Origin of the sequence: Paraprevotella xylaniphila YIT 11841 (assembly GCF_000205165.1) — a bacterium.
Classification (GTDB): Bacteria; Bacteroidota; Bacteroidia; order Bacteroidales; family Bacteroidaceae; genus Paraprevotella; species Paraprevotella xylaniphila.
The window spans coordinates 1-57,671 of sequence record NZ_GL883836.1; the positions used below are offsets into that span (position 1 = coordinate 1).

Annotated in this window: 40 protein-coding genes and 5 tRNA genes (1 of these 45 running past the window's edge); 28 read left to right on the forward strand and 17 right to left on the reverse strand. The window is 47.1% G+C overall.

Annotated features, from left to right (window positions below; translation table 11 throughout):
• Position 1: 1 nt before the first annotated feature.
• The 4 genes from HMPREF9442_RS05335 to HMPREF9442_RS05350 all read right to left on the reverse strand — a co-directional run bounded on the left by HMPREF9442_RS05335 (position 2) and on the right by HMPREF9442_RS05350 (position 338).
• A tRNA-Gly gene (locus HMPREF9442_RS05335) sits at positions 2-74 on the reverse strand.
• 13 nt (positions 75-87) lie between these two features.
• Positions 88-170 (reverse strand) — tRNA-Tyr (locus HMPREF9442_RS05340).
• 5 nt (positions 171-175) lie between these two features.
• Positions 176-252 (reverse strand) — tRNA-Arg (locus tag HMPREF9442_RS05345).
• An 8-nt stretch (positions 253-260) separates the two neighbouring features.
• Positions 261-338, reverse strand: a tRNA-Val gene (locus HMPREF9442_RS05350).
• A gap of 298 nt (positions 339-636) precedes the next feature.
• Between HMPREF9442_RS05350 and HMPREF9442_RS05360 the strand changes: the two genes are divergently transcribed.
• Positions 637-1,374, forward strand: coding sequence for a nucleoside-specific channel-forming Tsx family protein (locus HMPREF9442_RS05360; RefSeq protein WP_008626202.1), 738 nt, complete (start codon positions 637-639; stop codon positions 1,372-1,374).
• A gap of 111 nt (positions 1,375-1,485) precedes the next feature.
• Here the strand turns inward: HMPREF9442_RS05360 and uvrB are convergent, their stop codons facing one another.
• The gene (gene uvrB / locus HMPREF9442_RS05365; protein ID WP_008626203.1) at positions 1,486-3,507 is read right to left on the reverse strand and encodes an excinuclease ABC subunit UvrB; all 2,022 of its coding nucleotides are present in this window, start codon (positions 3,505-3,507) and stop codon (positions 1,486-1,488) included.
• A 152-nt stretch (positions 3,508-3,659) separates the two neighbouring features.
• Between uvrB and HMPREF9442_RS05370 the strand changes: the two genes are divergently transcribed.
• Genes HMPREF9442_RS05370 through HMPREF9442_RS05380 form a run of 3 tightly spaced genes read left to right on the forward strand, consistent with a single transcriptional unit; the run spans position 3,660 to position 5,353 of the window.
• Positions 3,660-4,493: an outer membrane protein assembly factor BamD gene (locus HMPREF9442_RS05370; RefSeq protein ID WP_232038284.1), complete on the forward strand. Its 834-nt coding sequence runs from the start codon at positions 3,660-3,662 to the stop codon at positions 4,491-4,493.
• Positions 4,494-4,527: 34 nt separating this feature from the next.
• Positions 4,528-4,863 carry a DNA-directed RNA polymerase subunit omega gene (locus HMPREF9442_RS05375; RefSeq protein ID WP_008620281.1) on the forward strand — a complete coding sequence of 112 codons (336 nt, stop codon included), beginning with the start codon at positions 4,528-4,530 and terminating at the stop codon, positions 4,861-4,863.
• Between the two features lie 34 nt (positions 4,864-4,897).
• Positions 4,898-5,353 (forward strand): DUF4293 domain-containing protein, encoded by a 456-nt coding sequence (locus HMPREF9442_RS05380; protein ID WP_008626205.1) that lies wholly within the window; start codon positions 4,898-4,900, stop codon positions 5,351-5,353.
• A gap of 70 nt (positions 5,354-5,423) precedes the next feature.
• On the opposite strand, the gene HMPREF9442_RS05385 is transcribed toward HMPREF9442_RS05380, so the two are convergent.
• Together HMPREF9442_RS05385 and HMPREF9442_RS05390 are read right to left on the reverse strand one after the other, a co-directional pair.
• A complete protein-coding gene (locus HMPREF9442_RS05385; RefSeq protein ID WP_008626207.1) occupies positions 5,424-6,146 on the reverse strand; it encodes a porin family protein in 723 nt (240 codons plus the stop codon).
• The gene (locus HMPREF9442_RS05390; RefSeq protein WP_008626208.1) at positions 6,143-7,894 is read right to left on the reverse strand and encodes an amino acid ABC transporter substrate-binding protein; all 1,752 of its coding nucleotides are present in this window, start codon (positions 7,892-7,894) and stop codon (positions 6,143-6,145) included. Before HMPREF9442_RS05390 ends, HMPREF9442_RS05385 begins: the two co-directional genes overlap by 4 nt.
• Before the next feature lie 87 nt (positions 7,895-7,981).
• Between HMPREF9442_RS05390 and HMPREF9442_RS05395 the strand changes: the two genes are divergently transcribed.
• From HMPREF9442_RS05395 to ybaK, 3 genes are read left to right on the forward strand one after another with little or no spacing between them, the layout of a single operon-like run.
• The gene (locus HMPREF9442_RS05395) at positions 7,982-8,701 is read left to right on the forward strand and encodes a T9SS type B sorting domain-containing protein (protein ID WP_008626209.1); all 720 of its coding nucleotides are present in this window, start codon (positions 7,982-7,984) and stop codon (positions 8,699-8,701) included.
• A gap of 7 nt (positions 8,702-8,708) precedes the next feature.
• The gene (gene uvrA, locus HMPREF9442_RS05400) at positions 8,709-11,549 is read left to right on the forward strand and encodes an excinuclease ABC subunit UvrA (protein ID WP_253271037.1); all 2,841 of its coding nucleotides are present in this window, start codon (positions 8,709-8,711) and stop codon (positions 11,547-11,549) included.
• Positions 11,530-12,018, forward strand: coding sequence for a Cys-tRNA(Pro) deacylase (gene ybaK / locus HMPREF9442_RS05405; RefSeq protein ID WP_008626211.1), 489 nt, complete (start codon positions 11,530-11,532; stop codon positions 12,016-12,018). Before uvrA ends, ybaK begins: the two co-directional genes overlap by 20 nt.
• A gap of 6 nt (positions 12,019-12,024) precedes the next feature.
• Here ybaK and HMPREF9442_RS05410 read toward each other — a convergent pair whose 3' ends face one another.
• The 7 genes from HMPREF9442_RS05410 to pyrG form a co-directional block, all read right to left on the reverse strand.
• A complete protein-coding gene (locus HMPREF9442_RS05410; protein WP_008626212.1) occupies positions 12,025-12,873 on the reverse strand; it encodes a DUF4249 domain-containing protein in 849 nt (282 codons plus the stop codon).
• Between the two features lie 3 nt (positions 12,874-12,876).
• Entirely contained in the window at positions 12,877-14,904 is a 2,028-nt protein-coding gene (locus tag HMPREF9442_RS05415; RefSeq protein ID WP_008626213.1) for a TonB-dependent receptor plug domain-containing protein, read from the reverse strand.
• A gap of 96 nt (positions 14,905-15,000) precedes the next feature.
• The gene (locus HMPREF9442_RS05420) at positions 15,001-16,338 is read right to left on the reverse strand and encodes a hypothetical protein (protein ID WP_253271032.1); all 1,338 of its coding nucleotides are present in this window, start codon (positions 16,336-16,338) and stop codon (positions 15,001-15,003) included.
• 500 nt (positions 16,339-16,838) lie between these two features.
• Complete coding sequence (locus HMPREF9442_RS05425) at positions 16,839-18,209, reverse strand: MFS transporter (protein WP_008626215.1); 1,371 nt, start codon at positions 18,207-18,209, stop codon at positions 16,839-16,841.
• 17 nt (positions 18,210-18,226) lie between these two features.
• Entirely contained in the window at positions 18,227-20,431 is a 2,205-nt protein-coding gene (gene dpp5 / locus HMPREF9442_RS05430; protein ID WP_008626216.1) for a dipeptidyl-peptidase Dpp5, read from the reverse strand.
• Positions 20,432-20,506: 75 nt separating this feature from the next.
• Complete coding sequence (gene yidC / locus HMPREF9442_RS05435; protein ID WP_008626218.1) at positions 20,507-22,396, reverse strand: membrane protein insertase YidC; 1,890 nt, start codon at positions 22,394-22,396, stop codon at positions 20,507-20,509.
• Between the two features lie 8 nt (positions 22,397-22,404).
• Positions 22,405-24,036 carry a CTP synthase gene (pyrG, locus tag HMPREF9442_RS05440; protein WP_008626221.1) on the reverse strand — a complete coding sequence of 544 codons (1,632 nt, stop codon included), beginning with the start codon at positions 24,034-24,036 and terminating at the stop codon, positions 22,405-22,407.
• Positions 24,037-24,253: 217 nt separating this feature from the next.
• Between pyrG and HMPREF9442_RS05445 the strand changes: the two genes are divergently transcribed.
• A complete protein-coding gene (locus HMPREF9442_RS05445; protein ID WP_253271033.1) occupies positions 24,254-25,516 on the forward strand; it encodes a DUF3078 domain-containing protein in 1,263 nt (420 codons plus the stop codon).
• Positions 25,517-25,528: 12 nt separating this feature from the next.
• Here the strand turns inward: HMPREF9442_RS05445 and yihA are convergent, their stop codons facing one another.
• Entirely contained in the window at positions 25,529-26,125 is a 597-nt protein-coding gene (gene yihA / locus HMPREF9442_RS05450; RefSeq protein WP_040602675.1) for a ribosome biogenesis GTP-binding protein YihA/YsxC, read from the reverse strand.
• A gap of 88 nt (positions 26,126-26,213) precedes the next feature.
• Between yihA and recR the strand changes: the two genes are divergently transcribed.
• The 5 genes from recR (at position 26,214) to HMPREF9442_RS05475 (ending at position 29,274) form a co-directional block, all read left to right on the forward strand.
• Positions 26,214-26,831: a recombination mediator RecR gene (gene recR / locus HMPREF9442_RS05455; RefSeq protein ID WP_008626230.1), complete on the forward strand. Its 618-nt coding sequence runs from the start codon at positions 26,214-26,216 to the stop codon at positions 26,829-26,831.
• Between the two features lie 12 nt (positions 26,832-26,843).
• On the forward strand, positions 26,844-27,344 hold the full coding sequence (locus HMPREF9442_RS05460; RefSeq protein WP_008626232.1) for a hypothetical protein: 501 nt from the start codon (positions 26,844-26,846) through the stop codon (positions 27,342-27,344).
• Positions 27,341-28,528 (forward strand): glycosyltransferase family 2 protein, encoded by a 1,188-nt coding sequence (locus HMPREF9442_RS05465; RefSeq protein WP_008626233.1) that lies wholly within the window; start codon positions 27,341-27,343, stop codon positions 28,526-28,528. Before HMPREF9442_RS05460 ends, HMPREF9442_RS05465 begins: the two co-directional genes overlap by 4 nt.
• 13 nt (positions 28,529-28,541) lie before the next feature.
• Positions 28,542-29,063, forward strand: coding sequence for a GNAT family N-acetyltransferase (locus tag HMPREF9442_RS05470; RefSeq protein ID WP_008626235.1), 522 nt, complete (start codon positions 28,542-28,544; stop codon positions 29,061-29,063).
• Between the two features lie 137 nt (positions 29,064-29,200).
• A tRNA-Asp gene (locus HMPREF9442_RS05475) sits at positions 29,201-29,274 on the forward strand.
• 349 nt (positions 29,275-29,623) lie between these two features.
• Here HMPREF9442_RS05475 and HMPREF9442_RS05480 read toward each other — a convergent pair.
• Together HMPREF9442_RS05480 and HMPREF9442_RS05485 are read right to left on the reverse strand one after the other, a co-directional pair.
• A complete protein-coding gene (locus HMPREF9442_RS05480) occupies positions 29,624-30,028 on the reverse strand; it encodes a hypothetical protein (RefSeq protein WP_008626238.1) in 405 nt (134 codons plus the stop codon).
• Between the two features lie 370 nt (positions 30,029-30,398).
• Entirely contained in the window at positions 30,399-31,370 is a 972-nt protein-coding gene (locus HMPREF9442_RS05485; RefSeq protein WP_008626241.1) for a FimB/Mfa2 family fimbrial subunit, read from the reverse strand.
• Positions 31,371-31,739: 369 nt separating this feature from the next.
• On the opposite strand from HMPREF9442_RS05485, the gene HMPREF9442_RS05490 reads away from it, so the two are divergent.
• The 15 genes from HMPREF9442_RS05490 to HMPREF9442_RS05560 form a co-directional block, all read left to right on the forward strand.
• On the forward strand, positions 31,740-33,002 hold the full coding sequence (locus HMPREF9442_RS05490; protein ID WP_008626243.1) for a TolC family protein: 1,263 nt from the start codon (positions 31,740-31,742) through the stop codon (positions 33,000-33,002).
• Between the two features lie 5 nt (positions 33,003-33,007).
• A complete protein-coding gene (locus HMPREF9442_RS05495) occupies positions 33,008-34,096 on the forward strand; it encodes an efflux RND transporter periplasmic adaptor subunit (RefSeq protein WP_008626244.1) in 1,089 nt (362 codons plus the stop codon).
• A gap of 15 nt (positions 34,097-34,111) precedes the next feature.
• A complete protein-coding gene (locus HMPREF9442_RS05500; protein ID WP_008626245.1) occupies positions 34,112-37,237 on the forward strand; it encodes an efflux RND transporter permease subunit in 3,126 nt (1,041 codons plus the stop codon).
• A 49-nt stretch (positions 37,238-37,286) separates the two neighbouring features.
• Positions 37,287-37,964, forward strand: a complete 678-nt coding sequence (locus HMPREF9442_RS05505) for a response regulator transcription factor (protein ID WP_172604624.1) — start codon at positions 37,287-37,289, stop codon at positions 37,962-37,964.
• 18 nt (positions 37,965-37,982) lie between these two features.
• The gene (locus HMPREF9442_RS05510) at positions 37,983-39,326 is read left to right on the forward strand and encodes a sensor histidine kinase (protein ID WP_008626247.1); all 1,344 of its coding nucleotides are present in this window, start codon (positions 37,983-37,985) and stop codon (positions 39,324-39,326) included.
• A 208-nt stretch (positions 39,327-39,534) separates the two neighbouring features.
• Entirely contained in the window at positions 39,535-41,058 is a 1,524-nt protein-coding gene (locus HMPREF9442_RS05515; RefSeq protein WP_008626248.1) for an MFS transporter, read from the forward strand.
• A gap of 30 nt (positions 41,059-41,088) precedes the next feature.
• Positions 41,089-42,207 (forward strand): endo-1,4-beta-xylanase, encoded by a 1,119-nt coding sequence (locus tag HMPREF9442_RS05520; RefSeq protein ID WP_008626249.1) that lies wholly within the window; start codon positions 41,089-41,091, stop codon positions 42,205-42,207.
• Between the two features lie 72 nt (positions 42,208-42,279).
• Positions 42,280-43,251: a glycoside hydrolase family 43 protein gene (locus HMPREF9442_RS05525; protein WP_008626255.1), complete on the forward strand. Its 972-nt coding sequence runs from the start codon at positions 42,280-42,282 to the stop codon at positions 43,249-43,251.
• A gap of 13 nt (positions 43,252-43,264) precedes the next feature.
• Positions 43,265-45,319, forward strand: coding sequence for an alpha-glucuronidase (locus HMPREF9442_RS05530; protein ID WP_172634388.1), 2,055 nt, complete (start codon positions 43,265-43,267; stop codon positions 45,317-45,319).
• A gap of 248 nt (positions 45,320-45,567) precedes the next feature.
• Positions 45,568-48,126, forward strand: coding sequence for a fasciclin domain-containing protein (locus tag HMPREF9442_RS05535; protein WP_008626260.1), 2,559 nt, complete (start codon positions 45,568-45,570; stop codon positions 48,124-48,126).
• A gap of 29 nt (positions 48,127-48,155) precedes the next feature.
• Positions 48,156-51,455: a SusC/RagA family TonB-linked outer membrane protein gene (locus tag HMPREF9442_RS05540; RefSeq protein WP_008626262.1), complete on the forward strand. Its 3,300-nt coding sequence runs from the start codon at positions 48,156-48,158 to the stop codon at positions 51,453-51,455.
• 19 nt (positions 51,456-51,474) lie between these two features.
• A complete protein-coding gene (locus tag HMPREF9442_RS05545) occupies positions 51,475-53,190 on the forward strand; it encodes a RagB/SusD family nutrient uptake outer membrane protein (protein ID WP_008626264.1) in 1,716 nt (571 codons plus the stop codon).
• A 5-nt stretch (positions 53,191-53,195) separates the two neighbouring features.
• On the forward strand, positions 53,196-55,124 hold the full coding sequence (locus HMPREF9442_RS05550; RefSeq protein ID WP_008626265.1) for a fasciclin domain-containing protein: 1,929 nt from the start codon (positions 53,196-53,198) through the stop codon (positions 55,122-55,124).
• Positions 55,125-55,161: 37 nt separating this feature from the next.
• Positions 55,162-56,769: a hypothetical protein gene (locus tag HMPREF9442_RS05555; RefSeq protein ID WP_008626267.1), complete on the forward strand. Its 1,608-nt coding sequence runs from the start codon at positions 55,162-55,164 to the stop codon at positions 56,767-56,769.
• A 4-nt stretch (positions 56,770-56,773) separates the two neighbouring features.
• Positions 56,774-57,671: the 5' portion of a SusC/RagA family TonB-linked outer membrane protein gene (locus HMPREF9442_RS05560; RefSeq protein ID WP_253271034.1), read on the forward strand. 2,339 nt of this gene lie beyond the right edge of the window; 898 of the gene's 3,237 nt are visible here — the first part of the coding sequence; its start codon is at positions 56,774-56,776; its stop codon lies off the right edge, out of view.

Here is a 57,671-nt window from a genome sequence, read left to right on the forward strand (position 1 = left end):
GAGCGGAAAACGAGACTCGAACTCGCGACCCCGACCTTGGCAAGGTCGTGCTCTACCAACTGAGCTATTTCCGCAATTTTATGGTTGTGGGTGGAGATGGATTCGAACCACCGAAGGCGTAAGCCAGCAGATTTACAGTCTGCCCCATTTGGCCACTCTGGTATCCACCCGCTCTTGGTGACTCCGACAGGATTCAAACCTGTAACCTTCTGATCCGTAGTCAGATGCTCTATTCAGTTGAGCTACGGAGCCGTAAGAGGTGGTGGGCGTTGACGGATTCGAACCGCCGACCCTCTGCTTGTAAGGCAGATGCTCTGAACCAACTGAGCTAAACGCCCCTCTCTCGCATTGAAAAACATTCAGGTTTTTAAGTTTTGCCTGTGTTGTTTCTCGTTTGCGGTTGCAAAGGTACGCACTTTTTTTAATCCGGCAAACATTTGAGGATTTTTTTTTCGATGTTTTTTTTGCATGTATGCTGTGATGTTTTTTAAGAATCTAATTCTTATAGGGTTATGAGGATTGTCTTTTTTGTATACAGAAGTGTAGAAAGGACGGTCTTCTACTTTCTTTTAGGGGGACATTCGTTTTTGGAGTATTTTATATAACTTTGCCGGCGTTTTTTTAAAATCAAAAGTAATGAAAAAAAAGTTTATTTACGTCGGGGCATTGTGCCTGTGGGGTACAAAAAGCCTTGCCCAACTCAACGTCCAGTTACATTACGACCTGGGTCATGGGATGTATGGCAACGAGATTTCTTCGCGCCAGCATCTGACAGCAACCGTTGAGAATTTCTCTGCCGACAAGTGGGGAAGTACCTATTTCTTTATGGATGCTGATTTCGGTGACAATGTTTTGCGTGGAGCCTATGGCGAGTTTTCCCGGGAAATCCAAACTAAGAAAATGCCGGTGGCATTCCATGTGGAGTACAACGGTGGTTTGAGTTATGGAACCGGAAAGGGAGATGGTTATGCTTTCGGTGATGCCTATCTGGCCGGCGCGGCTTACAACTGGAATAGCAAAGACTTTGCCAAGGGATTTTCCGTACAGGCCATGTACAAATACTTGGCTAAGAACGGCCCTTATTGTCATAGCTGGCAGTTGACAGGCGTTTGGCGAAACCGTTTTGCCGGAGGCTTGTGTACGTTCAGCGGTTTTGTCGATTTGTGGTACAATAATACCGTGAACGGGAATCTCATCCTGATGTCGGAACCGCAATTTTGGTTTAATCTGGCTGCGTTGAGAAGGGTAAGTGACGATTTCAAGTTGAGTATTGGTACGGAGGTTGAAATCAGTAATAATTTCGTGTATACGGAAACCGGACAAAACAACCGTTTTTATGCCATACCTACGATTGCATGTAAGTGGGAGTTTTAGACTTTTGGGGCTGAACAGACGTTTCCGTATGTTGAGGAAGTTTATATAAAATAGGAAAAGGAGGAAGGCATAACCCAAAAGCCCTTCCTCCTTTCCTTTTTTTCGAGTGCTTTATTTTCCTTTCAGCATCTCTTCCATACGCAGCATTTCGTCCCGATATTGGGCGGCTTCGATGAAGTCTAACTTCTTCGCCGCTTCCTGCATGAGTTTTCGGCTGCGTTCTATGCTCTTTTCCAATTGGTCGCGCGTCATATATTCCATGATAGGGTCGGCCACTGCCATTTTTTCTTCCGGTTCGATATAAGCACGGGGTTCCGCGTGAGCTTCCGCATTGGCACTGATAAGGTCGGTCATTTTCCGGCCTTTCTTGATTTGTTGCGGAGTGATGCCATGTTCTTCATTGTATTTAAGCTGCTTTTCGCGCCGTCGGTTGGTTTCGTCGATGGTTTTCCGCATGCTGTCCGTGATTCGGTCGGCATACATGATGGCCTTGCCATGTACGTTACGGGCTGCCCGTCCTACGGTTTGTGTGAGCGAGCGATGCGAACGCAAGAAGCCCTCTTTGTCTGCATCCAGGATAGCTACTAAGGAAACTTCCGGAAGATCCAACCCTTCACGGAGTAAATTCACACCGACTAGCACATCGAAGCGTCCGGCACGGAGGTCATCCATAATTTGCACACGTTCAAGCGTGTCTACGTCGCTATGGATAAAATTGGTGCGTATGTCGTGCTTCATGAAGTAATCGGTGAGTTCTTCCGCCATTCGTTTGGTCAGCGTGGTGACCAAGATTCTCTCGTCTTTCTCGATGCGTTGCTGTATTTCTTCCATCAGGTCGTCCACTTGGTTCAGGCTTGGACGCACCTCGATGACGGGGTCGAGTAGTCCGGTAGGGCGGATAACCTGCTCCACTACGATACCTTCGCTCTGTTGCAGTTCATAGTCGGCCGGAGTGGCAGATACATAAATGACCTGTTTGGCCAGTTGTTGGAACTCTTCGAATTTCAAAGGGCGGTTGTCCATGGCAGCCGGAAGCCGGAAACCGTATTCAACCAAGTTCTTTTTGCGGGCGCGGTCTCCGCCGTACATGGCATTGATTTGCGGTACGGACACGTGGCTCTCGTCGATAACAATCAGGAAATCCTCGGGGAAGAAGTCCAACAGGCAATAGGGGCGTGTACCGGCCTCACGCCCGTCGAAATAGCGCGAATAGTTCTCGATGCCGCTGCAATGCCCCAATTCGCGTATCATTTCCATATCATACGTGACTCGTTCGTATAATCGTTTGGCTTCATACGGCTTTCCTGTCTCTTCGAAGTAACTTACTTGTTTGTGCAAGTCGTCTTCTATCTGGTGTATGGCTTTCGCCGTACTTTCTTTTGTGGTCATGAACAAGTTGGCCGGATAGATGCGGTATTCGTCGAAACTCCCCAAGCGGAGGCAGCTTACGGGGTCTACCTCTTCTATGGCATCGATTTCATCGTCCCAGAATGTCACGCGCAAGAGATTGTCGGAATAAGCCAAGTAAATGTCTACTGTATCACCTTTGACCCGGAAGCACCCACGTTCCAGATTCAAGTCGTTTCGGGTGTACAGGCTGTCGACCAAACGTCGGAGGAATACGTTGCGGTCTAACAATTTGCCTCGTTTTAGTTCTATCACATTGTCATAAAAAGCCGCCGGGTTCCCCATGCCGTAGATACAACTGACGGATGAGACGACCACTACGTCTTTCCGTCCGGACAGGAGGGCGGAAGTTGCCGCCAACCGCAACTTGTCTATCTCGTCGTTGATGGCCAAATCCTTTTCTATATAAGTGTCGGTAGACGGGATGTAAGCCTCCGGTTGGTAGTAGTCATAATACGACACATAATACTCCACGGCATTGTGCGGGAAAAAGCTTTTGAATTCACCGTATAATTGTGCGGCAAGTGTTTTATTGTGGCTGAGAATCAGCGTAGGCTTGTTGATGTTCTGGATCACGTTGGCTATCGTGAAGGTTTTACCCGACCCGGTCACGCCCAACAGCGTTTGGGCCGGCACGCCCTGCAAGACTCCTTCCGTGAGTTGGGCAATGGCTTCCGGTTGGTCTCCGGTAGGAGAATAATCGGCGGTCAGCTCGAATTTAGGCATATTATGGCTTGGATATTTTAAGTTTCTTCAAGCTACAAAAATAGGTATTTTATCTCTAAAAAGCCGTTTCATGTGCTTTTTTTGCATTTAAAAACTTCCTTTCTTTGCAAAATTCGATGCTTTTCCATAATTTTGCAGTTCAATTGTACAATATGAAACGGATTTTTTTATGGCTGTCGGGAGCGATGTTGTTGTTGGCCTCGTGTAACCAGTATAACAACGTGATGAAGACTGCAGATTACGATTATAAGTACGAGGCTGCAAAGGAATACTTTGTCAAGGGGCAATATTCCCGTTCGTCCGTATTGTTGGGGGAGCTTGTCACTTTGATGAAAGGGACTTCGCGTGGGGAAGAATGCCTTTATATGTTGGCGATGTCGGAGTTCTGTGACGGTAATTTCGATGTGGCGCATTCCTATTTTAAGAAATACTATCAGTCTTATCCTAAGGGAGTTTATGTAGAGTATGCCCGTTTTTATGCGGGGCGTGCCCTTTATGAAAGCGTGCCGGACACGCGTTTGGACCAGAGTAGTACGATGGCTGCGGTGAAAGAGTTTCAGGATTTTTTAGATTACTATCCCTATACGAGTCTGAAAGATCGGACACAGGAGATGATTTTTGCTTTGCAAGACAAGATGGTGGAGAAAGAATTTCAGGCCGCTAAGCTATATTACGATTTAGGTTCATATATGTATAACTGTTCGTATGGAGGCAGTAACTACGAGGCGTGTATTGTGACGGCTCGTAACGCCTTACTGGATTATCCGTATGCCAGTCCGGAACGTCGCGAGGAGTTTTCCATTATGATATTGCGTGCCAAGTACCAGTTGGCTTTGCAAAGCGTGGAAGAGAAGCGGTTGGACCGTTATCGTGATACCATAGACGAATATTACGGCTTCATGAACGAATATCCCGAATCTAAATACTTAAAAGATGCGCAGCGGATTTTTGCGCAGTCGGAGAAATATGTGAATAAGAAATCTTAAGGGTAAAAGAAACAAGTAAATCAATTATATAATTATGGATTATAAAAAAACAAATGCGCCTACAAACACAGTGACCCGTGACATTATGGATCTGTGTGACGAAACCGGTAATATCTATGAAAGCGTAGCTATCATTGGCAAGCGTGCGAATCAGATTTCTTTGGACATTAAGAATGAGTTGTCCAAGAAATTGCAGGAGTTCGCCTCTGTAAGTGACAATTTGGATGAAGTTTTCGAGAACCGCGAACAGATTGAGATTTCCCGTTTTTATGAGAAATTGCCGAAGCCGTCGTTGATTGCCACGCAAGAATTTGTAGAAGGGAAAATATATTTCCGTAATCCGTTGAAGGAGAAAGATACGATAGAATAAGCGGATATTTATTTTTATAATATTGTCGAACGGTATGATTCAAAGAATCCAGTCTGTCTATCTTTTCTTGGTTGCGGTATGTGCGGTGGTATGCTTGTGCATGCCCGTAGGACATTTTCACCAAGACGGTATCGGGATAGCAGATTTCTATAATTTATGGCTTACGATGGCCGACGGGGCGCGAGTATTTGCTCCGTGGGCCATGTTTGTACTGTTGGTTTTGGCAGCGTTCACTTCGTTTGCAGCCATATTTTTGTTTAAGCGCCGTATGTTTCAGGTGCGCTTGTCCGTGTTCAGCAGCCTTATCTTGGTGGGCTACTATATCGTGTTCGGGGTTTTCGTTTACGTGTTTAAATTCCGTTATGATGCTGATTTCACCCTTTCTTGGACTGCGGCCTTTCCGGCGGTAGGATTGATATTAGACTATCTGGCTTTCCGGAACATTATGAAGGACGAATTGATTGTCCGTTCGCTTGACCGTTTGAGATAGGGAAAAGAGGGATAAAATAAAAAGAAAGTGCGTTGGAATGGATGGCTTCATTTTAACGCACTTTCTTTTTTTACTTTTTGTCTGAAGACCGTCGCGTACGTACAATATCGAATAGGTAACTGGCTTTTACCACGATAGTGCCATTGGCCGACCGGCCGAACACGTCTTTCTTGCCATTGCCGAATATATCGCTCAATCCGTAGTAGTAACGGCCTTCCAAAAGGAAATGTCCGATTTTGGTATTGACCTCAAGACCAGCACCGGCTGTGATGCCATATTCAAATTTGTTTTTTACCGGCATGTCGTATTGTTGGTTCACTTGTCCCGGACGGAGGTTCAGAGTCGAGTCGTTGAAAAGCCCGCCTTTGTGTCCCTTGTCGCCTAAATAAAAGCCGACTTGTGGACCGGCTACGACATAAAACAAAGCACCTTTTTGTTCGTATCCCCAACCCATGCGGGCTAACAATGGAATTTGTATGTAGCTGATATCCCGCTTGTAGGTATCGTTGGACGTTTCTATCAATTCTTCCCATCCCAAATTGGTATAATTAACCTCCAGTTGGATGGAACACAAACTTTTGAAATACTTTTCGCAGGTATATCTGGCCGTGAAACCAAAAGTCGGTGCCCCTTTGAATTTTTGTTGGATGGTAGGGTTGAACATGACTTGGTTCAGCGTGTATCCTGCATTGAAACCGACGGCCAGGTCGTTACGCGGTTCACCGATTTGACCGTACACTTTAGAAGTCCCGATGCAGCAGGTCGCTATCGCGATGAGGAATGCTTTTCTCATTTTTTCAGTCGGATTAGTTCAATGCTGTGGGATGGACTGTAGTGGATAAATTCGATTTCACGGTTAATAAAGCCGCTCCAATTACTGATGCGTTGGAAGTCGAAACGATGTTGATAAGTAGTCGTGACGATTTGCGAAAGATGTTGGTCGAAAGCTTCTCCATACGTAGATATGCCTTTCAGGAAATAAATCGCCGTGTCGAAACCCAACATACCGAAACGTGGCCACGACACGAGGGTCGGCGTGTGGAATGCCTTTTGGTAGGCATTCTCAAATTCGTCGGCGTTGCCGTTCAGCGGATTCCTGAAAAAGGAAGAATAGACGTATGTGTTGAATTGGTAGAAGTTCTCCAAATGATTGTTGGCGTACGTCTGCCATTCTGGATACCCTACCAGTTTGATTCTGTATTCGGGGTTCTTTTTAGTGAACTCTTTCAGCTTGGGAAACAGTTGGTTTAACAGTTTGATACTGGATGAGTTGGGAATGATGACATTGTCTTTGTATTGGGTCATTGCCTCCATCCACTTTATTTCATCGTCGTTAAGTCTCAGGTGGTTTGCCTTGCTGCCGTTTTGTTGTAACCGTTTCCGTGTTGCATCGACGAATGCAGCTGCGTCTTTGTCGTTTTCAGTGCCTTCCAAGAAAATGACGTTCTCTTTTCCGAAGAGTTCCGTGGTCAGCCGCGCAGCTTCCGCAAACTGGTATGATTTGGGAGGGTTGATGGCGTAATAATATGGATTTTCATATACATTGTCGCCAAGGGAAGAAAAAGGTACTACCAACTTGATGTGATGGTGTTGGCAGAATTTGCTGAGAGGTGCAATCTGTTCCGGGTACAAGGGACCGATGATAAAGTCAAGATGGTTGAGAGGGTGGTTGTTTACGATGGCTTGGATGTCACCCGGGCTTTTACCTGAATCGTAGGCGAAGATATCTACTGACGTTCCGGATCTCTTCATGTTTTCTACCGCCATCAATACCCCCCTGTAGAATTCAATCATCTTTTCGTTTTCCGGCGTGCCTCCTTTGAAAGGCAATATCACCCCTAAACTGATTTTTTTCTGTGGGGCAGACACTGTTTTCTTCCCCATCAATTCTTCATTGGTTGGGATAACTTCTTTCGGCTTTTCCGGTTTAGGAAAAGGGATACAGACGAAGTCTCCTTTGCGGAGTTTATAACCAGGCTCGTTCATTTCCGGATTTGCCGCTTTCAATTCGGCTTCCGTCAGATTGAAATTCTGGGCGATGCTGTACAAAGTTTCCTTGCGTTTTACCTTGTGCATTTCCCGGCATCCGGATTGTGCTACTCCTTGTGGTTGGGCGGTTTCCTTTGCCGGGGCTATATTCACGGGCATGGTGGAAGCCGGGATACGGATGACCATTCCCGCCTTGAAGTTTTCGGCCGTAAGTCCCGGATTGGCTTTGCAAATATCGTCGGCACTTACTTGGTAAGTTTTAGTCAGTTTGTAAAGTGTTTCTCCGGCTTGAATCGTATGGAAACGTTTTTCTTGCGTGCCGTTTTGCTGTTGCGGGATTGTCAGTGTTCCTCCGGCTTTGATGCCTGTCGAGGCTGTCGGGTTCAGCTTGAGGATAGATTCGGGAGATACCTGATAAGTGCGGGCTATGGAATATACCGTTTCTCCTTGTTTGATGGTATGTACAAATGTTTCTGTTTCCTGCGCACGAGCCGTCAGTTGTAAGGAAAACAGGGCGATTATGACATATATAAATCTTTTCCAGTGTGCCATTTCTTTTTTTCTGATATTGCGGACAAAATTACATAAAAAAAGTGGTTATGTCAACGGGAAACATTATTTTTGCACAAATATTCAGGCATGAAAACTATTTTGAAGTATTTGTTTTTAGGTTTATTCTGTGCTGTTCCTTTTTCGCTTTCGGCACAAACGGTTTATCCTACGGCCAATCCGGCTGCGCGTTATACGACCGCTACGGGTGAAGAGTTGGAAGATGCGTCCGAACCCCAGTCGGCTCCGTTAGCGGGGCATTTTACTTCCAATGTGGAAGATTTAGGGGATTATATGGTACGGTATGAGTGGCGTGTGTATCGCGAAGGGCAGGAGAATGCCCCGATAATAGATCGTTTCGATGAGAATCTGGAGTACACTTTCACCGAAAGCGGTACGTTTTACGTGCAATTTTATGCCACTTTCGTGCATGGCAACGACACTATCGTGTTCCCCGAAGAGGGAGCGGCAGAACCGTTTGTGGTCTCCATCAGCGAGTCCGTTTTGGAAATGCCGAACGCTTTCTCTCCCAACGGGGACGGTTACAATGATATATATAAGGTAAAGGAAGGCTATCAGTCCATCGTCAGCTTCAAAGCGGTCATTTTCAACCGGTGGGGACAAAAATTGTACGCTTGGGATACTTTGGATGGCGGATGGGATGGGAAGTTTCATGGCAAGACCGTCAAAGACGGTGTGTATTTCGTGGTAGTCAATGCACGTGGAGCCGACGGAAAGGAATATAAGATAAGAAAAGATGTGAATGTGTTGACCGGTTATTCGGGGACGGGCACCAATGGAAATGATTAATAGGATGATGGATAACGAAGCAGAAAAAATAGAAGTGTTCGGTGCGCGAGTGCATAATCTGAAGAATGTGGATGTGGAGCTGCCGCGCAACAGTCTGACGGTGATTACCGGGTTGAGCGGGAGCGGGAAGTCTTCATTGGCTTTCGATACGATATTCGCCGAAGGGCAGCGTCGCTACATAGAGACATTTTCGGCATACGCACGTAACTTTTTGGGTAACTTGGAGCGTCCGGATGTGGACAAGATTACGGGCTTGAGCCCTGTGATTTCCATCGAACAGAAGACGACCAATAAAAATCCCCGTTCTACCGTAGGGACCACTACCGAAATCTATGATTTCCTGCGTTTGCTGTATGCCCGTGCCGGAGAGGCTTATTCCTATTTGTCGGGCAAGAAGATGGTGCGTTACACCGAAGAGCAGGTGATAGATTTGATTATCAGGGATTACGAGAGACGGCGCATCTATCTGTTGGCTCCCGTGGTGCGTAACCGTAAAGGACATTACAAAGAACTGTTCGAGACGATACGCCGCAAGGGGTTTTTATATGTGTGCGTGGACGGCGAGATTCGCGAAATATCCCATGGGATGAAGCTCGACCGTTATAAGAACCACAGCATAGAAATCGTTGTGGATAAGCTTTGCGTACAGCAGAAGGATGACAAACGGTTGCACGCTAGTGTGGCTACGGCCATGCAACAGGGCGAAGGGCAGCTTATGGTTTATGATGCCGAAACGGAGGCCGTACGTCATTACAGTAAACGTTTGATGTGCCCCGAAACGGGGTTGTCCTACCGTGACCCGGCTCCTCATAACTTTTCTTTCAACTCTCCGCAGGGGGCTTGTCCGCGGTGCAAAGGATTGGGCTATGTCAGCCTGATAGACATGGATAAAGTGATTCCGGACCGTAACCTTTCGGTGTACGAGGGGGCTATCCTGCCTTTGGGGAAGTATAAAAACAGCATGATATTCTGGCAGATAGATGCTTTATTGGAAAAATACGACGCTGATGTGAAGACACCGGTCAAGGATTTGCCGGAGGAAGCGTTGAACGAAATATTGAACGGCAGCATGGACCGCGTACGCATCAAGTCTCAGTTGGTGCACACCTCATCGGATTATTATGTGACCTACGAAGGATTGGTGAAATACATCCAGATGATGCAAGAGAACGAGACTTCGGCTTCGGCACAGAAATGGGCGGAACAGTTCTCCAAGACGGTGACTTGCCCGGAATGTGGAGGATGCCGTTTGAACAAGGAAGCTTTGCATTTCCGTATGGCAGACAAGAACATTGCGGAGTTGTCGGCGATGGATATCGGTGAATTGTATGATTGGATGTTGCACGTGGAGGAAAGGCTGACCGACCGGCAGAGAAAGATAGCCCCGGAAATCTTGAAAGAAATCCGTTCGCGCCTGAAGTTCCTTATGGATGTGGGCTTGGATTATCTGTCCTTGAACCGTTCGTCGGTGTCATTGTCGGGCGGCGAGAGCCAACGTATCCGTCTGGCTACGCAGATTGGCTCTCAACTGGTCAATGTCTTGTATATCTTGGACGAACCCAGTATCGGTCTGCACCAACGGGACAACCGCCGCTTGATAAACTCGCTGAAGGCTTTGCGTGACACGGGAAACACGGTGGTTGTGGTGGAACATGACGAAGAAATGATGGAGAGTGCAGATTATATCATTGATATGGGACCGAAAGCCGGCAGGTTGGGTGGCGAGGTGGTCTTCCAAGGCACGCCGGAAGAGATGTTGAAGCAAGATACGTTGACTTCACGTTATCTGAACCGTACTTGTTCCATTCAAATCCCCGGGCAGCGCAGGAAGGGCAACGGACACTCTTTGTGGTTGAGGGGCGCACGGGGAAACAACCTGAAAGGTGTGGATGTAGAGTTTCCTTTGGGTAAGTTGGTTTGCATTACGGGAGTGTCCGGAAGCGGAAAGTCCACGTTGATTAACGATACTTTGCAGCCCATCCTTTCGCAACATTTCTACCGTTCATTGCGTGACCCTTTGCCTTACGACAAAGTTGAAGGTTTGGAATTCGTGGACAAGGTGGTCAGTGTGGACCAGTCGCCCATCGGGCGTTTGCCGCGTTCCAATCCGGCTACCTATACCGGGGTGTTCAACGATATCCGTGCGCTTTTCGTCAGCCTTCCCGAGGCGAAGATACGAGGTTATAAACCGGGACGTTTCTCTTTCAACGTGAAGGGGGGACGTTGCGAAGCATGCGGTGGAAACGGATATAAGACCATTGAGATGAATTTCCTTCCAGACGTGTACGTTCCGTGCGAGGTATGTCACGGAAAGCGTTACAACCGTGAGACGCTGGAAGTTCGTTTTAAAGGCAAATCCATAGCCGACGTTTTGGATATGACGATTAACCGTGCAGTGGAGTTCTTCGAGAATCAGCCGGTGATTCTGAATAAAATCAAAGTTTTGCAGGATGTGGGCTTAGGATACATCAAACTGGGACAGCCCTCTACCACGTTATCGGGTGGCGAAAGCCAACGCATCAAGTTGGCCACGGAGCTGTCCAAGCGCGACACGGGGCAAACCATATATATATTGGACGAGCCGACCACCGGTTTGCATTTTGAAGACATACGCGTGTTGCTCGGCGTGCTGAACCGTCTGGTGGACAAAGGCAACACCGTGATGGTCATCGAGCACAATTTGGATGTCATCAAGTCGGCAGACTTCCTCATCGATATGGGACCGGACGGCGGCCGTGGTGGCGGCGAGCTTTTGTTCGAGGGTACGCCCGAGGATTTGGTGCGTTATGGGAAAGGTTATACAGCCGCATATTTGAAGGAGGTACTTTATGGCAAAGCAAAAGGTTAACAAGACCAATGTGGCACGCTTGTTGGACAAGGCCAAGGTCGCATACGAATTGATTCCATACGAGGTGGACGAATCGGATTTGAGTGCCGTGCACGTGGCCGCCCAGTTGGGCGAAGATGTGGAACGGGTGTTCAAGACCATCGTGCTGCATGGCGACAAGACCGGTTATTTTGTTTGCGTAGTACCCGGAGAACATGAGATAGACCTGAAAAAAGCGGCCCGTGTGAGCGGCAATAAGAAATGCGAACTGCTGCCGATGAAGGAACTTTTGCCTACGACCGGTTATATCCGTGGCGGATGTTCCCCGATAGGGATGAAGAAACATTTTCCTACCTACGTACACGGGACGGCGGCACAGTACGGTTATATTTACGTCAGTGCCGGGCAGCGCGGTTTGCAGGTCAAGTTATCGCCCCGGGATTTGTTGCATGAGGCAAGGGCGGAATATGCCGATTTGGTTGCGTTGTGATTGTAGTCAGCGGATGCTCACGGAAAGGGTGCTGGCTCCGTATCCGCACCAATAGCCTTTTCCACCTCGGATATTGGATTCCAAGTCGTTCGTGTAAGGGAAGAACATGTTGGAAGACAGGTGGTTCAGGTTGGAGTAACTTTTCCAGAATTCGTAAGAGGCTTGGTCTATATGGCAGAGTTTGACTTGCACCAAGTCACCCTTTTTGAAATAGGCGGATGCGTTCCTGTCGGCTTCCGTATAGACGGAGGTCCCGCAGTACACGTCGGCTGCCACGTGCGTGGGGATGACTTCATTCGAGAATACTCCCATGAAAGACAAGAGGAAAGCCTTGTCTTTTTCGTGCCTTTTGCTGAACAGTCCGTAGTAGTTCCTTTCGTCGGGATTGTCTTCAAAAAAAGCTTTTATATAGAATAAGGTGTCGCTTTCGCTGCGGACGACATGCAGGGAGTCCAGTTCGATGGGATGGGGGATGGTCGTGACGGCCGTGGCTTTTTGTCCCCGGTACTCGGCAGTCAGCGTGTAGGTTTTTCCGGCCTGTCCGGTCATTTTGAATGTCGTGTACTTATAGGGTGGAAAGAAGTCATTGTCATATCCTCCGGTCAGCACCACGCTGTCGGTCCCGTCAGAGATGGTTACTTTCCCCCAACGTACGATGTAGTTCTCGATATTCTGCATACCGGCATCTATGGCATGGGTTTCGCCCAACAAGACCACGGGGTATCCACCGTCCTCAATCCATCCCTCTACGACTAATTGCGTTTGGAGTTCCGCGTCTTCTTCCTCCATGCAGGCCGTAAGTGTGGCACATGCCATAAGTATCAGGCCGAGTGTGTATATGCAATATGGTTTCATGGCTCAGAATTTTAAAGTATAACCGATGGAAGGCAACATGCGGCAAAGGGAATACACATGTTTGTAGCCGAAGTTCTCTTCCTGAAAGCCCAGGAAACTGAACAGTACATTGCGCCGGGCATATAAGTTGTAAATGGAGAGGTTCAGGCTTTGCTCCCTGTGTCCACGAGGAGAGAAGCGATAGGTCAGGGCGATGTCCATGCGGTGGGTGGACGGCAGGTTGGCGCCGTTGTACTTTCCGTATTCGCTCACTATGTTGTTGTTGATGACGTACACGCTTTTGGCTTTGGTGTAGGGCGTGCCACTGGCGTATACGAAATCTCCTCCTAAGCTCCAGTGCCGGTTGAACCGGTAGTTGGCTACTACGGACAAGTCGTGGAGGCGGTCGAAAGTCGAGTTGAACCATTCTGTCGGACTAAGTTCGGGAAAACGGCGCCGGCTGCTCCCTATGGCATAACTGACCCAACCGGAGAGTTTGCCTCTGTTCTTTTTCAGCATGAGATTCAGACCATAGTTATAGCCTTTCCCATGTATCATATTGTTTTCTATGTGGTAGACCTGCGTGAAGAAATCCAATATGGAACCTGAATATTCGTGCTGATGGCTCAGCTTCTTATAGTAAACTTCCGCACTGATTTCCATCATTCCTTTTTGTGACCGGAAATAATAACCTAAGGCGATGGAATGAGCCTGTTGGGGGCATACGGAAGGAGACGAAGAGGTCCAATAGTCTACGGGCAACCCACCGTTGGAGACGGACATCTGATGAAGGTATTGATGGTACAGGCCGTAATGTACAGACAAAGTATGGGAGGACGAGGGATGGTAGTTCAGGGTGATGCGCGGGTCTGGCGAAATGAAGCTGCGGCCATGGCTGTGGTAGGATGACAATCTCAATCCTCCGAGTACCGACCAGGAGGGGTGGATGGAAATGTCGGCCTGAAGGTAGGCATTGGCTTCGTGGGCATCTTCGAGGAATTTGGGTGTTTCGTTTTCGATGAACGAACCGGAGACTTCGAACTGCATGGGACGGAAATGGTAATAGTTGTATTCCACACCTCCGTTCCATTGAAGGTTGCCCCGTGTCCATTCCAAACGGGCGGCGTAACCGGCTTGCGTGATGCCGGAGGACAGGTTGAGGGATACGGAACTGATGCCCATATCCAACGTGTTGCGGTAGCGGCTGAAGGTGGCGTTTTGTTGGAGGATGAACCGGGATGAATGGTGTTGCCAGTGCAATGCGGCAGCTGTGTTCTGCCAATTCAGCTTGTTTTCGTCTGCAAAGTCTTCCTGCAACAGGTTCATGCGGTCCTGACCATGATATAAGCTAAGGCGTATTTTATCATGTGCTCCGGCTTGTTGCACAAAAGTCAGGTTATAGTCTTGCAGGCCATAGCGGAGTTTCATTTCGTCTATTTCCAACAGGTTGCCATAGAGCAGGTTCAGGTAGCTTCCGCGTCCGGATAAGTAGAGCGTGGAATGCTCACCAACAGGGAGCGTCAGCGTACCTTCGCTCTCCATGAAACTGACGGTGGCGTCAAGGTGGACTTTATGGGCTATGGAATCGGTAGGATAGAAAGAAACTTCTCCGCCCAAACGGTTGGAGAAAGCGGCATCGTGACGGTTTTTGACCAATGACATGCCGCGGAAGTGAGAGGCGTTGAATACGGAAAACAGGCCTAACAGGTGGGAAGCGTTGAATATCGGTGTCCCGTCCATGTTCAATATGCTTTGGGAAGCCGCACATCCCTGTATGTGGATGCCGGAGGTATAGTCGTTATTGGTGGCTACTCCCGGAAGAAGTTGCAAGCTGCGTAAGGGGTCTGCACTGCCCAATACATGAGGCATGTCTGCTAGCGATTCCATGTTCCAATACAGGCGGCCGTTCCGGTCATCCGACAACGTGCGGGGGCTGTAAGCTTTCACCTCCACTTCTTCCATCCGTTCGCTTTGCAGGCTGTCTGCGAGCGAGGCACGTAGATTTTGGTGGAACCAAACGAGCAGGAACAAAATGCTTATGGTTTTGTACATGTTGGTATGCCGGACACACGTGAAAGCAGGCCGACAACGGATTCCGACGAAGTGGAAACGCGAGCCAGCCTGCCATGGTCAAACTAAAAAAGTATATTATAAATTCTCGAAGCGTCCGAACAATTCTTCATACACGGCAATCAGGGATTGGAAACGTGCAACCGTGAAGTACTCTCCAAACGTGTAAGTCGTGCCATTCTCGAAGTTCAATACCGGTTCGGCCGACCATTCACCGGAATAATAGTAGCCTCCGGGATATGAATAATCGTAATGGACGGTTTGCCATGTCAGAGGTACGGAATAGGTACTGTTCTTGAAGAACATCGCAGCTTGTACGTATTGGTTGGCGGCATCGACAGCCCTTTGTGCCTTTACGCGGGCAGCCTCTTTCAAGCTTTCCAATGAGCCTACCGTGTCACCTTGGTAGTAATAATAATACCCATCGTAGTCGAAGGCGTCTACCAGTCCGTTGTTGTTGTCGGCAGTGATGTTCAAGCTTATGTCGTCCATGATGTTGCAACCCAAGATTCCGTTTTTCAAGTTGGCGTTTCCGTCGAAATATCCGGATTCGATCAAATCGATGTCAGCCAAATTACGCCCGTTCACGCTGCACGACATGGTAATCAGGCGTTCGTTTCCGCTGTAAAGTTCCGATTTCACGGCCGCCTCGCTGTTATTGTCGAGCAAAGAATGGGTGACTTTATAACCGGCATTGGTGGCCTCGAACGTTGCATTTGCGGAATATTGTTTGCCGGCATAGTCGCAGGCTTCCGTGTTGACGGTAAGCTGGATCATAAGCTCTCCATTGAGTTTTATGGTTCCGGTTATGGTAGCCGGAATCTTAATGGTTTCAGAATATACATATCCGGTAGAATCCTTACGTGCGAACTCGAACTCTTGGCCGCTACCTTTCAGTTCAGCCACACAGTCCTTGCCTTCGTATTTGAACATATAGATGGCCGAATTGTTCATCGAAGCGTCCGAAATCTGATCCCATTCTTCCGTGGTCTCGTTCCATTGCCATTTGCCATGGAGCTGGCTGATTTCGTACACGTCGCCGATAGCTCGCTTGGAGGCTAATGCGGCAATATCGTCTTGTGCGCTAAGGCGCATGGTGCGCATGAGGCTTCTCCAACCGTAATCCGGATGGTTCGGGTAGTCGGGTAGTATGACCTCGTCATCCTCGTTGAAGAACGTGTTCTCGCAATATTCCAACAGCGAGATGGTCGGTTTGAGGCGTTCCACGTCAATCTTTGCCGCCAATGCCTTGCCCACACGGTCTATCTCTTCTTGTGCCTGCTCTACGGTCGTGACGGGGACGTTTCCATTTCCACCACCGCCGTCGCCCGGGCCACCGTTGTCATCGTCGCTGCAAGCTGTTGTCATACACAACACCGCGCCTAAAAATAAAGAATAGAATAGTCTTTTTCTCATTGTTTAGTTGGTTTAAGTGGGAAGTTAACGGTTTTTCTCGCATGCGTACGGGAATGCTTCCCTTCATTTCCTTGTGCATGGATGTGTTAATTTCATTTACAAATATAGTGGTTTTAATAAAAGGAGAAATGTATTTACTTGAATTTATATTATATTAACATATTGGTGCGGCTCTGAAATACACTCTTTGAATTTCTTTTCTTTTACAACGTGGTAAGAGGGTTAGGACATTGGTGCACGGTTCTGCGCCAAACGGTTTTTCAGTCTCAGCCGATTGATTTTTCAATCACAGCCAATCGAATTTTCATTCTGCGGAGATTGATTTTTATTTTGCAAGTAATTGGAATATAATTGTTTATGATGTATGGTTTGTCGAATGGATGGGACTTTTATATCCTATTCTTGAGAGGAATAAAACCGGACAAACAGAAGTGAAAAAACAAAAGCCGGTATTTTTCGGCGAACCTCCAAATACCGGCTTTTTCCTGTTCCGAAAAGATTTATTTCTTAAGATTGGCCTTTTCCAGTCCGTATCCGTATTTCTTGTCTGCGGATTTGAGAAAGAATGCCACCAACAAAGAGAGAATGGCTATACCGGTGAAGATACACATCGGGAGGGTATAGTCGTAAAGATTGGTCGTTTTGCCGTTCACTATTTCCTGCCCCGTGATGCAATAGTTTTCGAGTACGCTGCCGATGAGGGCCGGGATGCCCCATAAACCGATGTTCTGGATGAAGAATATCAGGGCGTATGCCGTACCTAATTGTTTGACAGGAAATATCTTGGCCACGGAAGGCCACATGGCGGACGGGACGAGGGAGAAGGCGATGCCCAGGATAATCATCAGGATGATGGCTACCCAAGAGGCGTGAATGAAAGGAATGGCATAGATGGCATGCACGAAAATGAGCATGGCTGCGCCCAACATCATGATGGAGGCCGCTTTGCCGCGCCGGTCTATCATTCCGCCGAATACGGGGGTTAGGAAGAGGGCGCCCAAAGCGGGAAGGCCCGCAAAAGTACCGGCGATGTCTTCGGATACGTTGTATTTCGTCACCATCAATTCGGTGGCGAATTTCTGGAAGGGGAATACGCAAGAATAGAACAGGACACACAAGAGGGCGATGAGCCAGAATCCCGGATTGCTGACTACGGCCACCACATCCTTGAAAGAGAATTTTTCATCGTCGCCGCAAGAGGTGTCGATTGTCACCTGGCGGTCGAGCTTGCGGTCCATGAAAGTGAAGCACAGGAAAGAAACCAACCCGCCGACGAGCAGGATGGCACCGATGAGCAACGGAGTATCGAGGTGCCAGTTCTTGGCTACGGGGATGGCTACTGCGTATGCCACTTGCGAGCCGACGCGGGCCAAGGCGACCTGTACGCCCATGGCCAAAGCCATTTCCTTGCCGTGGAACCATTTGGCGATGATCTTTGTCACCGTTATGCCGGCCACTTCGGCACCGACACCGAATACGGAATATCCGGCCGAAGCCATGAAAACATCCAGTTTGTAACCGAACAGCATCTCTTCGGTTCCGCCGAAGCGGGTAATGGCAGCGTATTCGCATATCGTGCCGCCTACCATCAGGATGGTGGACAACATACCAGTGAAGCGGATGCCGAATTTGTCCAAAATCAGTCCGCCCCAGATGAGCATGAGCAGGAAGACGTTCAGGAAACTGTAGGCTCCCGTGAAGAAGCCGAACTCACCGCTTGTCCAATGCAGTTCGCCTTCGAGCATGCTTTTGAGCGGAGCCATGATGTCGTTTACATAGTAAGCGGCCATCATGGTGAAAGCCACAACGAAGAGGGCAGACCAACGTGCCCATGCCTTGTCATTTAATTTTTGATTCGAAGTTTGGTTCATGACGTTTATCGTTTAATTTATTTTTTCAACCAACGGTCCAACCAACGGAAGAAAGTACGCTGCCACAAAATGCCGTTTTGGGGTTTCAACACCCAGTGGTTCTCGTCGGGATACAACAGGAGTTCGGCGGGGATACCGCGCATGACGGCGGCACTGAAAGCCGACTGCCCCTGTGAACTGAGGATGCGGTAGTCTTTCTCGCCGTGGATGCAAAGGATGGGCGTGTCCCAACGGTCTACGTAGAGGTGGGGACTGGTGGTGAAGGGATTCACCTTTTGCTGGTCGTCCACCTTTTCCGCGTTGTCTGGGTCGGCACTGATGCCCTTACGCCAAGGACCTGCGCCGAGGTCCCAGTTGGGAAACCACATTTCTTCCGTTTCGTAATATTGCTGTTGCGTGTTGAAAATGCCGTCATGCGCGATGAAGCATTTGAAGCGTTTGTCGTGGTGCCCGGCCAAATAGTACACACTGTATCCTCCGAAGCTGGCACCCACGCATCCCAATCGTTCTTTGTCCACATACGGCTCTTTGCAGATGTCATCGATGGCGCTCAGGTAGTCTTGCATGCACTGGCCGCTGTAGTCGCCGCTGATTTCCTCCAACCACTCCATGCCGAAGCCCGGCAGGCCGCGGCGGTTGGGAGCGATGACAATATAATCGTTGGCAGCCATGATTTGCAGGTTCCAGCGGTAGCTCCAGAACTGACTGACGGGGCTTTGCGGACCTCCTTCGCAAAACAGGAGCACCGGATATTTTTTGGACGGGTCGAAATGAGGCGGGTAAACCACCCAACAGAGTTCCTTCTTGCCGTCAGTGGTAGCGACCCAACGTTCTTTGACTTCACCCATCTTCAGGCGTTCCTGGAAATATCGGTTTTCCCGGGTGAGCTGCCTGACTTCCGCATTTTTCTTCTTTTTAAAGGAAAGGCTGTAGATGTCGTCCGGCGCACTGATGCTGTGGCGGGTGACGATGAGGTTTTTACCGCATAAGGCTAGTCCGGCACCATAGTCGAAATCCCCCGTGGTCAGCGGTCTCACTTCGCCTTTGAGGTTGGTGGAGTGTACCATGCTACGTGCCTGCCATACGCCGGTGAAATAGAACGAGCGGCTGTCGGCTGCCCAACAGAATCCGTCTACTCCGGATTGGAAAGCTTCCGTAACGTAAGTTTTTGCACCCGTCTTCAGGTCCAGGACGCACAGTCGGGTACGGTCGCTTTCGTAACCGTTGCGCGCCATGCTGAGCCATGCCACATATTTCCCGTCGGGAGAATAAGCAGGGTTCGTGTCGTAGCCCACGTTGCAATCCCGTCCCAGATGGTTTATGGCTTGGTGTTCCATGGAACGAGACGGGTCGATTTCAGGCTCTTTATAATCCGCAGGCTTGCATAAGTTCTCGGTTTGTCCGGTGGCCGTATCGTAGCGGTAGATGTCGCTGTCCGTACTGATAGCGTAGTCCCGGCCTGTCTTTTTGCGACAGGTGTACACGATATGACGGCTGTCGGGACTCCAATTGAACTGTTCGCTGCCTCCGAACGGTAACATCGGGCATTCAAACGATTCGCCGTTCAGGAGGTCGATACCGTCACCCGCCCGTCCGTCGCGGACATCCGCCACGAAAATATGGGGTATGGTGGTCACGTAACGGTCCCAATGTTTGTAGTTGAGGTCGGTGATGACCATACCGCTGGCCTGTGGCAGGTCGTCGTATTTTTTCTCGATAGAAGTATAAGTGTCTACAGAATGGACGATGATGACTTTTTTCCCGTCGGGGGAAAACTTGTATCCTTCCACGTCCTTATGGCAGAAACTGACTTGACGGCGTGACGTGCCGTCCAAAGCCATTTCCCATATCTGGCTGCTTCCGCTTTTGCTGCTCAGGAAGGTGATTTTTTGTCCGTCCGGAGTGAAAGCCGGTTCGCTTTCGTTGTCGGCCGTGGTGGTAAGCAGGGTAGGGTTCGTGCCGTCGGCATCCATCAGGTAAAGAACGGTATGGCTCTTGTTCTGTTGTACGCTGTAATAGCTGACGGTGTACACAATCTTTTGGGCATCCGGCGAGACAGCGAAGGTCCCGATTCGTCCCATGGCCCATAGTGCCTCGGGAGTGAGGCGGTCTCCGGTAAGTGTAATCTGGTTTTTCCCGATGATTTGTCCGTCGTTGGCTCCGGATACCGGACTGGCGGATGCCAAGGTAAGGGCTGCGGTCATAACATGAATGAGATTCATAATAGATGTGAGCTAAAAAAATGAATCATTCCGGACGGTTGCGGATAGCCCGGAATGATTCTTAAGGATGTATTATTATTTCTTGTTTTGAGCTTGTTTCTTTTTCTGTTCTTCCAAGATGGCTTGCTGCTGTTTTTGCAGTGCTTCCAACCGTGCGGCCATTCCCGACATCTTTTTGTTAGGGTTGGCTTTATTGGCCTGATAGTTGGCTTCGAGCTTGGCCAACAGCTTCTTGTCATCGGTGGTCTTGCGTAGGAACCACATGATGAGGATGCTGGTCAGACCGGAAAGGAAATAGTAATAGTTCAATCCCGATGAGTAGTTGTTGAACATGAAGAAGAAAGCTACAGGCATGATGTACATCATGTATTGCATGAGCTTCATTTGCTGCGCCTGTTCTCCTGTCATGCTGTTCTGTTGCTGCCGCATGGTAATCCACGTGTTGACGATGTTGGTCAGGCAGAACAACAAGCAGAAAATGCTGAGATGGTCTCCGATAAGCCAGATGGACTTGTCCCAACGTATCACGTCATCGTATGCCGAAAGGTCGGAAGCCCAAAGGAAGCTTTCGCCACGCAATTCGATGGCATTCGGAACGAAGTTGAACAGGGCAATCCAGATAGGCATCTGTAACAGCATCGGCAAGCATCCGCCCATCGGGCTGACCCCGTACTGGCTATAAAGCTGCATGGTTTCCTGCTGCTTCTTCATGGCGTCTTCCGGTTTCGGATATTTGGCGTTAAGCTCGTCAATCTTCGGTTTCAGCACACGCATCTTGGCAGAAGACAAGTAAGACTTGCGTGTGGTGGGGTAGACCAATACTTTCACCAATATTGTGAGCAACAGGAGGACAATCCCCATCGAAAGCCCCAGACTGCTCAACCAATCGAAAATGTAGATGATGAAGAAACGGTTGATCCACTTGAAGAGCGGCCAACCCAGATAAACAAGGTCTTCCAATTCCAAGTCTTTGTCACTGGCACTGAGCTTGTTTGTGTGTTGCAACAGATGGTAATTGTTCGGAGCGAACAGCATCTGCATTTGAGTGGGGGTCTTTCCGTTGGGATCGAAGAACGTTTTCATGTCGGCCTCGTAATCTTTCAGGTAACCGCTGGCTTTTTGCTGCGGCGTGCTGCTGAGGTGGGCTTCCGTGAAATCCTGATGTGCTATCAGTACACAACTGAAAAACTGGTTCTTGAAAGCGACCCAGTCCAAGGGCTCTGCAATCTTTTCGGATTCGGCACTGGTTTCACTCAGATAATCCGTTCCCTCGTTCTTTATTTTATACGTCAGGGAAGAATAACGGCTTTCGAAATCGAAGCCTTTTTCTTGTTGGCGTGCCATTTCATTCCATGCGATGTCCAACGTTTTCATGGACGGTGCGAAGAAATTGCCCAAGCCGTTGGCCCGGATGGTAAAGTCGACCATGTAGGAATGGGGCAGCAACGTGTAATCGAAATCCAACGTACCTCCAGTGGAAGCCTGTAGACGCATGGTGAGGGTCGTGTCGCTGACGTTGATGGGGGTGAAGAAGAAGTCGCCGGAGTTGATGTTCTCCATCTTACCGCCTAACATGAATTGCATGCGTGCGTCTTTCTCGTCGAACAGTGTCACCGGACCGCCCTGTTGGTTCTTATATTCTTTGAGTTCAACTTTTTGGACGGTGCCCCCGCGTGTATTGAACGTTAACTTAATCAGTTCGTTTTCCAATACGACATCCTGTGCTTCCCCCCTCCTGTGAGCGTAAAACAATGACGTCGTGTCTAAAGCTACTTGTGCCTGATGCGCGATTTCTGCCTTTTCTTTGGCTTCTTGCGCCATCTGCGCTTTTTGTTGAGCCACGGTAGCGATAGAGTCCTGTCGGCGTTGGGCTTCCATTTCCGCTTCGCTCGGGCGACTGAAATAACTGAATCCGATAAGTACTGCCGCAATGAGGATAAATCCTGTAAGCGTGTTTTTGTCCATATTCTTATTTATTTGTCTTTAGATTGCTTTTGGGTGCTCAATGAATTCTCAATGGCTGCCTTTACGAATGAAAGGAACAAGGGATGCGGTTTGAGTACCGTACTGCTGTATTCCGGATGGAATTGTGTACCGATGTACCATTTCAATGCCGGGATTTCCACAATCTCCACCAAATTGCTGTCGGGGTTGGTGCCTACGCATTGCATGCCGGCTTTTTCATACTCCTTAATATATTGGTTGTTGAATTCGTAGCGGTGACGGTGGCGTTCGGAAATCTGCTTTTGTCCGTATGCTTCAAAAGTCTTACTGCCCTCACGTACATCACATTCGTAGGCTCCCAGACGCATCGTACCTCCCATTTGGGTGATATTTTTCTGTTCTTCCATGATGTCGATGACATTGTGCGGAGTCTTTTCGTCCATTTCGCGGCTATTGGCATCCACATATCCTAATACGTTACGTGCAAATTCAATAACCATCATTTGCATGCCGAGACAGATGCCGAATGTCGGAATATCGTGGGTGCGGGTGTATTCGGCGGCAACGATTTTGCCTTCGGTGCCTCGTTGTCCGAATCCGGGACAGATAACTACTCCCGCCATACCTTTCAGTTGTTCTGCCACGTTTTCACGGGTCAGTTTTTCGCTATTGACGAAATGCGTCTTGACTTTATAGTCATTGTAGGTTCCGGCATGTGCGAGTGATTCTAAAATGCTCTTATATGCGTCTTGCAAATCATATTTGCCAACCAGGGCGATGTGGACAATTTCCGTAGCCTTGTTGCGGCGGTCAAGGAAAGAGCGCCATGGGCCGAGTTGAGGAGTTTCACCTACCGGCATATTCATCTTGCGTAAAATAATGGCATCGAGCTTCTGGGCTTGCATGCTCAGAGGAACTTCATAGATGGACGGCATGTCCAGGCTTTGAATGACGGCTTCTTCGTCCACATTGCAGAAATGAGCCACTTTCTTGCGGATGTCCGCATTCAGTTCATGTTCCGTACGAAGTACCAAAATGTCCGGTTGTATACCTAAACTTTGCAACTGCTTGACCGATGTTTGGGTCGGCTTGGTCTTCAACTCTTTTGCAGCCGCCAGATAAGGGACGTAGGTCAGATGCAGGTTGATGGCATCTTTGCCCAATTCCCAACGTAATTGGCGGATGGCCTCCAGGAAAGGCAGGGATTCGATGTCACCTACTGTTCCCCCGATTTCGGTAATTACGAAATCAAACTTGTATTTTTTACCCATCAATTTGATGTTCCGTTTGATTTCGTCCGTGATATGAGGTACGACCTGGATGGTTTTACCCAAATAGTCCCCTCTGCGTTCTTTTTCGATAACGCTTTGGTATATCCGGCCAGTAGTTATATTATTGGCACGGGTCGTCTGGATTCCGGTGAAACGTTCGTAATGTCCTAAATCCAAATCCGTTTCCTGACCGTCTACGGTAACATAACATTCGCCGTGTTCGTAGGGATTGAGCGTACCCGGGTCGATGTTGATATAGGGGTCGAATTTTTGAATGGTAATGTTGTATCCACGAGCTTGCAACAATTTACCCACAGATGAGGATATAATGCCTTTGCCTAATGATGAGGCTACTCCGCCAGTAACGAAGATATACTTTGTTTCTCCCACAATGTTATAATTTTTGGATTAGAATTCAATTATAATACAACTATTAAGTTGCAAAATTACAAAAAAACTTTGAGTTCCGTGGGACTTTTCCTTTAAAAAAGATATATCTTTGTGTTGACAAAAGGAAACGTGGATGCGAATAAGGTTCTTTTTTATCTTTATAGTTGGAGGATGTATATGGAGTACGATGGTCGGGGCGCGGATAAAACGTGGGAACATGGTGGACACGTTGGCCATGAATGCCATTGTGGATAAATATACAGCCATGTTGAACACTCTTGTCATGGTGACGGATAGTCTGCAACCGGATTCAAACGTAAGATATACTCCATATTATTTCCGTTTGTTTGCACCGGGGACACTTTATAATGCACCCTTAAAGCAGGAGTTCGGCATAACATGGGAACCCTCTCTTCCGGGGCGTGAGAAAGACGTGCCTGCTTTATTGGACGATAAAGATGCGGGCCAGTTGATATTGGAGGAGGAGAACCGGATGTTGATGTATACATATGTAAATTCTCCTTGGCTGATACGAATCACGGAAAGCGATTTGGTTAAAGCCGGTGGTTTGCAGAAAGAAGTCTTGCCGGAACTTCCTCCAGTGTCCCATTTGGTGGAAAATGAAATCAATGTGGACTTCACACAAGATGTGGACACCGTGCGTTTGGCAGTACGTCGTCCGAACTTTTGGAAATTCAAAGGAGATTATTCGTTTCAGTTCACCCAAAATTATTATTCCGAGAATTGGTATCAAGGTGGCGATAACAATTATACGATGTTGGCTTTGGCAACCATGGAGGCAAACTTCAATAACAAACAAAAAATACAATGGGACAACAAGCTTGAGATGCGTTTGGGATTCCAGACTTCAAAAACGGACGAGAAGCATAAACTCAAGACTAATGATGACTTGTTGCGCTTGACCACTAAAATAGGATACAAGGCTACCAAACATTGGTTTTATACCTTGCAGGTCCAGGCATATACTCAGTTTTATCCGAGTTTCAAGGCAAATAGCGATGAGGTCTCTTCCGATTTCCTTTCTCCGTTCAACTTGGTCGTTTCTTTAGGTATGGATTATAAATTGGAATTGAAACGCTTTAAGGGTTCTGCCAACTTGTCTCCCGTAGCTTATAACTTTCGTTCGGTAGAGCGCAGGTCGTTATTCGGTAATTTTGGATTGGAGTCGGGACGAAGCATGTACAATAATTTCGGTCCGAATATTACGGTGAATTATAGTTGGGAAATATGGAAAAACGTCAAGTGGGATGCCCGTATATATTGGTTCAGCAACTTGGAGCAGACTGATATTGAATGGGAAAACACGTTTACTTTCACGATAAACAGGTTCTTGAACTCCAAACTGTTTCTCTATCCTCGTATAGATGACAGTTCGGAGAATTATCGAAATGAGGATAAAAAGTTTTCTTATCTCATGTTCAAAGAATGGTTCAGCTTGGGGGTCAACTACTCGTTTTAATAGAGCCTTTGCCTATAACGACTTGTTAATACTTTCAATATAGTTCAGGAGTTCCGTACGTCCCGTTTTGTTTTCGGATGAGGTTATGAAATAAGGGGGCAGTTCTTCCCATTGTTCCTTTAAGGTTTTAAGATAAATGTCAATATTGGCTTTGAGTTTAGTCGGCTTGGACTTGTCGGCTTTCGTAAAAACAATACTGAACGGGATTCCGTTTTCTCCAAGCCATTCAATGAATTCCATGTCTATTTTTTGAGGCTCGTGCCGTGAATCAACGAGTACGAATAAATTGGTCATCTGTTCTCTGCGCAGTATATAAGAAGAGATGATTTGCTGCAACTTTTCTTGTTCTTTTTTGCTTATTTTGGCATAACCGTATCCTGGAAGGTCTACCAGATACCATTCTTTGTTGATTAAAAAATGATTGATAAGCAATGTCTTACCCGGTGTGGAAGAGGTCTTTGCCAACTTTTTATTATTGGCCAGCATGTTAATCAAACTGGATTTGCCCACATTCGAACGGCCAATGAAAGCGTATTCAGGAGCATGGGTAGAAGGACATTTCCCGACCGAAGAGTTGCTGATGACGAATTCTGCTGATTTGATTTCCATGTCAGTTTGTATTTTTTTTGTTGGCAAATATACGCTTTTTATTTGGCTTTTGGTTATCTTTGCACAAATTTATGTATTTTGATTGTAGATGAATCAACAATATCCTTCAGTATTATTAGAAAAGGCCGTAAATGAATTTGCGAAGTTGCCGGGGATAGGTTCGAAGACTGCCATGCGGTTGGTTCTACACCTGTTGAGGCAAGATGTACAGGCAGTTGAGAGTTTCGGACAGTCGTTGATTACGTTGAAGCATGATGTGAAATATTGTTCTATATGTCATAATATCTCGGATACGGACGTTTGTGAAATCTGTTCGGATATGCAACGCGACCATTCCACGATATGCGTGGTGGAAAATATTCAGGACGTGATGGCTATAGAGAATACACATCAGTACAAGGGTGTTTATCATGTGCTTGGCGGAGTGATATCCCCGATGGACGGGGTGGGACCTTCTGACCTTCAGATGCAAACTCTAGTGGAACGCGTGGAAGACGGGGGGGTACGAGAGGTGATATTGGCTCTTAGTCCGACAATGGAGGGAGATACGACCAATTTTTATATTTACAGAAAATTGGAGAATGTAGCTGCACGTATCAGCGTGATTGCACGTGGGGTTGCGCAAAATGATGAACTGCAATATACGGATGAAGTAACGTTGGGACGTTCTATTGTGAACCGCGTAGTCTTTACGGGACAAATGTAGGAGAACAGAGAGATGGAGAATATTATTATGATGGAGAATATTATTATAAAGAAACTCCGGTTGGAGTTTTGTTTTATTTTTATATGGGCGGCCGTACTTATAGGGCTGTTTGAGTGGGACGTTTGGACTGCCGGATGGGCTGTAGGAAATGAACTGGCAGATTACTATATCAATCTGACGGGAATCATCATGGTTATCGTATTGGTGCCTATGGCTCTGAAAATGATGTCGTTTAGAGTGGTGAAATCTTCTTATTCCGTAGGCTCTCCGCAACGGTCCGGTTTGAAATATAAAAGATGGAGTGAAGTTCGTATGGCTATGTTAGCTGTCACGGGATGGACGAACATCGTATTTTATTATTTGACATTGGACTCGACCGGTTCTATTTGTGCGCTTATTGCAGCTTTGGCTTTATGTTTTTGTTGGCCTTCCCGTGAAAAGTTTGAGAATGAAACGGGGTTGGAATTGAATCATGACGGTGGTGTAAAGACAGAAAACCAAAGAAAGGCATGAAACTTTCAATCGTAATCGTCAGCTACAATGTGAAGTATTACTTGGAGCAGTGCTTGTGCTCTGTGGCACGGGCATGCTATGGACTGGATGCTGAAATCTGGGTGGTAGATAATGCTTCTTCCGACGGGTCGGTGGAATATATACGTTCTCGTTTTCCGGATGTCCATTTTATAGAGAATCAGGAAAATGTAGGTTTTTCCCGTGCGAATAACATGGCTATAAGGCAAGCGACGGGCGATTATATTTTATTGCTTAATCCGGATACAGTGGTAGGAGAAAACACATTGTCCGGATGTTTGCAGTTTATGGATGCTCATCCGGAGGCCGGTGCTACGGGGGTCGCTATGTTGAAGGATGACGGTGGTTTTGCTTGGGAATCTCGTCGGGGGCTACCTACTCCTTTTACGTCTTTTTGCAAAATGACCGGTTTGTGTGCGTTGTTTCCTCATTCGCGACGTTTGGGACGTTATTACATGAGGTATTTGGATAAGAACAAGACCAATCAGATTGATGTCATCTCAGGTGCTTTTTGCATGGTGCGCCGTTCTGCACTTGATAAAACCGGACTTTTGGATGAGGACTTTTTCATGTATGGAGAAGATATCGATCTTTCTTATCGTTTGTTGCAATGTGGCTATAAGAATTATTATCAACCATTGAGGATCCTGCACTATAAGGGAGAAAGTACGCATAAAAGCTCTTTCCGTTACGTGCATGTTTTTTATAAGGCTATGCTTATCTTTTTTGATAAACATTATCGTCGTTCGAATCGTTGGTTGACACCTTTCATCCAATTGGCTGTTATTGTCCGGGGAATCTTGGATTTGTGTATGCACCAGAAAGAGCGTTTGTTCGGATGGGCAGGAACAGGACGAGACCGCGAGGCTGACAAATCATATTTGTTTTTGGGACGTCCGGAAGCTGTAGAGTCGTTATGCAGATTGGGGCTTGAAAACAACTTGAAAATAGATTTTGTGGTAGCGGATGAATCGAACAAGCCGGACGGCCATCTTGACCCGTCTCTTTCGGTGAAGGCCTATGATTATGTCATATATGATACCGGGGCATATAGTTATGAGAAAATGCTATACCTGTTGTCTCTCGGGGCAGGACATACCCGGATACGGATAGCGACTTACTCTATGGATACATCTAAGTTGATAACGATGAATAACGTATATTAAAAAACGAAATACGATGATGTTTGCAGTAGATAATATACGGTTGCGTGCACTTGAACCGGAAGATTTGGAGTGGTTATATAGTATTGAAAATGATGAAGAGTTGTGGCAATGGGGGAGTTCGAATGTTCCCTATTCCCGTTATTCCTTAAAAACATATATAGCAGAGTCACGCCACGACATTTATGCCGATGGACAATTGCGTTTGGTTATAGAGACAGAGGATGAGCATTTGGTTTTAGGCTGTGTGGATTTGATGGATTTTTCTCCTCGGCATTTACGTGCGGAGATAGGAATCTTGTTATTTCCGGAGTATAGGGGGCGGGGAGTTGCAACCAAGGTATTGGGGATGCTTGTTTCTTATGCTCGCGAACATTTGTATATGCACCAACTTTATGCTATAGTTTCCCAAAAGAATATGAAAGCGCAACATTTGTTTGAGAGGTTCGGTTTCAAACGTGTATCTCTGTTAGCGGATTGGCTAAGGGACAAAGAAGAAGATTACGTATCAGCCTATGTCTATAGTTTCCGGTTGTAGTTTTCGTTTCGGCAAGAGCTTTAGTTTCAAAAAGTAGGTTTAGTATTTGAAAAAAGTTCGGAAGCTATTTGGCAAATTGAGATAAAGTTTTTACCTTTGCACTCGCAATCAGGAAATCGCCTGATTCCTCTTTTAAAGGTGCGTTAGTTCAGTTGGTTAGAATACATGCCTGTCACGCATGGGGTCACGGGTTCGAGTCCCGTACGCACCGCAATAATATTTCAAAGCCCTTGAAAGTCAATCACTTTCAAGGGCTTTTTTCTTGAGGTCTCAATCGGGAGACCAATCTGATAACAAAATCCAGGACGAGTTCAAGGATATCTATTGGATTTTAATCCAAGAACACCCGGAACTTACTGCAAGGGGATTTGTCGGTGTGGTTCATGGATGAATACCATAAACTACTTTCAGGGGACGTCCTGATGGGTGGTTAAAGCAAATCCTTAAATATAAGGAACCGAAAGCCAAAGCTAAGAAACAGGATAAAGATGAAAGCCGGAAGAACCGGGCAGAGGATAATCTGGATAATGTTGGTTGTTAAAGACGGCGGGCTGCTTCCATTATTTTACAAACTTGCGCACATTGTATTCTATCAGATATATGGCAATTTTCATCCCCAAATAGATACCGCAGGCAAGAGGTACGGTAAATGTAATGAAAGGGTTACCTACCGGATAACCAAACAACGCATAAATGACTGAGAGGATAACAAGTGCTTTTTCAAAGTAATAATAAAACCATAAGAAAGGTGTCAGACAAAGTTTGTCATGCCATTTATACAACAATAGTCTGTGACTTTTTTTCTGCAAATATGAACCGGATAAGAGTACAATGCACATTAGCGCAATGATTGTTCCACTGAACCATGTGCCTGTAATTGTTTCTGTAAACTGGATTTTCAATATCAGTAACAGGCAGATGGCTATATTGGAGGCTTCGTTCAATAAATAAATCTTTGTCTGCATATATGTACTACTTAATGTTATGATTCGTTTTAAAAATACGTATGCGGTTAAATTTATAAAGATACAAACTATTTCTTATAGAGCCAAAATTCAGAGGCAAAGTCAAGCATGAAGTGCGTTCTTCCCCCAGGAAGTTTGCAAAAGGGTATTCATCCTTTATTCTGTGAAGTGCTATATAATAGTATGTTAATGTGTGTTTTGAAGGATGAATGATATTTTTTGAAAAACTCAGGGGGAAGGAATACGCGAAAGAGAAGAATAATACAGGGAAGCCCGTCTTAAAATAAAAGAGACCGGACTCAAAAGTATATTTTGAGCCGGTCTCTTCCTCCAGCATCATTCAGGAACATTGAATGAAGTCAGGGACTCCTCAATCCACCATTGGAAATTCAATGGTTTCACTAACTTCGTTCCAGTTTTCGATTGTGAAGTCCCCGGTACTACCCCCAGATAAAATATCTCCTATCACGATGTTAAGGGTTAGACGCGTGTTTGCTGATAAAGTTGAATTCAGGTTACGTGACAGCTTGTGTACGCTGCCATCTTTCAACGTGATGAGTAATTCCAACGGAGGAGTTTCTGAGGATGGGAATACCATTACAGTAGCATTACTCATTTCCGTTCCGTCTTCCGAACGTTTCAGGTCAAATTTAATCGTCTTTGTCATGTCGGATGCTTCTGCTGTATAGAAGTTGATTTGGTTTGCGATATTTCCGATACGCACCTGCATGTTTGTAATGTTCGAACTGAAGATACCATTGTTTTTCTTCTTGACAATGACTTTCATACCGGCGATGACACGTTTAAGCGATGCTTTTAAGTCTTCTTCTCCTACTTTAGCCTCTTTCACAGCATATACGAGGTCATATACAGGGCGGTAAGTCCCGTCATTGTTGCTCCATAAACTGAAGTAAAGAGAGGATAAGTCTACGCCAATGCTGAAGCCTGGTGTATGGATAGCCGGAGTGTCATAAATAGGTTCCTCATATTTAGGAGTACCCCAGTATACCATGTTATATGTATTCATAGGCAAGTGGAGTTCCCGATTATGTTCACCTTCAAGGATATGCCCGTCTATGATATGGTAGTAGCCATAGAATGGTGTAAGATTGCCATTGACATAGTTTCCGAAATAGGTAGAAGTTCCTGAAATACAGGGGTAAATTTCGATGACGCCAGTCAGTGGGCTTTGATTAAGGGATTCATCAGCGACCGTGGCACTGATTCTTGGGGTTATCATCCTGGTTTCATTGAGAATTTTGTTGTGGTCATCGGATGAACATGATGCAGCCAGAACAAGGAGGCTTAATGCTCCCATCATAACATAATTTTTCATAACCATGTTTTTTTAGAGTGAATAAATAAAGATTGGAAACAGAGGAAATTTGGGGATTAGATTTAAATACACTTCATAAAAGAGGAGTATACCAATAGGGCGGTAAAGTGAATTATGGCCTTATGGAAAAATAATCGGTTGTAAAAAACTTATTTCTTTAATCTTAAGTTGTAAAGATAGGTATTTAAGAGGTATAATCCAAGTTAAAAACAGCCAATCTATATTTCTAAAACATAATGGAGCTATTTATACCTTGAGCAAACAGAAGAATTTGCATTCTAATTATATTCTAATTTTGTCTAAGTCCTTTATAATGTTTTTCACCTGTTATTCTGGTTGGAAGATTCTATTTTTGCACAAAAATTGAAAAGTAGCATGAAGGGATTACTGATTATCGGCTTGGCTTTTATTGTCTGTGATGCTTTGTATGCCGAGGAAGGCATGCCGGGGCTTTCGTTGCGGGAAGCGGAAAAGTGCTTTCTGGAACATAATGTGCAGTTGACGGCTCAGAGATATAATGTAGACCGGGCACATGCACAGGTGGTGCAAGCCCGTTTGTTCGACAATCCGGTCATTTCGTTGGAGCAGAATGTATATAACCGCTTGAACGGGAAATATTTTGATGTGGGCAAGGAGGGAGAAGCTGCGATAGAGATAGAGCAGGAGATTCCGATAGCGAGGCAGCGTAGTAAACGTATCAAGTTGGGGGAAATCAACCGTGAAGCGGCCGAATACCGTTTTGAAGAAGTGTTGCGTACCTTGCGGAGCGAATTGTACCGGAGTTTTGTGGATACGTATTACCAGTCACGTTCCATCAGGGTGTACGATCGTGAAATAACTTCGGTAGGCAAGCTCTTGCAAGCGGTAAGGGAGCAGGAGGGAAAAGGAAACATGTCCCGGATGGAAGTGTCGCGCCTGGAACTGTTTCTTTTGTCTTTGCGGAAAGAACGGCAGGACGCAGAACAGAAATTGGTGGAGATGAGAGGGCGGTTGAATTTGTTGTTGGGTGCTCCGGTCGGACAAGACCGGGAACTGGTATTGGACGAGAGCATATTGGAAAAGGTAGACCTGTCCGCTGTTTCGTTTACCGATTTGGGCACGATGTTGGATTCGCGTCCGGATGTGCGTGCGGCCCGTGCCGGAGTGCGTGCGGCAGAAGCGAATGTGAAATTGCAACGGGCGATGGCAGCTCCCGAGTTTTCGGTGAGAGGGATGTACGACCGTGCCGGAAATTTCATCAACGACTATTTTGCCATTGGTGTCACATGCTCCGTGCCGATTTTCAACCGTAACCAAGGAGAAATCAAATCGGCCAAACTGGAATTACTTCAACAAGGCAAAGAGGAGGAGTATGCTGTGGATAAGGCGGAAATGGAACTTTATTCGGCCTGCCATCAATTACGGAAGGCCGTAGAGCTTTACCGGGCATTCGACGGCCGCATGGAACAGGATTTCGAGCAACTCATGGAGGGCGTCAACGAAAACTTTTACGAGCGCAACATCAATATGTTGGAATTTATCGATTATTATCAGAGTTATAAAGAAGCTTGCCTGCAATGCTATGCGTTGCGGCGGGATGTGTTCGGGGCAATGGAGAACCTGAACACGGTTGTAGGACGTACGATATTTAAACTTTGAAAAGCATGAACCGTATATTTTTTCTTATAAGTTTAGGAGTGTTGGCAGGGGCTTGTTCCCGTTCTACACAGGTGGCCGGTACGGAGGAGCCGGGAATATTCCTTACAGACAGTTTGAAACGTGTGGTGTCTGTCGATACGGTCCGTTGCCGGCCGGTGGCGGATGAATTGACGTTGACCGGCCGGGTGGCTTTCAATCCGGAAAAGGTGGCGCAGGTTTATCCTATATTCGGAGGGACGGTCGTGGAAGTACGGGCCGAAATCGGGGATTACGTGCGCCGGGGAGACGTGTTGGCCGTCATCCGTAGCGGCGAAGTGGCCGAGTATGAGAAACAACGCAAAGAAGCGCAACACCGGTTGGCTCTTGCCCGCCGCAACCTGCATTCCGTGCAGGATATGGAGGCATCCGGAATGGCTTCTGAAAAGGATGTCATGCAAGCCCGCAAGGAAGTGGGCGAGGCCGAAGCCGAGGCTGAGAGGTTGGCTGAAGTCTTTTCGATTTACCATGTGTCGGGCGGGGCCAATTATCAGGTCAAGGCTCCGCTTTCCGGGTTCGTGGTGGAGAAGCATGTCAATCCCGAAGAACAGTTACGCTCGGACGACGGTGAAGAAATGTTCACGATTTCCGGATTGGAAAACGTATGGGTGATGGCAGACGTATATGAAAGCGACATCAGTAAGGTAGGCGAAGGCGATTCGGTGCGTATCACCACGTTGGCCTATCCGGAGGATGTCATTGCCGGGAAGATAGACAAGGTATATAATATGTTGGACGAGGATAGTAGGACCATGAGCGTGAGGGTGAGGTTGGACAATCGCGATTATAAGCTGAAGCCGGGCATGTTTACCCAGGTCCGCGTCTGCGGACGGGGGACGGGCAAGGAACGGCTGTGTGTCCCTTCGCAAGCCTTGGTCTTCGAGAATGGCCGCTATTATGTGGTTACGGTGGCATCGGACGACCGTTTGGCGGTGAAAGAAGTGGAGGTGTACCTGCACTCGGATGAGGTCTGCTACCTATTCTCTGGGTTGACGGCGGGCGAGCGCGTCCTGAACCGTAACGTGTTGTTGGTTTATAATGCATTGAATGCAGGCTAGTCGGGAGGAAGGAGTATGTACAAGTTCATAGATAACATCGTGGCTTTTTCGCTGAAGAACAAGTTCTTCATATTTTTCTGTACCGCCGTGGCTGTGATAGCGGGGATTGTGTCATTCAAGCATACCCCTATCGATGCGTTCCCGGACGTGACCAGTACCAAGGTGACGGTGATTACCCAATGGCCGGGGCGAAGTGCCGAAGAAGTGGAGAAGTTCATCACGATACCTATCGAAATCGCCATGAATTCGGTACAAAATAAAACGGATATACGTTCCACCACGCTTTTCGGACTTTCGGTTCTCCATGTGATGTTTGAAGATGACGTAGATGATTTCGTGGCGCGCCAACAAGTGTATAACCTGTTGAATGATGCAGACTTGCCGGACGGGGTGACACCGGAGGTACAACCGCTTTACGGTCCGACGGGGGAGATATTCCGCTATACGTTGCGCAGCGAGAAGCGGGACGTGCGCGAATTGAAGACTTTGCAGGATTGGGTGATAGAGCGTAACTTGCGGGCCGTCTCCGGTGTGGCGGACATCGTGAGTTTCGGTGGCGAGGTGAAAACATTCGAAGTAAGCGTCAATCCCCATCAACTGAAAAACTACGGGATTACGTCTTTGGAGCTGTTTCAGGCGATAGCCAATAGCAATATCAATGTGGGTGGCGATGTCATTACGAAAAGTTCGCAAGCGTATGTCGTGCGGGGTATCGGGTTGATTAACGACATGGAAGAACTGCGTAACATCGTGGTGAAAAATATCCACGGCATCCCCGTGTTGGTCAGGCATCTGGCCGAGGTACACGAGGCATGCCTGCCCCGTTTGGGGCAAGTGGGGCGTATGGCCGAAGACGATGTCGTGCAGGGGATCGTCATCATGCGTAAAGGCGAAAATCCGGCCGAAGTAATCGACGCACTGAAAGCCAAGATAGATCATATTAACAAGGAGGTCTTGCCGGAAGACGTGCAGATCGTGACGTTCTACGACCGGGAAAACTTGGTGAATCTTGCCGTCCATACCGTGTCGCGCAATCTGGTGGAAGGCATCTTGTTGGTGACATTCATCGTGTTGATATTCATGGCCGATTGGCGTACGACGGTGGTAGTGGCCGTGGTGATACCTTTAGCCCTGCTGTTTGCTTTTATTTGTTTGCGGCTCATGGGCATGTCGGCCAACTTGCTCTCCATGGGAGCCATAGACTTCGGTATTATTATCGATGGGGCGGTCGTCATGGTGGAAGGGATATTCGTGGCACTCGACCGGAAAGCCAAAGAAGTGGGGATGCCTGCTTTCAACTTGATGTCGAAAATGGGGCTTATCCGGCAGACGGCCAAAGAGAAAGCCCGCGCCGTGTTTTTCTCCAAACTCATTATTATCACTGCGCTGATACCCATCTTCTCCTTCCAGAAAGTGGAAGGGAAGATGTTCTCCCCGTTGGCATACACCTTGGGATTCGCTTTGTTGGGAGCTTTGTTGTTCACGTTGACCTTGGTTCCGGTCATGTCGTCCATGTTGCTGAAACGGAACGTGCGCGAGAAGAACAACTTCTTTGTGCGTTTCATCAACGGGAAATCCGTGGCCTTCTTCGATAAATGCCATGCCAGTCGTAAAATGTCCGTCGGCATTGCCGGTATCGTGGCCGTGGGCGGTCTGTGGATGTTTACTTTGTTGGGGACGGAATTCCTGCCCCAGTTGAATGAAGGATCCATTTATATCCGTGCCACTCTGCCACAGAGCATTTCGCTGAACGAGTCGGTACAACTGGCCAACAAGATGCGGGCCAGACTGGCCGCTTATCCCGAAGTGAAACAGGTGCTTTCCCAAACCGGGCGGCCGAACGACGGTACGGATGCGACGGGATTCTATAATATCGAATTCCACGTGGACATTTATCCCGAAAAAGAGTGGGAGAGCGGATTGGACAAGATGCAACTAATCGAGAAGATGCAGGAAGACCTTTCGATGTATCCGGGCATAGACTTCAATTTCTCCCAACCCATTACGGATAATGTGGAAGAGGCGGCTTCGGGGGTGAAAGGTTCCATTGCCGTGAAGGTATTCGGGAAGGATTTGTACCGTTCGGAAAAGATTGCCATGGAAATCGACAAGATTCTCGGTACGGTCGAAGGGATTGAGGACTTGGGAGTGATTCGGAATATCGGGCAACCGGAGTTGCGTATAGAATTGGACGAGGGACGTTTGGCACGTTACGGGGTATCCAAAGAGGATGTGCAGGCCATTATCGAAATGGCCATCGGCGGAAAGTCGGCTTCGTTGTTGTACGAAGATGAACGCAAGTTTAACATCATGGTACGTTATAAACCGGAATTCAGGCAGGACGAGGAAGAAATCGGGAAAATACTCGTGCCGACAATGGATGGGACGATGATACCCATCAAGGAATTGGCGGAAATAAGGACCATTACCGGCCCGTTGTTGATTTTCCGCGACAATCATGCACGCTTTTGTGCCGTGAAGTTCTCGGTGCGTGGCCGGGATATGGGAACGGCTGTGGCCGAAGCACAGGAGAAGGTGAATGCCTCCGTCCGTTTGCCAGAGGGGTACAGTTTGAAATGGACCGGGGATTTCGAGAACCAACAGCGAGCCACGAAACGTTTGTCGCAAGTGGTCCCGGTAAGTATCGCCATCATTTTCGTCATCTTGTTCATTTTGTTCTCCAATGCTCGGGATGCCGGTCTGGTACTGTTGAATGTACCTTTTGCAGCTGCAGGAGGTATTGTGGCATTGTGGGCTACTGGGTTTAACTTTTCGATTTCGGCCGGTATCGGTTTCATCGCCTTGTTCGGTATCTGTATCCAGAACGGCGTGATTATGATTTCGGATATCAAGCATAACCTGAAAGAACGGTTGGCATTATCGTGTGCCGTGAAAGAAAGTGTGCGTTCCCGTGTCCGTCCGGTGGTCATGACGGCTGCGATGGCCGCCATCGGTCTGATGCCGGCAGCCGTAAGCCATGGCATCGGTTCGGAGTCGCAACGCCCGTTGGCCATAGTCATCATTGGAGGTCTGGTGGGAGCTACTTTCTTTGCCCTGTTCGTATTTCCTTTGATTGTAGAGTTTGTCTATGGTAAAATGTTGTATGATAAGAACGGAAATCTGAAGCAAAGGAGTTTGTGACATGCAAAATCCGTATATTTGCAGATGAAATCCCATGGATGCGAAGATTATGGCAAAAATACTATTGGCGGAAGACGAACAGAACATCGCTTCGTTCATCAGGCGGGGCTTGCAGGAGTTCGGGCATGAAGTACAAGTGGCACACGACGGAGGCACGGCATGGGCTATGTTACAGGAAGGAGTTTTCGATTTGCTTGTGTTGGATGTCATTATGCCGAAGATGGACGGGCTTGAGGTTTGTCGGCAGTTCCGTTTGAAGGAAGGATACCATACACCGGTCATCATGCTGACGGCGTTGGGCACGACCGAGGATATCGTAAAGGGGTTGGATGCCGGGGCGGACGACTATCTGGTGAAACCGTTCAGTTTCCAAGAACTGGAAGCACGTATCAAGGCTTTGTTGAGGCGGGGAAAAGAACGTCCGGACAGGCAACTTTGGTGCCACGACCTCGTGTTGGATTGCGACACCCGTCGTGCACGGCGCGGGGATACGGTGATAGAACTGACTGTCAAGGAATACCGCCTGTTGGAATACTTCATGACCCATCAAGGGGTGGCGCTTTCTCGCCTGACACTCTTGAAAGACGTGTGGGACAAGAATTTCGATACGAATACCAATGTGGTGGACGTTTATGTGAACTATCTCCGGAACAAGATAGACCGTGAATTTGAGGTCAAGCTTATCCGCACGATTGTCGGAATGGGATATATCATGGGGGTACAGTAAAGCCAGGAAGGAAGAAGGATGAAGATCGGGTCGAAGATAGCTTTGTTTTATACCGTAATAACCGTCGGTGCCATTGCGCTGATTGTATTGGTGTTCTATTTCTTTACATTGAGATATATAAATAAGGTGTATGATTCGTATCTTTCGGAAAAGGCTTATCTGACGGCTCAAAAGTATTGGGAAAAGGATGAGGTGGACGAATCCCGTTACCGGGAAATACAGCAGAAGTATGACGAACTCTTGCCCCAGGCTTATAAAATCTTGCTGAATGCCGACAGTGTGACGGCCGTGGCAGACACCTTGGCGAAGTACCTCGACCGCCACCAACAGGCCCGGCTTTTCAAAAATGAACCGGTTACGTTCGTTTATGGGCATTTGCGGGGCGCGGCTCTTTATTATCCGGACAATGAAGGAAACTTTGTCGTTCTGGTGATGGCTTCCAACCATTATGGGCAGGACATACAGAAACATATATTGATGTTGGCGTTTCTCTTGTTGGCGGTGAGTTGCGGCTTGGTCTTCCTCATCGGGAAGCTGTATGCCAACCGGATTCTCCTTCCTTTGCAGCATTTACTGAAGGATTTGAAGCGCATACGTATCAACAATCTGGATGTCCGGTTAGAGACCTTCGGGAATAAAGATGAATGGGATGAACTCATTCGTGCGTTGAATGAGATGTTGGATCACCTGGACGCGGCTTTTCAGGCCGAGAAGGCTTTTATCAGCAATGCTTCGCATGAATTGAACAATCCGTTGACGGCAATTCAGGGCGAATGTGAAATCTGTTTGCTGAAACGACGTTCGACTAAGGAATACGAAGAGGCTTTGCAGCGCATCGCGGATGAAAGCCGACGTATCAGTATGCTGATAAAACATTTGCTGTTTCTTTCGCGGCATGACGAGGATATTCTGTGCCGGGGGGCAGAGAGGGTTGAATTGGCTGTTTTGTTGCAGGACTTGTGCCGGCAGTATGGACGGGTTCGGTTTGATGTTACGGGAATAGGTGCAGGGAGCGAACTGCGGGCCGATTCTCATCTCCTTCGAGTGGCTTTCCGGAACATTATAGATAATGCTTGCAAATATTCCCAGGAGGATGTGGAGGTCCGGATGGCACGTATGGAGGACGAGGTGAAGGTGGAAGTTCTGGACCATGGTATCGGTATACCGGAAGATGACATCAGATATATTTTTAATTCGTTTTATCGTGCCGGTAATGTTCGTGAATACCATGGACAGGGCATCGGACTGAGCTTGTCGATGCGGATTCTGAAGGTATACGGTGGCCGGATTTCCGTTGATTCGTGCCAAGGACAGTATACGAAGGTGACGGTAATTTTTAAGGTTTCGACAAAAACGAAGTAGGCCTCGTATCCGGAGGGGCCGTCACTGTTTTCTTGAATGTTTCTTCCAAAAACGCAAAAAAGGCCTGTTTTTTGCAGTTTTTTCCCGATAATGTTTCATTTTAAAAAGTATAGATTACATAACCGAAAATGAATCTCGGGTAAAATTTGTTACTTTGCAGCGTGGTGAAGTGATGAAAAACTGTTTTGTAATATAATAAAGGAACATTATGGATAAAATTTTAGGGAAAGTGCCGATAGGCGAGAAGATTGGTTATTCGTTGGGAGATGCCGCAGCCAATCTTGTTTTTCAGATGATGATGATTTATCAGTTGAAGTTCTACACCGACGTGTTCGGACTTGAAGGGGCGATAGCTGGTACCGTGCTTCTGATTGCGCGGATAGTGGATGCCTTTGTCGATCCGGCTGCCGGCATCTTGTCGGACAAGACACAAACGAAGTGGGGGAAGTTCCGGCCTTGGGTCATTTGGACCGCTCTCCCGTTCATGGTCTTTTATGTGTTGGCTTTCTACAATCCGGGGATTGAAAATAAGACCTTGGTCGCCGTGTATGCCGGTATTTCGTATGTGTTGCTCATGTCTCTCTATTCTTTTAATAATACGCCTTATAGTTCGTTGGGTGGTGTGATGACGGGGGATATGAAGGAGCGTACGAGCATTACTTCTATTCGTTTCGTAGCTGCCACCGTAGCCCAGTTTGTGGTGCAAGGGCTTACGCTTCCTTTGGTACATAAATTCGGTCGTGGCTCGGGGGTGGACGATGCACAAGGATGGCTTTCTACCATTACGATTTTTGCGGTGGTGGGATTTATCTTTCTGGTCGTGGCCGGTTTTTCGGCTAAGGAACGTATTGCTCCACCTGCATCCCAGAAAATGGATGTCAAGAATGACATTAAGGGATTGTTTGCCGATGTGTCATGGCGCTCCATGTTTATTCTGACGTTGTTCGTGTTCATCACTTTGGCCATGTGGGGATCTGCCATGTGCTATTATTTCCAACATTATGTTGACCCGCAGGCGTTGGGGGCTTTTCTTGACAGGCTTGGATTGGTGAAAGAAGAAGGTGCCGCGTTGGGAGCAGGGATGCAGATTTTGGATTCTTTCAGCTTGTTGGCTACTCGGGGGGCAGACGGTAGCATTCCCTCAGCAGAGTCTTATTCCATCGGGCTTTCCGTATTCAATATGGCCGGTGCACTCGTGCAGTTGATAGGAGTGATTACGCTTTCCGAGTTCCTGGCGAACCGTTACGGCAAGAAGTCTACGTTTATTGTATGTTTAGGACTGACGGCCTTGTTTACGGCGGCTTTCATGCTTCCGGACAAGGATGATGTGGGGCTGATTTTTACCTTGGGTATTTTAAAGAGTTTGGCGTATGCGCCTACGGTACCATTGCTTTGGGCCATGATTGCCGATGTGGCCGACCACATGGAATATGTGAGCCATCGAAGGGCCACAGGGCTTTGTTTTTCCGGGGTGGTGTTCGCATTAAAAGCCGGGTTGGGCGTGGGAGGAGCCGTGGCCGGTTTGATCCTCTCTGTATTTGGTTATGTAAACGATGCTGCTGCCTCCCAATCGGCAGACTCGTTGTTCGGTATCCGGATGGCCTCAAGTATAGTGCCCGGTTTGTGTTTCGGTGTGGGAGTGGTGGCTCTTTTCTTCTACCCTATATCCAAGACGCTGAACGAAAAGATGCAGGCTGAATTGGCACGGAGAAGGACGAATGATGGTAAATGACGTTTTATTAATTTTTTAAATAGGTCTATTATGAAACGAAGTGTTTTTTTACTGGCAGCGGTAATGGCGACCATTGGGGTTTTTAGTCAGAAAGCTACTACCATGCGAGAAGCTTTTGCAGACAAGTTTCTTATCGGAACAGCCTTGAATACGCGGCAGGTGGTGAGCCGTGATAAGGCTTTGCAGGCTTTGATTAAGGATAATTTCAGTGCCGTGGTGGCAGAAAACTGCATGAAAGCCGAAGTGCTGCAGCCGCAAGAAGGTGTCTTTAACTTTAAGGACGGGGATCGTTTGTGCGATTTGGCGGAAAAAAATGGGCAGGTGATTACTGGCCACTGCTTGATATGGCATTCTCAAGCCCCCCGGTGGTTTTTCAAGGACAAAGACGGTAAGACTGTGAGTCGTGAGGTTCTTGTACAGCGGATGAAAGACCATATATATAAGGTAGTGAGGCATTACAAAGGACGTGTCAAAGGTTGGGATGTGGTCAACGAGGCCGTTGAAGGCAACGGTGAACTACGTAAGTCGCCTTTCTACAAGATTATCGGGCCGGACTTTATCCGTTTGGCTTTCCAGTTTGCCCATGAGGCAGATCCTGATGTGGAGCTTTATTACAATGATTATGGGATGGATTCACCTCGTAAACGAGAGGCTGTGGTACGTATGGTCAAAGACTTGAAAACTCATGGTTGCCGTATAGATGCAGTGGGGATGCAGTCACATGTGGCATTTAACACCTCTCTTGGTGAATATGAAAAAAGCATGGAGGCTTTTATCAATGCCGGGGTCAAGGTCTTGGTGACAGAATTGGACCTTAGTGTATTGCCTTGGCCGAAAGGGAACTATGGTGCCGCTATTGAGACAAATTTTGATTATAAGAGAGAAATGGATCCTTATACTGATGGGTTGCCTGCGGAGAAAGCGAAAGAATTGGATGATTTTTATATAAAGCTTTTCGATATATATTTACGCCACAGCAAGGACATCGGAAGAGTAACGTTCTGGGGAGTGACTGACGGGGATTCTTGGAAGAATAATTTTCCAGTGCATGGCCGTACGGATTATCCTTTGGCTTTCGGTCGTGACATGAAGCCCAAACCCTTTGTGCGTACCATTATTGAGATGGCACAGTCGGGGAAGTATGATTGATGAGGTGATTTTAGGAACAAGTAGATTGTATATAATATAATAAGGTGTAACCATTCATTAAATATTTGTATCATGAAGAAAAGATATTTGATACCGGGCGATTATATGGCAGACCCGTCGGTACATGTGTTTGAAGGCAAAGTGTATATTTACCCCTCCCACGATTGGGAAAGTGGCATACCCGAGGACGATTGGGGGGCGCATTTCGACATGCGCGACTATCATGTATTCTCGTTGGAAGATGTGATGGAAGGAGATGTGACAGACTATGGTATGGTTCTTGACAAGACGGACGTACCTTGGGTGAAGCGTCAAATGTGGGATTGCGACTGTTGCGAAAAGGATGGGAAGTATTATCTTTATTTCCCTGCCAAAGACCATACGGATATCTTCCGTTTGGGCGTGGCTGTCAGCGACACGCCTTACGGGCCCTTTGTACCGGAGCCGGATCCCATCAGGGGAAGTTATTCCATAGATCCGGCCGTATTCAAGGATGATGACGGTCAGGTGTATGTTTATTTTGGGGGACTGATGGGCGGTCAGCTTCAGCGTTATAAGGATAATAGTGCTTTGGAATGTGCGGAGTTTCCGGCTGATGGTGAACCGGCCATACCTTCCCGTGTGGCACGTCTGGCGGAAGACATGAAACAGTTTGCCGAAGAGCCGCGTCCCGTGGTCATTTTGGATGAGGACGGAAAACCTCTGAAAGCAGGCGACCATGACCGCCGTTTCTTCGAAGCTTCATGGATGCATAAATACAACGGGAAGTACTATTTCTCTTATTCCACAGGAGATACGCATCTTTTGTGTTATGCCATCGGTGATAACCCATACGGTCCGTTTGTTTACCAGGGGGTAATTCTTACTCCGGTTGTAGGATGGACTACCCATCACTGTATCGTGGAGTACAAAGGAAAGTGGTATTTGTTCCATCATGATTCGATGCCGTCGGGAGGGCGTACGTGGTTGCGTAGCCTGAAAGTCTGTGAATTGCGTTATGACGCAGATGGAAAAATCGAGATGATAGAAGGAATGGATGATTAACGGTTTGGGCAGGATGAAAAACTGGTTGTGGATTATAGGCTTGTTTTTCGTGCTTTCGCTCCATGCAGAGGATGGCCATCGGCTATGGCTCCGCATGGAGCGAAATGCGCTACCGGCTGATGTCAGTCTGTCGGAAAGTACGGAACGGACGGCAACTTTGGATATTGCGTCTCGTGAATTGAAAGACTTTTGGAAAGGGGAGGGGCGTGTGCTTCTTCGTGTCTCTAAGGATGGGGTTATGAGGGATGGTTTTACGATTTGCAGGAAAGGTCTGGACGTGGAGCTTTCTTCGGCATCCGACAACGGCGTGCTTTATGCCGCCTATGATTTGTTGCGTAGACAGCAGGCCGGAGATTTACTGTCGGATGGTGTGGCTGTGACAGAAAGACCTTCTTACGACATTCGCATCCTGAACCATTGGGACAATCCCGATGGGACGGTAGAGAGAGGTTACGCAGGACGTTCGATATGGAAGTGGGACGAGCTGCCCGAAACGGTTTCCCCATTGTACGAGGAATATGCTCGTGCCAATGCTTCTGTCGGCATTAACGCCGTGGTGCTCAATAATGTGAACGCCAAACCTCAGATGCTTTCCACCGGAATGCTTCGTAAAGTAGCGGTTATTGCCGAAGTGCTGCGCCCGTATGGCATAAGGACTTATTTGTCGGTGAACTTTGCTTCCCCGAAAGCCCTTGGGGAACTGTCTACGGCCGACCCGTTGGACGAGGATGTACAACGGTGGTGGGAGAAGAAGGCTAAAGAAATCTACCGTCTGATTCCCGATTTCGGCGGTTTTTTGGTCAAGGCGAACAGTGAAGGGGAACCCGGCCCACAAGATTACGGGCGGACGCATGCCGATGGGGCCAATATGTTGGCCGACGTGCTCGCTCCCTATGGGGGATTGGTGATGTGGCGGGCATTTGTCTATCAGGCGGAAAGTTCCGACCGGGCATGCCAGGCATACGAGGAGTTTATGCCTTTCGATGGGCAATTCCGTGATAACGTGATTGTACAGGTGAAAAACGGGCCGATAGACTTTCAACCCCGTGAACCTTTCAGCCCCTTGTTCGGTGCCATGCAACACACACAGGTTATGCCGGAGTTTCAAATAACCCAGGAGTATTTGGGGCAGTCCATTCATACGGTATTTTTGGCAACGATGTGGAAAGATTGTTTGGATGCCGAAACTTATCGGGTTGGGGGAGGAACTGTAGCAGATGTCACACAGCATCGGGGCGGCATTCATTCCCGGTCGGCCGTGGCGGGAGTGGCCAACATCGGGGATGTGGTCAATTGGACCGGAAACGACATGGCACAGGCTAATTGGTATGCTTTCGGTCGTTTGTGTTGGAATACCGAACTGTCGGCGGAACAGATTGCCGAAGAGTTTCTGAAGCAGACTTTCTCAACTGATGAACATTTCATCGAACCGGTGCGCCAGTTGCTTTTACGTTCATGGGATACGGCGGTTAGCTATATGATGCCGTTGGGGTTGCACCATATATTTGCTTTCGGGCATCATTACGGACCTGAGCCATGGTGTGCTCCTCCTGATACACGCCCGGATTGGTTGCCGAAGTATTACCACCGGGCCGATACGGTAGGAGTTGGTTTCGATCGCACGGTACGGGGGTCGAAGGCCGTTTTGCAATACCATGAACCGTTGGCTACGCTTTACGGAGATTTGGAAACATGTCCGGAAGAATATCTTTTATGGTTTCATCACGTGCCTTGGGAGTATGTGATGCGGAACGGTTTGACTTTGTGGGATAACCTCTGTTACATTTATAACAGCGGAGTCGAAGATGCCCGGGAGTTTGTGGATTTGTGGCAGAAAGTTCAACCGTATGTCGACACGGAGCGTTACGAAGCCATACAGATGCGATTCGAGCGGCAAGCACTTGATGCGGAATGGTGGCGGGATGCTTGCCTGCTTTATTTCCAACAGTATTCCCGTCGGTCGATTCCGGCCGATTGTCCTCCTCCGGTACATGATTTGGAGGAATTGATGGAATTCAGGTTACATTTGGACAATTATACGGCAGCTGATATGGATAAATTACCATAATTCATAGGAAATGTTACAAAGAACATAGAGAATGTAACATGAGGGCATTAATGCTTTTTTGAGTTACAAAAGCGGGAAAGACCTATCCAACGGGCTTTTTCGCTTTTTTTGTAGGTATGTAACAAAATAAAAGGAATATGATACATGAGCGAAAATGACTTTCAGTTTTATGCTGTAATTTAGCACCCGATAACGAGAGTTTCGATTTATTTTTAAATGAAGTAATAACACTAATAAAATAATCTAATATGAGTGCAAGGAAAAACAGAAGAAGATTCGCTCCTTTTTGGGCTGGCTTGGCATGCTGTGCCTTGGGTTGTGTCTACTCCTGCAATGATGGCTACGATTTGATAGATGAAGATCCGGCGTGGCTAGGCAGTAGTATTTACGACTATTTGAAGTCGAATGGGAATTACACCAATGTAGTGAGAATGATTGACGACCTTGGTTATACTGAGGTTCTTGCCCGTACGGGTAGCAAAACTCTCTTCGTGGCTGATGATGATGCCTACGCACGTTTCTATAATAGTGGAAAATGGGGCGTGAGAAGTTACGAGGAGTTATCCATGGCGCAAAAGAAGCAGTTGCTTTATGGCTCAATGATTAACAATGCTTGCCAGGTAGCTTATTTGTCCAGTTCCACAGGCCCGACAGAGGGAGACTGTATGCGCCGTTTGACTTCGGCATCGGCATACGACACTGTTCCCGTACTTCGGCCGATTGATATGCCGGATACAAAGTATTGGGCATATTACAAAAATTCAGGTAAGACTATCCCTTGTTTGGCAGATATGACCACGGCGCCTATGATCCATTTCATTGAGGCTTATTTGCAGAACCGTCGTATTTCCAATGACGATTGTAATTTCCTCTTTAATTACGCCACGGAGCGTAAGCCGGGTGATGCCAATGTGAATGGAGTGATGATGGTAGAGCAAAACATTCGTTGTTCTAATGGCTTTGTACATAAGATGGGAGATGTGATGACCCCGCTTCCTAATTTGGCTAATGTCATTGCGGGGATGCCACGCGCACAACAATTTTCAAAGATGTTGGATCGTTTTTCAGCACCTTATTATGATGAATCGTTGACGCAGGAGTATAACCGTTTGTATGGCACCAGTTATGATTCCGTTTTTCAGAAACGTTATTTTTCAGAGCGTTCACAAAAAGGACAACCTTTGAATTTGACACAGAAGGAAGAACCGGTGGAGGCGATGCTGAAATTCGACCCGGGTTGGAATGAATATTATTCCGAGTTGAATGCCAGTGTCTCTACGGATGTCCTTTTGCAACAAGACATGGCTGTCATGCTTGTGCCAACCGACGCCGCACTTACGGATTATTGGGAGAATGGTGCCGGAAAAGTATTGAAAGATAGGTATGGGACTTGGGAAAATGTGCCAGACAAGGTGCTTTCGAAGCTATTGAACGTAAACATGCTTAATTCTTTTTCCAATTCTGTTCCCAGTAAATTCAGCACAGTGTTGAATGATGCGAATGATGAACTGAAGATTAAAAAGGAAGATGTGGATAGCGTGTTCTTCGCTTGTAACGGGGCTGTTTATTTGACGAATAAAGTGTTTAGTCCGGTAGCCTATATATCCGTGTCGTTTCCGGCCTTAGTCAATGAAACTATGAATATCATCAATTGGGCTATTGAACAGTATGATTATGATGTATATCTGAATTCGCAAAATTCTACTTATAGCTTCTTCATTCCGACGAATCAAGGACTGCTGACTTATGTCGATCCATGTTCTTTTGGCAAGAATCAGACTCAGGTCTATGAGTTTCATTATGATGAGAAGGCCCAGACGGAAGCAGAGAAAGTACGGGCTTTTATCTTTAACTATGACGTGGAGTCTGGGATAAGGCTTGATTCGATAGGTGAAGCTTCGACGACTCAGATACGTGACCGTTTGACGGATATTTTGGAAACACATATTGTGGTTGGTAATGTGGAAAGCGGGGAAAAGTATTATAGAACAAAAGACGGAGGTACGATTTTTGTAGAAAATGCAGGAAAGCCTAATATGACCGTTGCCGGAGGATGGCAGGTGGAACATGGTGAAAAGTTGCCTGTTGCACAAATTTATAAGGAAGAAAACGGTAAGGCTTATATATTGGAGGGCTCGCTTATACAGACCGCCCAGAAATCTGTTCCCGATTTACTGAAAGAACATGATGAGTTTTCGAAATTTTACGAATTGTTGGAAGGTTCCTCTATCATGTCAAATGTTATTTCGACAGGAAGTGGTGCAGATGCACCGTCTTATGCTTGTCCAAGTCCGAGTATTACATTATTTAATACGTTCCATTATACGGTATATGTACCGACTAACGAGTCCATACAAGCTTTACACGATGAAGGAAAGTTGCCGACTTGGGATGAGGTGGAAGCTGAACAGGACGAGGATGAAAAAGAAAGGATGACGGAGCAAATAGAGAAATTCCTCAAATACCATATTCAGGACAACTCGTTATATATCGGACAGGGAAAGATTGCCGAAGCTGACTATGAAACCTCAGCTTATGAAATCAATGGGGCGGATAACACCATTTCTTATTGTCGTTTGACAGTGGAGGGTGATGACAGTCATCTGACAGTAAAGGATGCGGCAGGGAACAAGCGCAACGTGTTGAAAAATGGCGGCCTTTACAACTTGATGGCACGTGAATACCAGTATAATACTGCAGACGTGGCCTCAGCTTCGGAGATTTATACGACTTCTTACGCTGTGGTGCATCAAATAGATGGACCGTTAATGTGGGAAAAGGATGCTGAAACGGGGAATATGGAATAAAATGTCAAACCAAATAATACTATAAATGAATGAAAACCCTATATCGACATATTATGTTAGGTGCGTTTGTCGCTTTGCCTTTGATGGGTTTTGCGCAAGCACCCGGGACGATGATTAGTGGTACCGTCTCTGACGATATTGAACCATTGATGATGGTGAATGTGGTCGAAGTAGACGAGGCAAACCGTATCGTGGCTCATGGTGTAACGGACATCAATGGAAACTTTTCTTTCCGCATTGTGGATCCGAAGCACCGTCTGAAGATTTCGTACGTAGGCTATGCCACACAACTTATCCCTATTAAAGGGACACGTTACAATATAAAGTTGAAGAGCAACCTGCAATTAAAAGAAGTGGTTGTGAAACAGAAACGTGTAATACAATCCAGTGGTTTGGCCATACCGGAACGTGAAGTGTCGGTGGCTCATCAAACTATTGATGCTAAAGAATTTGAAGGATTGAGCCTGACGAGCATCGACGAGGCTTTGCAAGGTCGTGTGGCTGGTTTGGATATCGTGTTCAATTCCGGTGACTTGGGGGCCGGTACGACCATGCGTTTGCGTGGAGTCAGTTCTATCAACGGTAATACCCAACCTTTGGTGGTAGTAGATGGTAATGTGTTTGAAAGCGATTACTTGTCCGGTTTTGATTTCGCTTCGGCCACTGAGGAACAGTATTCTGAGCTGTTGAATGTCAATCCGGATGACATCGCCAGTATTACGGTGTTGAAAGATGCCGCAGGTACGGCCATTTATGGTTCGCAGGGAGCAAATGGTGTGATTGAAATTAAGACAAAGCGTGGGGTCAGGGGGAAGACGAAAGTGACTTATTCCTATGCGGCTACGATGACTTACCAACCCAAAGGCATGCGCATGCTGAATGGTGACCAATACACCATGTTGATGAAAGAAGCATATTATAATCCGGAATTAAGTGATGCCGCGTCCGACATTCCGGAGTTTAATTACGATCCGTCGTTTGCAGAGTATGAACATTACAACAACAATACGGACTGGGTGGATGCGGTGACCAAGGTGGGTTGGTTGCAAAAGCATTATGTGACGCTTTCCGGTGGAGGAGAGAAGGCTGCGTTCCGTATCTCTGCCGGTTACGACCACCAGACCGGTACGGTCATTGCCCAGGAGCTTGACCGTTTCACGACTCGTGTGGCCTTGGATTATTTTGTGAGCGACCGCATCAAGATTGTGACGAACTTTAACCTGACGTATCAGGATAACCAGAAAAACTATAGTGATTTGTTGAATATTGCTTACCGCAAAATGCCGAACATGTCTATTTACGAGCAGGATGCTTATGGTAACAATACCCCAAATTACTACCACATGTTGCCGACAGCTTCTTCCACGTTCCGTCAGAATGGCGACCAATACAGTTTGGTGAATCCCGTGGCTTTGGCATACGAGGCCACGAATGAAGAGACATTGTATAGGATGCAGCCCGAGTTCCAATTGCACTATAACCTTTTGGGGTTGGATGATTCCAAAATGCAATTAAAGTACGAAGGCAAAGTGCTGTTCAATATAGAGAATAGGTATACCGACAAGTTCTATCCTTCCAGTTTGGTAACGGCCGGGTGGACGGACAAGAATAACAACAAGGCTTCATCGGAAGCGCATAAGGGAAGGGCTATCACGACGACACATCGTTTGACGTTTATTCCGCACATTATGAATGCCGACCATTCTTTCATGGCGATGGCGCAGTTCCAGTTGATAGACGGTGATTCCAAACAGCAGTCTAATTCTGTGTATAACCTTCCAACAGGGAGCATACAGTCTCCTACGGCCGATGGCTTGATTTCTGGAATGTCTACTGGGGCAGGCCAATGGAGGAGCATTTACATGACATTCTCAGCTCATTATGCCTTTAAGAGCCGTTATATTGCGGATTTCTCTGTCCGTCGTGACGGTACGACCAAGTTTGGTGACAACAAGCGTTGGGGTACTTTCCCTGCCTTGTCGTTCCGTTGGAATGTAGTGGACGAACCATGGATGAAAGGGACACAAAAATGGTTGTCCATGCTTTCTGTCCGTCCGGGTTGGGGGCGTGTAGGAAGCCAACCGGGGGCTGAATATCTCTTTTTCTCGAAGTATACGGCGACGGATTCCTATAACGGGGCCAATTCCATATATCCGAGCAATATCCGGTTGAGTAATTTGCAATGGGAAGAGAAGGAAACATGGAACGTGGGTTTCGACCTAGGACTGTTCGATAATAGGGTTACGGCTGATTTCAATATCTATACCCAAATGACATCCAAACTTTTGATGACTAATGTGAACATTCCTTCTTCTTCCGGTTTCCCGTCTCTTTCTTGGACCAATGTCGGGAAAATGCGCAATAACGGTTGGGAATTCAATATCAATGGTACGGACGTGGTCAAAGTCGGTAAGTTCAGGTTGGGTTTCAATGTGACGTTTGCCAATAACAAAAATGAAATCGTGGAAATGGAACCCACGGCATTGGCTAACCTTAATAAGGACTTCGACAATAATAATGGCTCATACCTGACCCGTGTCCAACTTAATAACCCGTTCGGTGCCATATATGGTTTCCGTTATAAGGGCGTATACCAATATTCCGATTATTCGGAGGTTGAGGTGCCGGGTGTGAGTGGACCGAATGCTCCTGTGGCTCGTGACGAGAACGGTAATGTGATTCGCGATAAGGCCGGGTTCACCATTCCGATGGTATTCGGGTATGACAAGACAACGAATACTGAACTGTATGAGTTCCAAGGTGGAGATGCCATTTACGAGGATATTAACCATGATGGGAATATCAATGAGTTGGATATCGTTTACTTGGGTTCTTCTTTGCCTAAGATTACCGGTGGTTGGGGACTGAAGCTTTCTTATGGCCGTTGGTCGCTCAATGCGCAGTTTAATTTCCGTGCGGGGAACAAAGTTGTAAATCGTGCCAGGATGGATGCAGAGTCCATGCATAATAACAATAATCAGGCCGCCTCAGTCAATTGGCGTTGGCGTACGGAGGGACAGTTGGCGGAGATTCCCCGTGCCTTGTATAACAAGGGCTTCAATTATTTGGGAAGCGACCGTTTTGTGGAGGATGCGTCTTTCATGCGTCTCAACTATCTTTCTTTGGGTTACTCTCTTGACCCCAAGTTGTTGAGGAGAATAGGTGTGACTTCGTTGAGCATCAATTTGAATGCCAGCAATCTGTTTTGTCTGACCAATTACTCCGGTGCGGATCCCGAGATCGGGTATGGCGGTATGGGTGTGGCCACGGATGGAGCCAAGACACCGCGTTCGCGGCAGTTCACGGCACGTGTGCAGATAGGTTTCTAATATTTAAAATGTTTACGTTATGAAATTCTATATAAACAAACAATTTACAAAGTTGTTCTCTGCGGCTTTATTGGCCTCTTCGCTGACGGCTTGCGATGATTTCCTGAGCATTGTTCCTCTTAATGAAGTGGTGTTGGAGAACTATTGGACGGAAGAAGCCGATGTGACCAGTGTGGTGAATTCTTGTTATGCGCAGTTGGAGTCGGGTGATTGTCTGAAACGGATGTTGGTATGGGGCGAGTTGCGTTCCGACAATTTGACCACGGGGGCAGGTGCTCCTCAAGACATCCTTCGTATAGCTGAAGAAAATTTGTTGGAAACGAATGGTTATGCAAAGTGGGAATCGTTTTACCAGTGCATTAACCGTTGTAATACGGTAATCCATTATGCTCCACAGGTGCAAGAAAAGGATCCGAATTACACGGAAGCTGAGATGAAGGCTAATATTGCGGAAGTTACGGCCATACGCAGCTTGTGTTATTTTTATTTGATTCGTACGTTCCGTAATGTCCCGTTGGTGACCGAACCATCTATTGACGATTCGAAGAACTACCGGATTCCGGCTTCCAGTTTCGATGAAGTGTTGGCCCATATCATTGCTGACCTGGAAGCCGTGAAGAATGATGCGATACGGATTTATGGTGAATATAGTGATGATAACATAAACCGTATCACCCGTTATGCCATATATGCCATGTTGGCGGATATGTATTTGTGGCAGGGGGATTACCAACGTTGCATAGACTATTGTGATTTGATTATTGATTACAAGAAAGGTCAGTATGATGATTTGCTTCAGGAGTATTCTTCTTTTGTAAGTAATGTTGAGCTTTATGGTGACTTCCCTTTAATTTCAGAGGCTCCTAATGGTTCCTCTTATGCAGGTACGTCATTCTCGGAAATTTTTGGGAAGGGGAATTCCTTTGAAAGTATTTTCGAATTGATTTTTGTTGATAAGGAAACACGCGAGAATCTTTTGACGAAAGATTTGTTTGGAGCATACAATAGTTCTAACGTGGGGCAACTTGCAGCGTGCCCGTATTTGAATGCCCAAGTGGCGGAAGGTACAAACTCCTATTTTAAGCGGACGGACTGCCGGGCTTTTGAGAACATGTCCGGAGAATCCACGGTGAGCATTCGCAAATATGTGGTCGAAGGGGCTGAATTCCGTACGAATACGACGACCGGAACGGCACCTACGGTGACTGAATATATCCGTACGGCTAATGTGGCAAACTGGATTGTGTATAGGCTTACGGACGTGATGCTGATGAAGGCGGAAGCAGAAGTCCAGCTTGCAGGCAATGTGGCAGATGGTTCCACGTTGACACCGGAACAGGAAGCGCGTTACCGGTCAGCATTTTCCTGTGTGTCTGCCGTATGGAAGCGGGCCAATAATAAGCGTGTTGCGACTACGGACACGTTGGTTTTTGAGGATTATGGCACGTCGCGCTTGGGCATGGAGAATCTTGTGTTGGAGGAGCGTCAGCGTGAATTGATGTTCGAAGGCAAGCGGTGGTTTGATTTGGTGCGCCTTTGCCGCCGTGAAGGTTCCAACACCCGCATGTTGGATAAGGTTATGCAGAAGTTCAGCGAGAACACGGCTGCGCTCCGTATCCGTCTTTCCGCAGAAGATGCCCTTTATTACCCGTACCATGAAAATGAATTGAAGGCCAATCCTTATTTGGTACAGAATCCGGCTTATAAGAATGATAATATAAACACAACTGAATAAGAATTATGAAAAAGATAGATAAAATATTGATACGGTTCGTGTTGGCATTTTGCGCCATTCCGGCTTTTACGGTTTCTTGTTCCGATGAACCTTTGCCAGAGAACTATTATACGTTTACGGGAGAGATGGTGACTGACTATCTTCAGAACCGTTCCGGTGAATTCAGCGACTTCATAGCCATTCTCCAACGTTCTGGTATGTATGGCATGATGGCAGCCTACGGGAGCTATACTTGTTTGGCTCCGAATAATAAGGCCGTGGAGCGATATCTTCATGAATTGGGTATTCAAAGTGTGGACCAACTTACAAAGGAACAATGTGATACCTTGTCATGGAACCATATTATCAACCAAGCCTATTTCACTACGGACTTGATAGACGGGAATATTCCGACGGCAAACATGAATGAACGCTATCTGACGTTTTCTTGTGATTCGGATGCCTTGAACAACAATAATGTGATTTATTACATCAACAAGAGTGCGCGTTTGGTTGTACGGGACGATTCTGTGGAAAATGGTGTGGTGCATACGCTTGACCGCGTAATCGTGCCGCAGTCGTTTCTGTTGCCGGATTTGTTGGCGGAAGATTCCACTATCTCCATTTTCAATGAAGCACTTGTGTTGACGGGGTTGTGTGATTCGTTGAAGCAGTATATCGACCCTACTTATTTCTGTAGTGAAGATTCTGTGAACCAGGATATAATCATCCATACCGGAGGTTCGCAATATGCTATGCGTTATGTCGGTACGCGGATGAAGCGTTATACGGCATTCGTGGAGACTGACGAAGTCTATGCAGCCAACGGAATACACGATTTGGATGATTTGAAAGCACATGCCAAGCAGGTGTATGACCAAATGTTTCCTAAAGATGCAGGATTGTATGACGACGATTGGACGAACCGTAAGAATCCCTTGAACCGCTTCATTTCTTACCATTTGTTGCCATATTACGGGGCTTATAACGATTGGACCGTGTCGGGTGACATCAAAAATATATGCGCCAAGACGGATTTGATTGATTGCACAGACTGGTATGCCACGATGTTGAAAGGTACTATCATGAAGATGAGCACACCGTCCGACGGGCTTTTTATCAACCGTAAGGGAGTAGGGCCACGTTATACGGTTCGGGGTACGAAGGTGTTTTCTCCTTCTGAGATAGGGGAGGTGGACCAACAGGCTTTGAATGGTATCTACCATTATATCGATCAGGTTTTGGATTATAATTTGGAGACACGCGACGTGGTTTTCAATGACCGAATCCGTGTTATGGCAGCCACGCTTTCTCCCGAGTTTATGAATTGCGGGGCGCGTGGAAATACGGAACGTGCCACAGGATTTAAGATGGTCGAAGGTTGGGATTTCCATGGCAAGACCCCGACCATGACTTTACGTAAGCGTGACGTATGGATGGTGACTTATGCGGATTGTATCGACATGGTGGGGCAATTCGACGTGACGTTCAAGTTGCTTCCGGTACCCAAAGAGGGAACTTATGAGGTGCGTTTTGCCTATGGTTGGGGTGATATGCGTGGAAAGGTACAGGTATATTTTGGTACGGATCCGGATGGCTTGTTACCAATGGGATTGCCCATCGACTTTACACTTTGGCCTATCGATCCCTTGATTGGATGGGTGGCAGACACTCCGGGCGACGAGGAAGGTAATCGTGCCATCGACAAGGCTATGCGCAACCGTGGTTACATGAAAGATATGGATTCTTGGGCGCAAGGCGGAGCCAACATCCTGAGGGCACAGCCGATGAAATTACGTAAGATTTTGACTACGGAGAATATGAGTCCGGAAAAGGATTACTACATACGGATTAAATTGGTAGTGGATAACCCGCAGGCCGAGTTGCCTATCAATTATTTCGAGATTGTGCCGAAGAGCATCTATGCCGGGGTGGAAGCCGAGGACACCCATTAATGTGAGGTGATATAGGGTAAATATAAAAAACAGGTATATGAAAACAAATAATAAAATACAGAACTTTGCGGTAGCGGCAATGGCCTTGGCGGCTGTGGCGTGTACCGATACGTGGGACGAGCATTATGGTAATGAAAGCCGCCCTGTGTCCGACAAGTCCCTTCTTCAAGTGATGGAAGAACAGGGGGATTTGGGTGATTTTCTCAAGGTGCTTCGCGCCACGCATGTGTTTAGCAATAATAAGCCGACAAAAGTGACGTACGCAGATTTGTTGGCCAGCGACCAGACTTTTACTGTTTGGGCTCCCAAAGACGGGCAATTTAATGTGGACTCTTTGTTGGCGGAATGCCAGACTGTGTCGGGCGATTCCATGTGCGGGCAGCACTTTGTGCAGAATCATATTGCGCATTTCATAACTAACAGCACGGACGAAAAGCAGGTCCTTATGCTCAATAACAAATACCTTGATGCAGTTCCGGGTTCTTTCCAAGGTGTGTCGTATGCTTCGGGGAGAGTTAATGGAGCAGCGAAGAACGGAGTCTTGCACGTGCTTTCAGGTGGAGTCCCCTACTTATATAATATATATGAGGCTTTGACCACTTTGTCGGGATATGTCGGTGTTGGTTCTTTCTTCAAAGGTTATGAGAAATTGGAGTTGGATGAAAATGCCAGTATACAAAGCGGTATTATAGATGGTAACATCGTCTATTCCGATTCTGTGATGAATATTACTAACATATTGTTTGGCTGGTTTGACCGCATAAACGAGGAAGACAGTAGTTTTATTATGTTGGTACCCGAAAATCGGGTGTGGGATAAGGTTTACAACGAGGCACTGTCTTATTTCAATTACGGCAGCGTGAATCAGGCGGATTCTTTGCAGCGTTTGTATGCCCATCAGGCCGTTATCCGGGATTTGGTGTATAACCGCAAATATGGTTGCGCGCACATGGAAGATTCCGTATGTTCCATTGCATATAGCAAGTATGACGAGGAGCGGAGGCATGTCTACTATAATCCGTTGGCTTCCGGGGGTATCTTTTCTTCCGATTTCGTGCGTGACACGATGGCTTGCAGCAACGGGGCAATCTATAACTTGCATGAATGGCCGTTCAAGCCAGAAGACATATATTTCTATCCGGTGAAGACCGAAGCCGAGTATGAAAGCATGATGACGGACTACAAGGATTGCACCTATGCGTCACGTTTTTCTGCCGCAGACAGTATTTCCGATGGGTATCTGGTGATTTCTCCCCGTACGAATTCATCCAATTGGACTATGGAATTCCAGATTCCCTCTGTGCTGTCAGGAACGTATGACATTTGCGCGGTCGTGTTGCCTCGTACTGTATATAATGCCACCGACCGTAATTTCCGCCCATGTAAATTCAAGGCTTCCATTGGTTACGAGACGGTAGACGGCATAGAGCAAAGCTTCGATTTTGAGGACGAGGTGAAAAACGACCCATATCGGGTGGATACGGTGAAGATTGGTACGTTCACCATTCCCGTATGTAGTTACGGCCAGCCTAATGCCAAAGTGCATTTGACATTGGAATGCAGTATCAGCCGCATGGAGTCCGGACGGTATAACCGCGAGATGTATCTTGATTGTTTATATTTCAAACCCAATAGAGAAGAATAGTGCCATGAAACATATTTTATCAACATTTTGCCTGATGGCCGCCGTGGCAGCTCCGGTGGCGGCTCAAGAGGTGGATCAGGAATCTGCCCAGGCTACGGTACGGGATTCTGCAAAGATGGTAAAACCCATGTTGCCGGAAGTTCCGATGCGCGAAATTAAAGGACGTGTCTATGATAATGCCACTAAGCAGCCGGCAGCCGGTATCAGTGTCTCTGCTTTCAATGACGCACGTTATGCGGCTATGACCGACGAGAAGGGGGATTATGTAATCCAAGTTCCGGAATATGTTACTTCCTTGTGGATGCGCGGAGACGGTTACAACTCCCTTCAAGTACCGCTCGGCAAAGGGAATGGTTCGGTGGATGCCTATATTTTCAGCGATGCCTTCAATCCGGTCTATACGGCTTCAGGGGCAGCTACGAGTGAAAGGACGGTAGCTGTGGATTATAACACGAATGAAATCAGTATTGACGGTCAGATTCAGAACAAGTTGGGTGCCGATATACATACCATTACGCGTAGTGGTGTGCCGGGCATGGGCGTGGCCATGTTCATGAACGGCCTGAACTCGCTCAATACGAACGCGCAGCCGTTGGTTGTCATTGACGGGGTCATCACTGATATGAGGCTTTCGGCTCCTTCCGTCCATGACGGTTTCTTCAACAACCTCCTTGCGAATATCATGGTGGAGGATATTGAGAAAATCAGTGTTTTGAAGAACGGGACGGCTATTTATGGTGCGAAAGGTGCGAATGGGGTGATTCTCATCGAAACTAAGCGTAATAAGAGCATGGCCACGAAAATCGATGTTTCTATCGGTGGAAGCTATGAATTATTGCCCAAGTCGATGGATATGATGGATGGGGAACAGTATCGTATCTACGCTTCCGAACTGATTGGAA

Coding starts and splice junctions, on each gene's coding strand:
- HMPREF9442_RS05360 (WP_008626202.1), top strand. CDS start 637: ATGAAAAAAAAGTTTATTTACGTCGGGGCATTGTGCCTGTGGGGTACA.
- uvrB (WP_008626203.1), bottom strand. CDS start 3,507: ATGCCTAAATTCGAGCTGACCGCCGATTATTCTCCTACCGGAGACCAA.
- HMPREF9442_RS05370 (WP_232038284.1), top strand. CDS start 3,660: ATGAAACGGATTTTTTTATGGCTGTCGGGAGCGATGTTGTTGTTGGCC.
- HMPREF9442_RS05375 (WP_008620281.1), top strand. CDS start 4,528: ATGGATTATAAAAAAACAAATGCGCCTACAAACACAGTGACCCGTGAC.
- HMPREF9442_RS05380 (WP_008626205.1), top strand. CDS start 4,898: ATGATTCAAAGAATCCAGTCTGTCTATCTTTTCTTGGTTGCGGTATGT.
- HMPREF9442_RS05385 (WP_008626207.1), bottom strand. CDS start 6,146: ATGAGAAAAGCATTCCTCATCGCGATAGCGACCTGCTGCATCGGGACT.
- HMPREF9442_RS05390 (WP_008626208.1), bottom strand. CDS start 7,894: ATGGCACACTGGAAAAGATTTATATATGTCATAATCGCCCTGTTTTCC.
- HMPREF9442_RS05395 (WP_008626209.1), top strand. CDS start 7,982: ATGAAAACTATTTTGAAGTATTTGTTTTTAGGTTTATTCTGTGCTGTT.
- uvrA (WP_253271037.1), top strand. CDS start 8,709: ATGGATAACGAAGCAGAAAAAATAGAAGTGTTCGGTGCGCGAGTGCAT.
- ybaK (WP_008626211.1), top strand. CDS start 11,530: ATGGCAAAGCAAAAGGTTAACAAGACCAATGTGGCACGCTTGTTGGAC.
- HMPREF9442_RS05410 (WP_008626212.1), bottom strand. CDS start 12,873: ATGAAACCATATTGCATATACACACTCGGCCTGATACTTATGGCATGT.
- HMPREF9442_RS05415 (WP_008626213.1), bottom strand. CDS start 14,904: ATGTACAAAACCATAAGCATTTTGTTCCTGCTCGTTTGGTTCCACCAA.
- HMPREF9442_RS05420 (WP_253271032.1), bottom strand. CDS start 16,338: ATGAGAAAAAGACTATTCTATTCTTTATTTTTAGGCGCGGTGTTGTGT.
- HMPREF9442_RS05425 (WP_008626215.1), bottom strand. CDS start 18,209: ATGAACCAAACTTCGAATCAAAAATTAAATGACAAGGCATGGGCACGT.
- dpp5 (WP_008626216.1), bottom strand. CDS start 20,431: ATGAATCTCATTCATGTTATGACCGCAGCCCTTACCTTGGCATCCGCC.
- yidC (WP_008626218.1), bottom strand. CDS start 22,396: ATGGACAAAAACACGCTTACAGGATTTATCCTCATTGCGGCAGTACTT.
- HMPREF9442_RS05445 (WP_253271033.1), top strand. CDS start 24,254: ATGGTGGACACGTTGGCCATGAATGCCATTGTGGATAAATATACAGCC.
- yihA (WP_040602675.1), bottom strand. CDS start 26,125: ATGGAAATCAAATCAGCAGAATTCGTCATCAGCAACTCTTCGGTCGGG.
- recR (WP_008626230.1), top strand. CDS start 26,214: ATGAATCAACAATATCCTTCAGTATTATTAGAAAAGGCCGTAAATGAA.
- HMPREF9442_RS05460 (WP_008626232.1), top strand. CDS start 26,844: ATGGAGAATATTATTATGATGGAGAATATTATTATAAAGAAACTCCGG.
- HMPREF9442_RS05465 (WP_008626233.1), top strand. CDS start 27,341: ATGAAACTTTCAATCGTAATCGTCAGCTACAATGTGAAGTATTACTTG.
- HMPREF9442_RS05470 (WP_008626235.1), top strand. CDS start 28,542: ATGATGTTTGCAGTAGATAATATACGGTTGCGTGCACTTGAACCGGAA.
- HMPREF9442_RS05480 (WP_008626238.1), bottom strand. CDS start 30,028: ATGCAGACAAAGATTTATTTATTGAACGAAGCCTCCAATATAGCCATC.
- HMPREF9442_RS05485 (WP_008626241.1), bottom strand. CDS start 31,370: ATGGTTATGAAAAATTATGTTATGATGGGAGCATTAAGCCTCCTTGTT.
- HMPREF9442_RS05490 (WP_008626243.1), top strand. CDS start 31,740: ATGAAGGGATTACTGATTATCGGCTTGGCTTTTATTGTCTGTGATGCT.
- HMPREF9442_RS05495 (WP_008626244.1), top strand. CDS start 33,008: ATGAACCGTATATTTTTTCTTATAAGTTTAGGAGTGTTGGCAGGGGCT.
- HMPREF9442_RS05500 (WP_008626245.1), top strand. CDS start 34,112: ATGTACAAGTTCATAGATAACATCGTGGCTTTTTCGCTGAAGAACAAG.
- HMPREF9442_RS05505 (WP_172604624.1), top strand. CDS start 37,287: ATGGCAAAAATACTATTGGCGGAAGACGAACAGAACATCGCTTCGTTC.
- HMPREF9442_RS05510 (WP_008626247.1), top strand. CDS start 37,983: ATGAAGATCGGGTCGAAGATAGCTTTGTTTTATACCGTAATAACCGTC.
- HMPREF9442_RS05515 (WP_008626248.1), top strand. CDS start 39,535: ATGGATAAAATTTTAGGGAAAGTGCCGATAGGCGAGAAGATTGGTTAT.
- HMPREF9442_RS05520 (WP_008626249.1), top strand. CDS start 41,089: ATGAAACGAAGTGTTTTTTTACTGGCAGCGGTAATGGCGACCATTGGG.
- HMPREF9442_RS05525 (WP_008626255.1), top strand. CDS start 42,280: ATGAAGAAAAGATATTTGATACCGGGCGATTATATGGCAGACCCGTCG.
- HMPREF9442_RS05530 (WP_172634388.1), top strand. CDS start 43,265: ATGAAAAACTGGTTGTGGATTATAGGCTTGTTTTTCGTGCTTTCGCTC.
- HMPREF9442_RS05535 (WP_008626260.1), top strand. CDS start 45,568: ATGAGTGCAAGGAAAAACAGAAGAAGATTCGCTCCTTTTTGGGCTGGC.
- HMPREF9442_RS05540 (WP_008626262.1), top strand. CDS start 48,156: ATGAAAACCCTATATCGACATATTATGTTAGGTGCGTTTGTCGCTTTG.
- HMPREF9442_RS05545 (WP_008626264.1), top strand. CDS start 51,475: ATGAAATTCTATATAAACAAACAATTTACAAAGTTGTTCTCTGCGGCT.
- HMPREF9442_RS05550 (WP_008626265.1), top strand. CDS start 53,196: ATGAAAAAGATAGATAAAATATTGATACGGTTCGTGTTGGCATTTTGC.
- HMPREF9442_RS05555 (WP_008626267.1), top strand. CDS start 55,162: ATGAAAACAAATAATAAAATACAGAACTTTGCGGTAGCGGCAATGGCC.